General features: G+C 68.5%; 59 protein-coding genes and 9 pseudogenes (1 of these 68 running past the window's edge). 40 read left to right on the top strand and 28 right to left on the bottom strand.

Annotated elements, in window-relative coordinates; all coding sequences use genetic code 11:
* Positions 1–275: 275 nt before the first annotated feature.
* From LGI35_RS36760 to LGI35_RS46675, 4 genes are all read right to left on the bottom strand, one after another.
* On the bottom strand, positions 276–569 hold the full coding sequence (locus LGI35_RS36760) for a DUF1330 domain-containing protein (RefSeq protein WP_227298575.1): 294 nt from the start codon (positions 567–569) through the stop codon (positions 276–278).
* Between the two features lie 42 nt (positions 570–611).
* Positions 612–2,045: an MFS transporter gene (locus LGI35_RS36755; protein ID WP_227298573.1), complete on the bottom strand. Its 1,434-nt coding sequence runs from the start codon at positions 2,043–2,045 to the stop codon at positions 612–614.
* Positions 2,042–2,404 carry a MarR family winged helix-turn-helix transcriptional regulator gene (locus LGI35_RS36750; protein WP_014173936.1) on the bottom strand — a complete coding sequence of 121 codons (363 nt, stop codon included), beginning with the start codon at positions 2,402–2,404 and terminating at the stop codon, positions 2,042–2,044. Before LGI35_RS36750 ends, LGI35_RS36755 begins: the two co-directional genes overlap by 4 nt.
* A gap of 120 nt (positions 2,405–2,524) precedes the next feature.
* Positions 2,525–3,016: a transposase gene (locus LGI35_RS46675; RefSeq protein ID WP_423835751.1), complete on the bottom strand. Its 492-nt coding sequence runs from the start codon at positions 3,014–3,016 to the stop codon at positions 2,525–2,527.
* 14 nt (positions 3,017–3,030) lie between these two features.
* Between LGI35_RS46675 and LGI35_RS36740 the strand changes: the two genes are divergently transcribed.
* The 8 genes and pseudogenes from LGI35_RS36740 to LGI35_RS36710 all read left to right on the top strand — a co-directional run bounded on the left by LGI35_RS36740 (position 3,031) and on the right by LGI35_RS36710 (position 9,204).
* The gene (locus LGI35_RS36740; protein WP_227298570.1) at positions 3,031–3,798 is read left to right on the top strand and encodes a dienelactone hydrolase family protein; all 768 of its coding nucleotides are present in this window, start codon (positions 3,031–3,033) and stop codon (positions 3,796–3,798) included.
* A 100-nt stretch (positions 3,799–3,898) separates the two neighbouring features.
* Positions 3,899–4,433, top strand: a pseudogene (locus tag LGI35_RS46670) (integrase core domain-containing protein); the annotation flags it as partial.
* 203 nt (positions 4,434–4,636) lie between these two features.
* Positions 4,637–5,218 (top strand): DUF5994 family protein, encoded by a 582-nt coding sequence (locus LGI35_RS36735; protein ID WP_227298569.1) that lies wholly within the window; start codon positions 4,637–4,639, stop codon positions 5,216–5,218.
* 4 nt (positions 5,219–5,222) lie between these two features.
* Entirely contained in the window at positions 5,223–5,435 is a 213-nt protein-coding gene (locus tag LGI35_RS36730) for a hypothetical protein (protein ID WP_227298568.1), read from the top strand.
* 103 nt (positions 5,436–5,538) lie between these two features.
* Positions 5,539–5,806, top strand: a pseudogene (locus LGI35_RS36725) (hypothetical protein).
* A gap of 38 nt (positions 5,807–5,844) precedes the next feature.
* Positions 5,845–6,117 carry a hypothetical protein gene (locus LGI35_RS36720; protein WP_227298567.1) on the top strand — a complete coding sequence of 91 codons (273 nt, stop codon included), beginning with the start codon at positions 5,845–5,847 and terminating at the stop codon, positions 6,115–6,117.
* Positions 6,118–6,925: 808 nt separating this feature from the next.
* Positions 6,926–8,125, top strand: coding sequence for a PP2C family protein-serine/threonine phosphatase (locus LGI35_RS36715; RefSeq protein WP_227298566.1), 1,200 nt, complete (start codon positions 6,926–6,928; stop codon positions 8,123–8,125).
* A gap of 113 nt (positions 8,126–8,238) precedes the next feature.
* Positions 8,239–9,204 (top strand): quinone oxidoreductase family protein, encoded by a 966-nt coding sequence (locus tag LGI35_RS36710; protein ID WP_227298565.1) that lies wholly within the window; start codon positions 8,239–8,241, stop codon positions 9,202–9,204.
* 137 nt (positions 9,205–9,341) lie between these two features.
* On the opposite strand, the gene LGI35_RS36705 is transcribed toward LGI35_RS36710, so the two are convergent.
* On the bottom strand, positions 9,342–9,932 hold the full coding sequence (locus LGI35_RS36705; RefSeq protein ID WP_227298564.1) for a carboxymuconolactone decarboxylase family protein: 591 nt from the start codon (positions 9,930–9,932) through the stop codon (positions 9,342–9,344).
* Positions 9,933–10,086: 154 nt separating this feature from the next.
* Here LGI35_RS36705 and LGI35_RS36700 point away from each other — a divergent pair, with 154 nt between their 5' ends.
* From LGI35_RS36700 to LGI35_RS36680, 5 genes are all read left to right on the top strand, one after another.
* A complete protein-coding gene (locus LGI35_RS36700; protein ID WP_227298563.1) occupies positions 10,087–10,386 on the top strand; it encodes a winged helix-turn-helix transcriptional regulator in 300 nt (99 codons plus the stop codon).
* An 88-nt stretch (positions 10,387–10,474) separates the two neighbouring features.
* Positions 10,475–11,350 (top strand): carboxylating nicotinate-nucleotide diphosphorylase, encoded by an 876-nt coding sequence (gene nadC, locus LGI35_RS36695; protein ID WP_227298562.1) that lies wholly within the window; start codon positions 10,475–10,477, stop codon positions 11,348–11,350.
* Between the two features lie 611 nt (positions 11,351–11,961).
* Positions 11,962–12,963, top strand: coding sequence for an NAD(P)H-dependent flavin oxidoreductase (locus tag LGI35_RS36690; RefSeq protein WP_227298561.1), 1,002 nt, complete (start codon positions 11,962–11,964; stop codon positions 12,961–12,963).
* Positions 12,964–13,214: 251 nt separating this feature from the next.
* Positions 13,215–13,424 (top strand): hypothetical protein, encoded by a 210-nt coding sequence (locus LGI35_RS46665; RefSeq protein WP_227298560.1) that lies wholly within the window; start codon positions 13,215–13,217, stop codon positions 13,422–13,424.
* A gap of 359 nt (positions 13,425–13,783) precedes the next feature.
* On the top strand, positions 13,784–14,794 hold the full coding sequence (locus LGI35_RS36680; protein WP_227298559.1) for a fibronectin type III domain-containing protein: 1,011 nt from the start codon (positions 13,784–13,786) through the stop codon (positions 14,792–14,794).
* Between the two features lie 132 nt (positions 14,795–14,926).
* Here LGI35_RS36680 and LGI35_RS36675 read toward each other — a convergent pair whose 3' ends face one another.
* From LGI35_RS36675 to LGI35_RS36660, 4 genes and pseudogenes are all read right to left on the bottom strand, one after another.
* A complete protein-coding gene (locus tag LGI35_RS36675; RefSeq protein WP_227298558.1) occupies positions 14,927–15,583 on the bottom strand; it encodes a M24 family metallopeptidase in 657 nt (218 codons plus the stop codon).
* A gap of 297 nt (positions 15,584–15,880) precedes the next feature.
* Positions 15,881–16,573: a hypothetical protein gene (locus LGI35_RS36670; protein ID WP_227298557.1), complete on the bottom strand. Its 693-nt coding sequence runs from the start codon at positions 16,571–16,573 to the stop codon at positions 15,881–15,883.
* A 692-nt stretch (positions 16,574–17,265) separates the two neighbouring features.
* Positions 17,266–17,877, bottom strand: coding sequence for a class I SAM-dependent methyltransferase (locus LGI35_RS36665; RefSeq protein ID WP_227298556.1), 612 nt, complete (start codon positions 17,875–17,877; stop codon positions 17,266–17,268).
* 63 nt (positions 17,878–17,940) lie between these two features.
* Positions 17,941–18,108, bottom strand: a pseudogene (locus LGI35_RS36660) (integrase); the annotation flags it as partial.
* Positions 18,109–18,424: 316 nt separating this feature from the next.
* Between LGI35_RS36660 and LGI35_RS36655 the strand changes: the two are divergent.
* From LGI35_RS36655 to LGI35_RS36645, 3 genes and pseudogenes are all read left to right on the top strand, one after another.
* Positions 18,425–18,832 carry an FKBP-type peptidyl-prolyl cis-trans isomerase gene (locus LGI35_RS36655; RefSeq protein ID WP_279348677.1) on the top strand — a complete coding sequence of 136 codons (408 nt, stop codon included), beginning with the start codon at positions 18,425–18,427 and terminating at the stop codon, positions 18,830–18,832.
* A 124-nt stretch (positions 18,833–18,956) separates the two neighbouring features.
* On the top strand, positions 18,957–19,589 hold the full coding sequence (locus LGI35_RS46660; protein WP_423835750.1) for an integrase core domain-containing protein: 633 nt from the start codon (positions 18,957–18,959) through the stop codon (positions 19,587–19,589).
* A gap of 69 nt (positions 19,590–19,658) precedes the next feature.
* A pseudogene (locus tag LGI35_RS36645) lies at positions 19,659–20,338 on the top strand (integrase core domain-containing protein); the annotation flags it as partial.
* On the opposite strand, the gene LGI35_RS36640 reads toward LGI35_RS36645, so the two are convergent.
* Positions 20,250–20,546: a helix-turn-helix domain-containing protein gene (locus tag LGI35_RS36640; protein WP_227298555.1), complete on the bottom strand. Its 297-nt coding sequence runs from the start codon at positions 20,544–20,546 to the stop codon at positions 20,250–20,252. The pseudogene LGI35_RS36645 and the gene LGI35_RS36640 sit on opposite strands and share 89 nt — an antisense overlap.
* A 242-nt stretch (positions 20,547–20,788) precedes the next feature.
* Positions 20,789–21,166, bottom strand: a complete 378-nt coding sequence (locus LGI35_RS36635; RefSeq protein WP_227298554.1) for a nuclear transport factor 2 family protein — start codon at positions 21,164–21,166, stop codon at positions 20,789–20,791.
* Positions 21,167–21,572: 406 nt separating this feature from the next.
* Between LGI35_RS36635 and LGI35_RS36625 the strand changes: the two genes are divergently transcribed.
* Positions 21,573–22,025, top strand: a complete 453-nt coding sequence (locus LGI35_RS36625; protein ID WP_227298553.1) for a VOC family protein — start codon at positions 21,573–21,575, stop codon at positions 22,023–22,025.
* Positions 22,026–22,394: 369 nt separating this feature from the next.
* Here the strand turns inward: LGI35_RS36625 and LGI35_RS36620 are convergent, their stop codons facing one another.
* Positions 22,395–23,291, bottom strand: coding sequence for a LysR family transcriptional regulator (locus tag LGI35_RS36620; protein WP_227298552.1), 897 nt, complete (start codon positions 23,289–23,291; stop codon positions 22,395–22,397).
* An 83-nt stretch (positions 23,292–23,374) separates the two neighbouring features.
* Here LGI35_RS36620 and LGI35_RS36615 point away from each other — a divergent pair, with 83 nt between their 5' ends.
* Positions 23,375–24,535, top strand: coding sequence for a serine hydrolase domain-containing protein (locus LGI35_RS36615; protein WP_227298551.1), 1,161 nt, complete (start codon positions 23,375–23,377; stop codon positions 24,533–24,535).
* A 1-nt stretch (position 24,536) separates the two neighbouring features.
* Positions 24,537–25,961: a purine-cytosine permease family protein gene (locus LGI35_RS36610; RefSeq protein WP_227298550.1), complete on the top strand. Its 1,425-nt coding sequence runs from the start codon at positions 24,537–24,539 to the stop codon at positions 25,959–25,961.
* A 148-nt stretch (positions 25,962–26,109) separates the two neighbouring features.
* Here LGI35_RS36610 and LGI35_RS36605 read toward each other — a convergent pair whose 3' ends face one another.
* Entirely contained in the window at positions 26,110–26,241 is a 132-nt protein-coding gene (locus LGI35_RS36605) for a hypothetical protein (protein WP_323182924.1), read from the bottom strand.
* A gap of 665 nt (positions 26,242–26,906) precedes the next feature.
* On the opposite strand from LGI35_RS36605, the pseudogene LGI35_RS36600 reads away from it, so the two are divergent.
* Together LGI35_RS36600 and LGI35_RS36595 are read left to right on the top strand one after the other, a co-directional pair.
* Positions 26,907–27,122, top strand: a pseudogene (locus LGI35_RS36600) (IS5/IS1182 family transposase); the annotation flags it as partial.
* Positions 27,123–27,189: 67 nt separating this feature from the next.
* On the top strand, positions 27,190–27,435 hold the full coding sequence (locus tag LGI35_RS36595) for a DUF2283 domain-containing protein (RefSeq protein WP_227298549.1): 246 nt from the start codon (positions 27,190–27,192) through the stop codon (positions 27,433–27,435).
* An 894-nt stretch (positions 27,436–28,329) separates the two neighbouring features.
* Here LGI35_RS36595 and LGI35_RS36590 read toward each other — a convergent pair.
* Both LGI35_RS36590 and LGI35_RS36585 read right to left on the bottom strand, forming a co-directional pair.
* On the bottom strand, positions 28,330–29,082 hold the full coding sequence (locus LGI35_RS36590) for a hypothetical protein (protein WP_227298548.1): 753 nt from the start codon (positions 29,080–29,082) through the stop codon (positions 28,330–28,332).
* Between the two features lie 154 nt (positions 29,083–29,236).
* Positions 29,237–29,614 carry a hypothetical protein gene (locus tag LGI35_RS36585; protein ID WP_227298547.1) on the bottom strand — a complete coding sequence of 126 codons (378 nt, stop codon included), beginning with the start codon at positions 29,612–29,614 and terminating at the stop codon, positions 29,237–29,239.
* Positions 29,615–30,279: 665 nt separating this feature from the next.
* On the opposite strand from LGI35_RS36585, the gene LGI35_RS36580 reads away from it, so the two are divergent.
* The 4 genes and pseudogenes from LGI35_RS36580 to LGI35_RS36565 form a co-directional block, all read left to right on the top strand.
* A complete protein-coding gene (locus LGI35_RS36580; protein WP_227298546.1) occupies positions 30,280–31,110 on the top strand; it encodes a transporter substrate-binding domain-containing protein in 831 nt (276 codons plus the stop codon).
* Positions 31,111–31,189: 79 nt separating this feature from the next.
* Positions 31,190–31,348, top strand: a complete 159-nt coding sequence (locus LGI35_RS36575) for a hypothetical protein (protein WP_227298545.1) — start codon at positions 31,190–31,192, stop codon at positions 31,346–31,348.
* A gap of 292 nt (positions 31,349–31,640) precedes the next feature.
* A complete protein-coding gene (locus LGI35_RS36570) occupies positions 31,641–31,997 on the top strand; it encodes a hypothetical protein (RefSeq protein WP_227298544.1) in 357 nt (118 codons plus the stop codon).
* 227 nt (positions 31,998–32,224) lie between these two features.
* A pseudogene (locus tag LGI35_RS36565) lies at positions 32,225–33,010 on the top strand (RNA-guided endonuclease InsQ/TnpB family protein); the annotation flags it as partial.
* Between the two features lie 73 nt (positions 33,011–33,083).
* On the opposite strand, the gene secD reads toward LGI35_RS36565, so the two are convergent.
* The 4 genes from secD to LGI35_RS36545 all read right to left on the bottom strand — a co-directional run bounded on the left by secD (position 33,084) and on the right by LGI35_RS36545 (position 37,515).
* The gene (gene secD / locus LGI35_RS36560) at positions 33,084–35,393 is read right to left on the bottom strand and encodes a protein translocase subunit SecD (RefSeq protein WP_227298543.1); all 2,310 of its coding nucleotides are present in this window, start codon (positions 35,391–35,393) and stop codon (positions 33,084–33,086) included.
* A gap of 90 nt (positions 35,394–35,483) precedes the next feature.
* A complete protein-coding gene (locus LGI35_RS36555; protein WP_227298542.1) occupies positions 35,484–35,825 on the bottom strand; it encodes a hypothetical protein in 342 nt (113 codons plus the stop codon).
* 74 nt (positions 35,826–35,899) lie between these two features.
* Positions 35,900–36,565 (bottom strand): response regulator, encoded by a 666-nt coding sequence (locus LGI35_RS36550; RefSeq protein ID WP_227298541.1) that lies wholly within the window; start codon positions 36,563–36,565, stop codon positions 35,900–35,902.
* Entirely contained in the window at positions 36,562–37,515 is a 954-nt protein-coding gene (locus tag LGI35_RS36545) for a HAMP domain-containing sensor histidine kinase (RefSeq protein ID WP_227298540.1), read from the bottom strand. The genes LGI35_RS36550 and LGI35_RS36545 overlap by 4 nt, the downstream gene beginning before the upstream one ends.
* Before the next feature lie 341 nt (positions 37,516–37,856).
* Here LGI35_RS36545 and LGI35_RS36540 point away from each other — a divergent pair, with 341 nt between their 5' ends.
* From LGI35_RS36540 to LGI35_RS36525, 4 genes and pseudogenes are all read left to right on the top strand, one after another.
* The gene (locus LGI35_RS36540; RefSeq protein ID WP_227298539.1) at positions 37,857–38,183 is read left to right on the top strand and encodes a TraR/DksA C4-type zinc finger protein; all 327 of its coding nucleotides are present in this window, start codon (positions 37,857–37,859) and stop codon (positions 38,181–38,183) included.
* A gap of 74 nt (positions 38,184–38,257) precedes the next feature.
* The gene (locus LGI35_RS36535; RefSeq protein ID WP_227298538.1) at positions 38,258–38,629 is read left to right on the top strand and encodes a TraR/DksA family transcriptional regulator; all 372 of its coding nucleotides are present in this window, start codon (positions 38,258–38,260) and stop codon (positions 38,627–38,629) included.
* Positions 38,626–39,426, top strand: a pseudogene (locus LGI35_RS36530) (rod shape-determining protein). The gene LGI35_RS36535 and the pseudogene LGI35_RS36530 overlap by 4 nt, the downstream one beginning before the upstream one ends.
* Positions 39,427–39,523: 97 nt before the next feature.
* A pseudogene (locus tag LGI35_RS36525) lies at positions 39,524–39,643 on the top strand (DDE-type integrase/transposase/recombinase); the annotation flags it as partial.
* Between the two features lie 145 nt (positions 39,644–39,788).
* On the opposite strand, the gene LGI35_RS36520 reads toward LGI35_RS36525, so the two are convergent.
* Positions 39,789–40,151, bottom strand: a complete 363-nt coding sequence (locus LGI35_RS36520; RefSeq protein WP_227298537.1) for a glycoside hydrolase family 95-like protein — start codon at positions 40,149–40,151, stop codon at positions 39,789–39,791.
* Between the two features lie 371 nt (positions 40,152–40,522).
* Here LGI35_RS36520 and LGI35_RS36515 point away from each other — a divergent pair, with 371 nt between their 5' ends.
* The 3 genes from LGI35_RS36515 to LGI35_RS36505 all read left to right on the top strand — a co-directional run bounded on the left by LGI35_RS36515 (position 40,523) and on the right by LGI35_RS36505 (position 43,199).
* Positions 40,523–41,050 carry an IS3 family transposase gene (locus LGI35_RS36515; RefSeq protein ID WP_227298536.1) on the top strand — a complete coding sequence of 176 codons (528 nt, stop codon included), beginning with the start codon at positions 40,523–40,525 and terminating at the stop codon, positions 41,048–41,050.
* A 191-nt stretch (positions 41,051–41,241) separates the two neighbouring features.
* Positions 41,242–41,400: a hypothetical protein gene (locus tag LGI35_RS36510; RefSeq protein WP_227298535.1), complete on the top strand. Its 159-nt coding sequence runs from the start codon at positions 41,242–41,244 to the stop codon at positions 41,398–41,400.
* Positions 41,401–41,741: 341 nt separating this feature from the next.
* Entirely contained in the window at positions 41,742–43,199 is a 1,458-nt protein-coding gene (locus tag LGI35_RS36505; RefSeq protein ID WP_227298534.1) for a multicopper oxidase family protein, read from the top strand.
* Between the two features lie 469 nt (positions 43,200–43,668).
* Here the strand turns inward: LGI35_RS36505 and LGI35_RS46655 are convergent, their stop codons facing one another.
* The 3 genes from LGI35_RS46655 to LGI35_RS36490 are packed head-to-tail and all read right to left on the bottom strand — an operon-like array spanning position 43,669 to position 45,622.
* Positions 43,669–44,040 carry a hypothetical protein gene (locus LGI35_RS46655; protein WP_423835749.1) on the bottom strand — a complete coding sequence of 124 codons (372 nt, stop codon included), beginning with the start codon at positions 44,038–44,040 and terminating at the stop codon, positions 43,669–43,671.
* Between the two features lie 5 nt (positions 44,041–44,045).
* Positions 44,046–45,419, bottom strand: coding sequence for an NAD(P)-binding domain-containing protein (locus tag LGI35_RS36495; RefSeq protein WP_227298533.1), 1,374 nt, complete (start codon positions 45,417–45,419; stop codon positions 44,046–44,048).
* A 32-nt stretch (positions 45,420–45,451) separates the two neighbouring features.
* A complete protein-coding gene (locus LGI35_RS36490; protein ID WP_227300778.1) occupies positions 45,452–45,622 on the bottom strand; it encodes a hypothetical protein in 171 nt (56 codons plus the stop codon).
* A 73-nt stretch (positions 45,623–45,695) separates the two neighbouring features.
* Between LGI35_RS36490 and LGI35_RS36485 the strand changes: the two genes are divergently transcribed.
* On the top strand, positions 45,696–46,082 hold the full coding sequence (locus LGI35_RS36485) for an ArsR/SmtB family transcription factor (protein ID WP_227298532.1): 387 nt from the start codon (positions 45,696–45,698) through the stop codon (positions 46,080–46,082).
* 110 nt (positions 46,083–46,192) lie between these two features.
* Positions 46,193–46,642, top strand: a complete 450-nt coding sequence (locus tag LGI35_RS36480) for a GNAT family N-acetyltransferase (protein WP_227298531.1) — start codon at positions 46,193–46,195, stop codon at positions 46,640–46,642.
* 162 nt (positions 46,643–46,804) lie between these two features.
* On the opposite strand, the gene arsB is transcribed toward LGI35_RS36480, so the two are convergent.
* On the bottom strand, positions 46,805–47,917 hold the full coding sequence (arsB, locus tag LGI35_RS36475; protein WP_227298530.1) for an ACR3 family arsenite efflux transporter: 1,113 nt from the start codon (positions 47,915–47,917) through the stop codon (positions 46,805–46,807).
* A complete protein-coding gene (locus LGI35_RS36470; RefSeq protein ID WP_227298529.1) occupies positions 47,917–48,222 on the bottom strand; it encodes an ArsR/SmtB family transcription factor in 306 nt (101 codons plus the stop codon). Before LGI35_RS36470 ends, arsB begins: the two co-directional genes overlap by 1 nt.
* Before the next feature lie 76 nt (positions 48,223–48,298).
* Between LGI35_RS36470 and LGI35_RS36465 the strand changes: the two genes are divergently transcribed.
* The 3 genes and pseudogenes from LGI35_RS36465 to LGI35_RS36455 form a co-directional block, all read left to right on the top strand.
* Complete coding sequence (locus LGI35_RS36465) at positions 48,299–48,934, top strand: arsenate-mycothiol transferase ArsC (protein WP_227298528.1); 636 nt, start codon at positions 48,299–48,301, stop codon at positions 48,932–48,934.
* Positions 48,935–49,002: 68 nt separating this feature from the next.
* Positions 49,003–49,422 (top strand): arsenate reductase ArsC, encoded by a 420-nt coding sequence (locus tag LGI35_RS36460; RefSeq protein WP_227298527.1) that lies wholly within the window; start codon positions 49,003–49,005, stop codon positions 49,420–49,422.
* Positions 49,419–49,840: pseudogene (locus tag LGI35_RS36455) on the top strand (NAD(P)/FAD-dependent oxidoreductase); the annotation flags it as partial. The gene LGI35_RS36460 and the pseudogene LGI35_RS36455, both read left to right, overlap by 4 nt.
* On the opposite strand, the gene LGI35_RS36450 reads toward LGI35_RS36455, so the two are convergent.
* Positions 49,819–50,517, bottom strand: coding sequence for a hypothetical protein (locus tag LGI35_RS36450; protein WP_227298526.1), 699 nt, complete (start codon positions 50,515–50,517; stop codon positions 49,819–49,821). The pseudogene LGI35_RS36455 and the gene LGI35_RS36450 overlap by 22 nt on opposite strands.
* Positions 50,518–50,634: 117 nt before the next feature.
* On the opposite strand from LGI35_RS36450, the gene LGI35_RS36445 reads away from it, so the two are divergent.
* Together LGI35_RS36445 and LGI35_RS36440 are read left to right on the top strand one after the other, a co-directional pair.
* Positions 50,635–51,285: a TetR/AcrR family transcriptional regulator gene (locus LGI35_RS36445; RefSeq protein WP_227298525.1), complete on the top strand. Its 651-nt coding sequence runs from the start codon at positions 50,635–50,637 to the stop codon at positions 51,283–51,285.
* Positions 51,286–52,002: 717 nt separating this feature from the next.
* On the top strand, positions 52,003–52,179 hold the full coding sequence (locus LGI35_RS36440) for a hypothetical protein (RefSeq protein WP_227298524.1): 177 nt from the start codon (positions 52,003–52,005) through the stop codon (positions 52,177–52,179).
* On the opposite strand, the gene LGI35_RS36435 is transcribed toward LGI35_RS36440, so the two are convergent.
* Both LGI35_RS36435 and LGI35_RS36430 read right to left on the bottom strand, forming a co-directional pair.
* Positions 52,166–53,176: an alpha/beta hydrolase gene (locus LGI35_RS36435; protein WP_227298523.1), complete on the bottom strand. Its 1,011-nt coding sequence runs from the start codon at positions 53,174–53,176 to the stop codon at positions 52,166–52,168. The two genes, LGI35_RS36440 and LGI35_RS36435, sit on opposite strands and share 14 nt — an antisense overlap.
* A complete protein-coding gene (locus LGI35_RS36430) occupies positions 53,173–53,730 on the bottom strand; it encodes a quercetin 2,3-dioxygenase (protein ID WP_227298522.1) in 558 nt (185 codons plus the stop codon). The genes LGI35_RS36435 and LGI35_RS36430 overlap by 4 nt, the downstream gene beginning before the upstream one ends.
* A 113-nt stretch (positions 53,731–53,843) precedes the next feature.
* Between LGI35_RS36430 and LGI35_RS36425 the strand changes: the two genes are divergently transcribed.
* Positions 53,844–53,924 carry the beginning of a MarR family winged helix-turn-helix transcriptional regulator gene (locus LGI35_RS36425; protein WP_227298521.1) on the top strand. 363 nt of this gene lie beyond the right edge of the window, so only the first 81 of its 444 coding nucleotides appear in the window; the start codon lies at positions 53,844–53,846; the stop codon falls past the right edge of the window.

Genomic DNA, 53,924 nt, shown 5'->3' with positions numbered 1-53,924 from the left:
TCGTACAGGGCGAAGGCGTGCGCGGCCCCGGCAAACATCCCGTACAGCGCCGACGGCAACGTCACCGCCGTCAACGACCAGCTCGACGGCACCCGCTCCTTCGGCCTCGACGCCGTCGGCCGCGTCACCGCCGTCCGCGCCGCCACGTGACCGCCGCCGGTCTCGGCCAGGCTGCCTGAGCCGTGAGGGAACTAGCTGGTGACGCCCTTCACGGGAGCGGGCCGGTACACCCCAGAATCCTGCTGCTCTTCAGTGAAGATCCGACTGGACCTCGGTCAGTCGATGCCTTCGACGATGCGGAAGTCGCGCTCGACGCCGTCGGAGAGGGCGACCAGCGCCTCCTGGTAGGCCGCACTCTCGTGCGCCGCGACGGCCTGCTCGAAGCTGTCGAACTCGATCAGGACGGTGCGCTCGGCGATTCCGGCATCATGCGCCACGACCCGACCGCCACGGACGAGGACCCGGCCGCCCCCGGCCTTGACGGCCGGACCGGCCAGCTTGTTGTAAGCAGCCAGCTTCTCAGGGTCTGAAATGGTGCGGTAGGCGCTGACCCAGTAGCCCTTGGGCATGGAACCTCCAGTGTTGGGATGAGTGCATCTGACTTACGGGACTTACGAGTTGGTCTCGGACGAGCGTCGGCGGGCGAGAGCGAGGCTTGTCAGCGTCGTGATCGCCATGGCGCCGATGCCGACCAGCGCCGCGGTGGTGTAGGCGCTGTCGTCGGGGAAGAGCCGGCCGGGGCCGGTGCCCGCGGCGAGGATCAGGCCGCCGATGGCGCTGCCCACGGAGTACCCGACGCTGCGGACGACGTAGTTGAAGCTCATGGCGCTCGACGTCTCGCTCTTGGGGGTGACGGCCAGGATGACGCCGGGCATCGCGGCCGAGAAGCCGCCGACGCCGAAGCCGAGCACGCCCATCGCCGCGAACAGTTCGGCCAGGTCCGACCGGGCCGCCGCGAACACGGCGAACCCGCCGCCGACCACGACGGCGCTGCCTGCCAGGAGCAGGGGGTCGGCGATCCGCGTCCGGACCCGCGGCGTGAGCTTGCCGGCGACGAACCCCAGCACGGAGAACGGGATGAGGACCAGCCCGGCGACGAAGGTCGTCAGCCCGAAGCCGTAGCCGGCGCCGTGCGGCGTCTGCGCGTACCGGGTGATGAGCGTGAGCAGGAGGTACATGCCGATCCCACCGACGAACATGGCGAGGTTCGCCCCGGCGACCGCCGGGTGCCGCACCGCCCGCACATCGACCAGGGGCGTCGTGCTGCGCAGCTCGATGACGGCCCAGACGCAGAGCAGCACCACCGCGACGACGGCGAGGCCCGCCGCCACGGCGAGGTGCCGGCTCCACAGATTCCGTTCACCGGCGAGGAACAGCACCAGGAGCAGCGCAGCGGCCAGGACCACCGCGCCTGCCACGTCCACGTGGGCGGAGCGGCCTTCGGGGGCTTCGGGCATGGAGCGCCACGCGGTCAGGAGGGCGGCGGCGGTGACGACCAGGCCGAGACCGTACGCGGCCCGTACCCCGCCGAGCTCGGCGAGCAGCGCGGCCAGCGGGTAGCCGACGCCGGCCCCGATGATCGAGACCACCGAGATCAGGGCGATCACGGCCGCGCTGCGCTCCTCGGGGAGGTGGTCCCGGGCCACGCCCATCATCAGCGCCGTCAGCCCGAGCCCGACGCCCTGAGCCGCCCTGCCGGCCAGCAGCCACGCGAACGGCAGCGGCAGCACGGTGAGCACGCTTCCGGCGACGACGACCGCCAGCGTGGCGAGGATCGTGGCCCGCCGGTGCCGGCCTGCTCCGAGCCGGCCCAGGACCGGGGTGGCGACGGCGCCGCTGAGCAGCGCGATGGTCAGCGTCCACTGCGCGCTGCCGAGCGAGACGTGGAACGAGGTCGCCACGCTGGTGATGAGCGGCGTCCCGAGGCTGCCGACCGCCGCCACGACCAGAGCGATGAACATCAGGGCGGGGACCAGCAGCCCCGCCTCGGAACGCGCCACCGGGAACGCCTTCACCGCGCCCCCGCCGACCGGCTGCCCGGTCACTGCTTCGGCCCTTCGCGGTCCTGGCTTTCGAGCTCTGCCAGATGCTTCAGCGCCGGAAGGGCCGCCACCAGCGCCTCGACCTCGTCGCCGGTGAGCTCGCCGATCAGCCGCTCGAACGCGTGGACGCCCGCCTGGCGCCGCGTCCGGACATAGGAGGCGCCGGCCTCGGTCAGGCACACCAGCGTGACCCGCTTGTCGGACGCGTCGCCCCGCCGCTCGACCAGGCCGGACTCCTCCATCACGCGGACCAGGGCGGTCATCGCGGGCTGGGTGACGCCCTCGACCGCGGCCAGATCGGTGATGCGCCGCGGGCCGGTCCGGTCCAGGGTGGCCAGGGTGGCGGCGGACGTCAGGCTCATGTCCCGGGGCAGGCGTCTCGCGGCCCTGGTGGCCAGGCCGTAGAGGACTGCCCCGATGGCGGCGGACGCGCCAGGAGTGGTGTCTTGACGACTCATGCCCGAAGCATAGCAATTTTATATTCATAGTCTATGTAAATGGCGACTGCCGCGGGCGGCACGCTCCTCGAGCAGGCCGGCCCGCCGGATCCGGGTCGGTGCCAGACCCGGCAGCCGGTCGGCGCGGTCGCCCTCGGCGAGCCGGTCGCGGAAGTCGGACAGCACGCTGTGGTGGAAGCCGAGGTCTTCCAGCTCCAGGCCGAGGGCGTACTTGAAGTCGATGCGGCAGCGCACCGCCTCGGAGGCCTGGCGGTCCGACAGGTTCAGCGCGTACTGCAGCGCGCAGACGGTGGCCGGCTGCGCGGGCGAGAGCCTGGGGCGGCCGTCGCGCGCGCTACCCCCGAATCCTGCTGCGAGGGTCAGCCTCCAACACCGTGGCCCGGGCAGGTGATCCGATAGCGCTGCCGTGGGGGCGGGGTCTGTGACGGTTCTTGTGGGCCCTCGCCATATTTCAGAGGGATACCCGCGCTGTTCTGCCAGCGACAGAACACCGGCCGGACCGGGCTCGACGATCACTACAGTCCAGTCTCATGACGACGATTACGACGCGTACGGTCGAGTATCCGGCCGACGGTTTGACGATGATCGGGCACCTCGCGCTCCCGGCCGGTGTCGGCCGCCGGCCCGCGGTGCTGCTCGGACCAGAGGGCATGGGGCTCAGCGACGTCGAGCGCCGCCGGGCCGATGCTCTCGCCGAGCTGGGATATACAGCGCTGGCCTTCGACCTTCATGGCGGGCGCTATTTGGGCGACCCCGAGGAGATGCTGGCCCGTTGCCTGCCGCTGCTCGCTGATCCCGAGCGGATGCGAGGCATCGGCCATGCGGCGCTCGATGTGTTGCGCACCGAACCGCGGACCGACCCCGACCGGATCGCCGCCGTCGGCTACGGCACGGGGGGCGCCATCGGGCTGGAACTCGGACGCGACGGCGTCAACCTGCGCGCCATCGGGACAGTCAACGCACTGACCACGGGCCGACCGGGCGAGGCGGCGCGCATTCGCTGCCCGGTGTGGGCCGGGGTCGGGTCGGAAGACCCGATCATGCCGCCCGCGCAACGGAACGCGTTCACCGCTGAGATGCAGGCCGCGGGCGTCGACTGGCGCCTCACGGTCTACGGCGGCGCCTTGCACGCCTTCCACCACCCGACGGTCGACCACCCCGTGGTCCCCGGCGTCGGCTACCACCCACTGCACGCGCAGCGAGCCTGGCGCGACGTCGTCGACCTGCTCGCCGAGTGCCTGCCCGTGACGGAGGATCTGGGGCATGACCCAGGTAAGCACGGTGGCCCCGGGCACTGACAGTCCACTCCCCTCAAGTCCGCACAGCAGAAACACATTCGGGCGGTTACTCGATCGCGGAGACGTATTCACAACTACCGCAGTAAATACCGGATTTACTGTGGCAGAGCCCCGGAATCTGATCAAGGTGCCGCCTGCCGTACTCCGCAGCCGCGTGGCCAAGGACGCAGAGGTCCTCGCGTTACGGCATGAGAACGCGGTGCTACGCCGTCAAGATCGCCCGCGTCCGCCACAAGCCCGCAGACCGGATCTGGCTCGCCTCGCTCGCGGTTCGTCCCACGCGAGCGCTGGCGCCAGACCTTCACAGTCACCCCACCACACTCCTGACCTGGCACCGCCAACTCATCGCCAGGAAATGGACGTTCACCCAGCACCGCCGCCCCAGCAGACCCTCCACCGCGCCCGCCGATAAACAGCTCATCCTGCGCCTGGCCCGGGAGAACAGCAGCTGGGGCCACCGCCGGATACAGGGCGAACTCGCCCGCCTCGGCTGCCCGATCGCCCCGTCCACAGTCCGGGAGATCCTCCACACAGCCGGCCTCGACCCCGCCCCGCAGCGCTCCGGACCCACCTGGCGCCAGTTCCTCACCACCCAGGCCCATGGCATCATCGCCGCCGACTTTCTGCACCTGGACACCACCTGTGGTCTTGCCCGCGAGCGTCGGCCGGGCGGGGCCCCGGTGGAAAATCGCCTGGTCAGAACAACTCGTCCGACTGCGGCTCGGAGTAGTCTGAAGGTACCGGGAGTAACCCGAACACCCGCTCCCACGCGGACGTCGTTTCCGGCGATCAAGACACTGGGCCGCCCTGCAGGGCGGCCCGGAGACGGGTCCGCATCATGACCACGAATGTCGAGCGCGGCGTGGCACGGGGGCTTGATTCCGCGCTCCCGACGCGCTTTTCCCTGACGCCGAAGACCACCCTCGCCGGCCAGTTGGACGGTGCTTGGTGGCCGTATTCGCGCGACCTGCTCACGGAACTTCCGTCCCTGGTGGAAGCGCTGGAAGGGCGTTTGGGTCGCATTACGCGCGCCATGGTGAACCCCACCCGCTGGCCCGTCGTCCCACACAAGGTTTCCGTCGCCGGGCACACGGTGCACGTGGGCTGGTTCACCGAACTGGATCCCGACAAGATGATCCTTCTCTCCTACACGGTCGGCCGCTTCGACCTGCTGGTGATTCCGCCCGGGACCGAACCCGACGCAGCCGTCCGGCTTCTGACTGCCGCCGCAATCCCCGGCAGTGTCCTCACTGCCGGGGTGCTGATGTCCGACGAAGCCGCGACCGGCCGCCGTATTCGGGACACCCGAAGCAGCGAGGAGACCTGGGAGAACGACGGCGGGTCCGCCCTGCCGCCGCCCCTCCGGCGCCCGGTCGTGGGCGCGCGGATGATCTTCCTGCCGGGGAACACGCGGAGATGACGACATGGAGGCCCTGATCACGTTCGCGGCGAGCGCTCTCATGATTGTGCTCGGCCTGAGCCTGCTCCACCGACTCAACGCCCAGCACGACGCACGTATCGCGGCCTACCACTTCAGCGAGCCCTTCCCGGCCATCACAGCCGGCTACCCGGCCGTAGCGACCCCAGGTCGACGGGGGCAAGCCTCCAGCCGCGGGCTCACGGGCACCTGGCCCTGACCTCAGCCCACTCCTCCGACCGAAGGCGCCGCGGGTGGGGTACCAGACACCTGGGCCGCCCCACCCGCCGGCCCCGCGCTCGCTCTTGAAGGGAGCAGGTACCTTGCATCCCACCGACACCGCGACCCTGCCCTCGGCCGGACTCGCCGAGATCCGCATCGTTGCCGCCACCCCCGAAGCCGCCCGTACGGTCGCCGAATTGCTCCGCCATGCCTTCGCCGGTACGGAACAGCGCAGCTACCCCGTTCCCGAGGGCGGTTACCCGGCTCCACCTCACCGTCGACACCGAAGCCGCCGCAGCACCGGCCCTCGCCTGGCTCACCACCAGCAGACCGTCCACGCGCACCGGCGCCTACGGCGACGAAGTCTGAGAAGCATCGGACCTTCACATGAACGAAAGGACTCGGTCATGGCGACCCTCCGCGAGCGGCAGGTCTACCGCGATCAGGTCCTGACCGCCCTCTACGAAGCCACCGAAGGCAACCGTCTCCTCGGAGTCCCGGGGCGGACGCTGCGGAACGACCTGCGCATCCCGGAGGCAGACCTGGCGGCCGCCTGCACCTACCTGGCCGGCGAGGGCCTGATCACAGTGGACTGGGAACCGGGCAACACACCCGCGATGGTCTCCCTCACCCACCAGGGAATCCGCCGCATGGAGGCCGAAGAAGAACAACGCGACTGAGCCGGCCTGTCCGAGGGCCGCCCGCCCGCCGCTCAGTCCGGCATTTACGGCCTGCACGGCCCCACTTGCACACAGAACGAGCGGGACGGGGCCTGCCCGATGGTGCGCTCGTCCTCCCGGCCTGTCTGGCCCGCAGTCGTACAATTGAAACTGGATCGAGCACTCTCACGTGTGACGATCCGGAAGGGCGGCCCTGGCGGAGTGAATGCGCTGGGGCCGTTGGCCGTTACAACGACCCCCGTCGTCTGGCCCACGCGCCCGACGCCACGTCGCGGCCCGGTGCTGGTGACCCACTTCGCGCGCGAGGTTCATTCTGAGGACGCGGCCGAAAAGGGCGAACGTCTCAAACTTGACACACGCCGGTACGTCGGCGCGCGGCGCCACGGTGACCAGCTTGTCAAGGACAGCGGGGATGCCGAGATCATCAGCCAGCACGGCATGGGCGTGTCTCAGCACATCGGCAGGGATCGGCCTGGACGGCTCCTGTGCCCGGTCGGCCACCAGCTGCCGCCAGTGCCCCAGCGTCCGCATGGTGTCCTCGAGTGGAGTACTGGTGAAGTGACCGGCGTGCGGTAACAGCCTGGGGAGCGAATACCAGTGACGGCTGGTCGGTCAGGGCCACGAGACGTTGAGGGCGGGAAACTCATGCTGTCCAGTGAAAGCGGGCCTTGAGCGTGTGCCATCACATTGCGAGTGGCCAGCATTGCTGGTCCTTCTGAGTCGCGTGCCTACATCGCAGGAGCGTGAGTCGTTTCTGTGACGGCTGCGGCACCAAGGGGAAGGAGTGAGGGAGATCAGGGAGGCTGATGTGGTGGTTGATCGGATCGGGCTGGCTGAGGTACTGGCGGCGGCGGAGGGTGCCTCGCCGGTAGCTTCTCTCGATGTTGTGGCGCGGAATCTGCGGGACCGATTCGGTGCGCGACACGTGTCGTTTCTGTTCGTGGATGTGATCGGCCGGAAGGTGGTGCGAGTCAGTCAGGAGACGGCCTCCCAGCAAGGCCGCCAGGCAGATCAGATGCCCCTGGCGGGCAGCGCCTACGACGAAGTTCTGCGCCGACAGGAGCTGGTGCAAACCCAGGACGGCGGGCAAGGCCGGCGGGTGCTTGCCCCGGTCACCAACCGCGGGGACACCATCGGCGTCCTGGAGCTGTTCCTGCCCGAGGTCAGCAAGGACGTACTGGAGCAGGTGGAGGAGGCCGCGCACGCGCTCGCCTACATCATCGTCGCCGACCGACGCTTCACCGACCTCTACCACTGGGGCGAGCGCACCACACCGATGAGCCTGGCCGCGGAGATCCAGCGTCAGCTCCTGCCCTCGGCCCCCTCGTGCGAGGGAGCCGAGTTCGCACTCGCGGGCGCCCTGGCGTCCGCAGACAGCATCGCCGGCGACACCTACGACTACACCCTCGACTACAACACCCTGCACCTGTCGATCACAGACGCCATGGGCCACGACGTCGACGCCGCCCTCATGGCCACCCTCCTCGTCAACGCCTCCCGCAGAGCCCGCCGCACCGGCACCGACCTGGCCGAACAGGCCACCCAAATCGATCAGGCCCTCCTCGACCACGGCCGCCGCGCCTTCGCCACCGGCCAGCTGCTGCGCATCGCCCTCGACAACAACCGCGCCCAGCTCGTCAACGCCGGCCACCCGTGGCCACTGCGCCTGCGCGACGGCACGGTCGACGAGATCACCCTCGCCGTCGACCTGCCCTTCGGCATGGCCGCGCAGATCCCTTACCGGGTGCAGAACCTCGACCTGCGCCCCGGCGACCGCCTCATCCTCCACACCGACGGCATGCAGGACCGCCAAGCGCAAGCCGTCGACCTGCCCGGCCTGATCCGCGACACCGCCGGCGAACACCCGCGCGAGGTCGTGCGCGTCCTGACCGCCGCGGTCACCGACTCCTGCGACGGCCATCTCGGGGACGACGCCACGGTGCTATGCCTGGACTGGCACGGCGCCCACGTCGGAGGGCACCACGCCCATGCCGACGCCGGCGCCTGAACCCAGCCCGCAGACGTAGAGATCCGCACTGCTGCGACTGGCCCTCACCGTCGGAACATGTAGGTTGCCCGCAACTTCCGCTTCACGGAGGGGCGGGGAGGGAGAACCGCATCATGCGAGCGATGCAGTACGACCGGTTCGGCGGCCCGGACGTCTTGAAGGAGGTCGAGTTACCGGACCCCGTGGCGGGGCCGGAAGAGACCTTGGTCGAAGTGGTGGAGGCCGCCGGCGTCAACTTCGGTGACATCAAGGAGATCGCCGGTGAGCTTCGCGAGGGTCCGTACGCCATGAAGGGACCTCTGCCGCGCGTCCCCGGCATGGAGGTCGCCGGCCGGACCGGTGACGGCCGGCGGGTCGTCGGCTACCTCCGCCAGGGCGGATACGCGACGAAGGCCATCGTCGCCGAACGCGATCTGGCACTGCTGCCGCGGGACGTGAGTGCAGGCCAGGCGCTGGCTCTGCTGGTACAGGGGCTGACGGCGTGGCACCTCCTGCGGTCGGTGGCCCGCGTGCGGCCCGGGGAAAGCGTCGTGGTGCACTCCGGCGCCGGCGGGACCGGCAGTCTCGCCGTGCAGCTCGCGCGCGAGTTCGGCGCGGGACGTGTCATCGCGACGGCCTCGTCCGAGGAGAAGCGCGCGTTCACTCTCGGGCTCGGCGCCGACGTGGCCATCGACGGCGAGGCGGACGGCTACCGGGAGCGGGTCCTCGACGCCAATCACGGAAAGCCGGTCGACGTCATCCTGGACGCTGTCGGCGGACCCCTTCTCGACGCCTCTTTGGACGCGATCGGACTTCTCGGCCGACTGGTGACCTACGGAGCCTCGTCCCGACAGACCGCCACCGCCATCGCGCCGGGCCGCCTGGCGGTGGCGAGTTCGGCGATAGCCGGGTTCTGGCTCACTCCACTCATCACCCGTGACGGGGCGGGCGGCCAGGCACTCGAGGAACTGCTCGACCTCACCGCACGCGGACGGCTTCGCCCGCTGGTCGGCAGCGAGTACGACCTCGCGCGTGCCCCCGAGGCACACGCGGACCTCCTCGGCCGCCATACCAAGGGCAAGCTGGTCCTCCTGCCTTGAAATGGCCCGGCGGGACGGTGTCTGTTGCGCCGCTCGACACCGTGGGGCCGTCGCCCGCTTGTCCGTCCTGACCGTAGGACCTGTCGCCCATATCCGTCCGCCGGCTATGTCACCCGAGTTGGCGCGTCGTTGCAGGTTCACAAGGGCCCTCGGCCGCTCGCCGCGGGGCGGACGTCGTGGAACCGCGGCGCCCCGGGCTCGGGAGAGAGCCTGGTGGCCCGGGCGGTGTAGCTGATGGCGTGGTACCAGCCGCACAGCATGAATAAGTCCAGTAGCTGTTCGGGGGTGAACTCCGTGCCGAGACGCGTCCAGAGCGCGGCGTCTATGTCGTGGTGGTCGTGGAGCGCGTCCGTGGCGTCGAGCAGCAGGCGATCGCGTTCCGCTGTCCAGCACGGATCTGCGCTCGTGCCATGGGTCAAGGATGCGACCTGGGCATCGGTGAGTCCGGCGCGTGGTGCGAAGCGTGCGATGTGCACACCCCATTCGTACTCGCAGCCGCAGCGGGCACAGGTGCGGTCGATGACGAGTTCCCGATCGCGCAGACCCAGACTGATGCGGCGACTGAGCTGATAGGAACCCCAGCCGTGCAGGGCCTCGGCAAGTTGCTGGTGGTGTGCGTACAGGCGGAACAGGGCGATGGGGTCCTCGTCGGTCGCCATCATCCGGCGTAGCAGCCCCGCAGTCTCCGGCGCGTAGGGCGCCTCCAATGGGGTGATGCGTTCGGGCATGGAACCTCCCAGTGCTTCTCTTTTCAAAGCGTTGCCGGGGAGCGTAGTGTTTCTGAAATCGAAGCGCCAGGTTTCATGAAGAGAGGACCGGACGATGCCTTCGCCCCCGAAGCCGGGACGCCGAGTGCGTGGCTCGGCCACAGGTCGCCCGCTGATGGCAGCACTCGACCTGTTCGGTCGCCGCTGGACCCTGCGGGTTCTGTGGGAGCTGCGTGACGGGCCGCTGGGTTTCCGGGCGCTCCAGCAGCGATGTGACGACATGTCCTCAAGTGTGTTGCGCCAGCGATTGCTTGAGTTGCTGGAAGCCCGCCTCGTGGAGCGCGGCAGCGAGGAGAGCTACTGCCTCACGACGCTGGGGCGAGAGGCGTGCGACGAGCTGATCGGCCTGCACACGTGGGCGGAGCGATGGGCCGCCGCACTCGAAGCACCCGACCTCACGGGCCAGGAGCGGTGAGGTCCACCGTGGGGGCGCCGCCTGCCCGGCCGCCGGCTACGTCGTTCCCGAAGGCCTATGACGGCCTTCCATGACAGGTGAGGAACTTATGGACTTCCCCGTTTCAGCAGTACGCCAAGCCGTCACCCGGGCACTTGCGGAGGACCATGCGCACGATGACATCACCACCCGCTGGTGCGTCTCCGCGCACCTGCACAACGAAGCCGAGATCATCGCCAAGCAGCCCGGCACGGCCTGCGGCCTGCCCGTCGTTTCCGAGGTGTTTCGCCAGATCGACACCGAGGTTGTCGTGGAGGAACTCATATCAGAAGGAGGCTTCGCGCACCAGGGCCAGGCAGTGGTCCGGCTCAGGGGCAGAACGCGCAGTCTGCTGACGGGCGAACGCACCGTCCTCAACTTTCTGCAACGCATGTGCGGCATCGCCACTCTCGCCAAGACGTATGTCGACATGGTGGCCGACCTGGGCGTGCAGGTGCTCGACACTCGCAAGACAGCCCCCGGTCTGCGTGCCATCGACAAATACGCGGCGGCATCGGGAGGTGTGAGCAGTCACCGGCTCGACCTGTCGGCCATGGCGCTGCTGAAGGAGAACCACATCGCAGCCGCCGGAGGCATCACCGCGGCGATCAACGCCGTCCGCGCAGGAATGGCTGCTGAAGGCCGGGAGACGCTCATCGATGTCGAGGTCGAGAACGTGACACAAGCGGTCGAAGCCCTCCACGCGGGTGCTTCCTGGATCATGCTCGACGACATGACGGTCACCGAGATTGGGCAGGTCGTCAAATTCCGGGATGGCATCGCACCAGGTCGGCGAGTCGTCCTGGAGGCGTCCGGAGGTATCACTCTCAGGCAGCTGAGGCGGGTCGCCGAAGCGGGAGTCGACAAGATCTCAGTAGGCACCCTCACCCACAGTGCGCCGGCGCTCGACCTCAGCATGCTGCTGACCAAGGCGACGGGCACATGAAGTCACCTGCCCACGTGATGTCTTCCGCTGTCCCGTGAGAGGGCAGCCGGCCTTCGGACCCGGCACGGCTGTCGCCGTTGGTGAACGGATGCCCCGGGGGCGTCACCGGACCTCAGACGCTGGCAGACCACTGGTCAGGTCAGGGTCGCGGCCACCGATGTCAATGCGGGTCGTGAGGTTCGTCGACACGTGGAGGTGGCGAGCAGCGCCGTGGCAGGGCCGGACGCCGACGGCTGATCAGGCTGGTCCACCAAAGCCCCCAGGTTTCGGAACGTCTGATCGGTGAGGTCTTCACCGCGCTGGACGCGCAGACCGACTGTCCGCATCAGGATCTGACCCCACATCCTCATCCTCATCCTCATCGGCATCGGCTTCGGCTTCGCCATCGCCATCGCCATCGCCATCGGGGGCAGTCAGCGACTTCCTGCCCGCATCGCCACCTCCAACGACAGCAAGATCCCCCAAGAACACCAGCACAACCGAGCATTCCTTGCCTCGCCAGGCAATGCGTCGATGTCTCTGCGCGGCAGTGCCTTTGGCCAAGTGCCAACACCGATCACCCCGTAACCAGAGTCATAGGGGCCCCGCACCCAGAGATGAGGAAACCCCGCATGACCGCGCACCTCCCCTCACTCACCACCCCCTTGTGCCGCCGACTCGGCGTCGAGGTACCGATCTTCCAAGCACCGATCGGTTCCGCGGTCTCCCCTGAGCTGGTCGCCGGCGTCTCCAACGCGGGTGGACTCGGGATGCTGGCGCTGACTTGGACTCCGGTCGAGAAAATCGCTACGGTCCTCGGCCAGGTCCGCGAGCTGACCGAACGCCCCTTCGGCGCCAACCTGGTGCTCGACTTCCCCATCGCCGACAGGCTGGACGCCTGCCTGGAAGGCGGAGTTCCGGTCATCTCGACCTTCTGGGGAGACCCGGCCACCTGCACCGCCCGTATTCATGCCGCGGACGCCTTCCACGTCCACGCCGTCGGATCGCCGGACGAAGCCCGACATGCCGCCGATGCCGGAGTCGACGCGGTCGTGGCACAGGGATGGGAAGCCGGCGGACACGTCCACGGCCTTACGGCCACCTTCCCCCTGGTACCGGCAGTGGTCGATGCAGTGTCCCCGCTCCCCGTGATCGCCGCCGGAGGGATCGCCGACGGTCGGGGGCTTGCCGCGGCGCTCACCCTCGGAGCTCAGGCCGGATGGATGGGTACACGGTTCCTCGCCGCCGCCGAAGCGCGTACCCACGACATCTACCGGCGCCGTGTCGTCGACGCACGAGCCGAAGAGGCCCAGTACACCGGCTGCTTCGACGACGGCTGGCCGAACGCCCCACACCGGTCCCTGCGCAACAGCACACTGTCCTCCTGGGAAGCAGCCGGCTCCCCGCCTTCGGCTAGGCCGGGCGAGGGCGACATCATTGCGTGGGACGCCGAAGACACCCAGTACCTGCGTTACCAAGACGCCGTACCGCTGGCCGGCATGACAGGCGACGTAGACGCGATGGCACTCTACGCCGGGCAGTCCGCCGGTCTGGTCCGTGACATTCTGCCGGCGGCAACGATCGTCGCTCGGACCATGGCCGAGGCGAAGGGCGCAATGCTGCCCGAGTTTTGAGCCCACACGGCCCGCGCCACTCGTGCCGCGGACGCCGTCCATGCCTGACGAAGTCTCGGTGCGTCTCGGTGCGTCTCGGTGCGTCTCGGTGCCAGTGTCTGCTGGACGGCACCGTCTATCGGCACCAGCACTCTGCGGGTGCCGATAAATCATCCGCGCAGGTCAAGGCCTTGATTACCTATCGGCGAGCCGCGCACACCGACCTTTGATCGTCTTCCCGCGGACCAATGCGGTCGGCATCGTGATCTCTCGTGCTGCTGCGCCTGGCCTACCTCGCCGCCACCAACGCCTTCGCCTCGCTACGTCTGCTGCCAATGAGCGAGCGGGACAAGGACATTGAGATCCCCGCCCTGCGGCACCAGCTGATGAACGATCTTGTGGTGGCTGATGTGATTACGGCGTCGGAGCCGTCTTGGATGGCTGCGCGTGCCGAAAAACCTCTTCGAGTCCGCACGGCATGATGATCACTCATGCTCCTGCGCCTCGCCTGTCTGCCTGCCTGACCGTGACGAATGCCTGCGCCACACTGCGACTGCTCCCGACGAGTGGCCGCGCCAAGGACGCCGAGCCCCTCTCGTGCAGCACTCGCGCTCACGGTGTGGCAGTCGTTGGGGCGCCAGGCCGGCGTAGCCCCGGACCCGGACGACGCACGGGCCGGGCGACAGATACACGCCAATCTCCCGGCCCCCTCCCGCCACAGGTCAAGTGGCCCCCTGACTTCCCTGACACAGTGGCGAGTTGCAGCTACATTGCCGTTGCTCCACATCGCTCCCATCCCCCACGCCTGCACACCCCGTCCTCATGGAAAGGGCCGCCAGCCGTGATCGATCACGCTGTTCCTTCGCCCCGCCGGAGCCGTCCCAGACGCTTACGTATCGCCGCGGTCACCGCTGCCGTCGCCGCCGCCCTCACCCCGGGCCTCGGCCTGACGGGCGCGGCTGACGCCCACGCGGCCCCCAGCTCCGTCACTGTTGCCGCCGGCCCTTCGGCCCCCACCGGCACGGATGTCACGTACGAACCGGACTCCTCCACTGCCACGATCACCTGGTCCGGCAATGCCCGGAAAAACGTGGCCGGTTACCGCGTCTTCCGCCGGCCGGCAGGCGAAGGGGCACCCCCTGCCGAAGTCATCAGCGGTGACGCACCACTGGCTGTGACCTCCTTCACGGATCACCCGCCCGCCGACGGCGCCACCTACGCCTATTGGGTACGTGCCGTCGACCGGGCCGGCCGTGAGTCGTCCGACAGCTCAGCCGTGTACGTGAGCACGGCCGACGCGACCGCGCCCGAAGCACCGACGAGTCTCACCGCGCAAGGCACGACCGCGGGGAACACCCTGCGGTGGACAGCTCCCCCGGGTGACTGGGACCACTTCGAGATCTCGTCGGATCCCGATACACGGCCGTATCCGGACGAGGGGGCCACCACCACGTCCTTTACGGCCCACACGGACCTGTCGGCCCCCACGGGCGTCTCCGTCTCGTACCGCGTCCGGGCCGTCGACGCCGCGGGGAACGCGTCCGCGTACAGCGAAGCCGTGACCGTGACCCGGCCCGAGCCGGTCGGCCCCACGCCCGCCTTGGTCGAAAGCCAGGTCATCGACGGCGCCGCCCACCTCTGGTGGGACGTCAACTCGGAAATGACGAACTACTACCACGTCTACCGCCGCAGCCCCGGCGAGCAGGCCTGGACCCTCGTCGGCACCCCCTACGCCTCCTCCGGCTCCTGGGTCGACCCCCAGCCCCTGTTCGGATACACGAACTACTACATCGTCAACGTCGACGAGGCGGGCAGAGAGTCGGCACCCGCCAGAACCAGCGTTCAACCGTAGGCATGGCCGGGGCTGACATAACGTCAGCTCCGCACCTCGGCCGTCGGTTCGTGCGGTCGGGGCCGAACACCGTGACTGCGAACAGCTGAACCAGCCGGCCCGGCGCCGGCGCTGGTACGCCAGGGCCGGCCGTCAGGCCAGGTCGAGCAACTGCTCGTAGAAGCCGCCGAATCCGCGGCGGCGGTCCACGAAATGCAGTTCCAGGATCCAGTGGCAGACCCGGCCGAGCCGGTCCGCACGGCGCAACGGAGTGTCGTTGTCCGGCGTGATGTACGACTCCGCCTTCATCCCATCGATGGTCTCGTGAGGGAACTCCCCGACCAGATGACCCGCGTGCCAGATACCGATCTCCCAGCCTGCCTCCGCCGCGAGCTTCTCCACCGCGCGGTACAACTCACGACCGGTGATCTCCTGATCCGCGGCAAAGACTTCCCGCCCCGCGTCGAAGACGCGCGGCAAATCGGTCAGCAACCGATGCTTGTCCGGATCGTCACCGAAGACATACGTCCGGCCGAAGTCCGCCTCGTACTCCTCGAAGATCGGTCCGAAGTCCGCGAAGGCGACGTCGTCCGCCTCGATGACACGGTCCGGCGGGTTCTCCCGATACGGCGCAAGCGTGTTCGCCCCGGAGCGAATAATGCGCTTATGCCAGTGCTTGGTCGTACCGAACATCTCGTTCGCCAGATCCCTGATGCGGTCACTGGCTTCCCGCTCCCCGACCCCCGGCACGACGATTCCACGCGCCTCGACCTCTGCGAAGAGCTCGATGGCCTTCTCCTGCGCAGCCACGAGCCCCGCCACCCGCTCGGCCTCCGGTACCTCTCCACGGCTTGCTTCCACCGACACAGCTCCCCCTGTCCATGCGGCACGCCCCAGTCCGGCATGCGTACCAGTCATGCTAGCGACGGGTCTCATACGTGATCGGGTGACATCTGAACTGGCTCGCCCTGCGGGGCGGGCGAGAACGATGCCGTTGTGCCGAAGCCGCATTTGGCGGAGTTCCGCGAGGCTGAGGTGCGGGTCGCGAGGAACCGCGGTGCGGAGGAGACCCTGGAGCAGCCGCCCGCCGGCTACCGCTGCGGGTCGTCAGGCGAGGACATTGACGGCTCGAGCGACGACGAGCCCGAGGATGAGCAGCGAGACGATGGACTGCACAGCCATGACGATCTTGGCCCAAGGCGCCAGCGGCATGACGTCGGTGGGGCTGAAGGCGGTGGCGTTGGTGAAGCCGAGGTAGAGGTAGTCGATGTAACGGGGGCGCCACTGCGTGGCGTTCAGTTCGGGGGCCAGGTGTTGGGGAAAGGCGAGAGCGGGGGTCGGCGACATGGAGTGAGCCCGGGCGGCGGCTCCGCCACTGTCGAGTTCGAAGTACAGGAGGGAGAACGCGAGGACGGTGAGGACCCACACGCTGCCGCTGGCCTGCAGGAGGGCGTCGGCGGAGTTGGTCTCGCTACCACCGTGCATGAGGTCGTCGACCAACCGGATGGTTGACCAGATGGCACCGCATGCCAGCACGCTGACCAGGGCGATCGATACCGCACGCATGGCAGCCGAGCGGCGGCTGATTCGAACCGGGTCGCCCACGATCAGCACCACCAGGAACAGTCCTTCGACAAGGGGGAGCGTCCAGCGGGGTCCCAGGCGCAGGTCGTCGGGCAGCAGCAGAGTCAGCACCGCGGCGGCGATGACGGCTCCGGCCATCGGCCATCTGGCCTCGCCGTACGGCGCTTGCTGTGGCTCGCGCAGATTGCCCGCATCAGAAGGGCGCTGTCCGGTCATGTTCGGCTGCCGTCCGAGTTCAGGTCGGCGAGACTGGTGTAGCCCGGACCGGCCACGGTCGTGTCCTTTCGAGTGTCATCGCCTCATTGTGCGGACGGGCAGCCGCGCCGGTGTCCTGTGACACGCGGAGCACATCACTGCTCGTCAGGATTGCGGGCCTGCGGGCTGACCTTGTCGGTCAGGGACGGCAGCGCCGCGGCAAGAAGATCAGCCGCTTGTTCTGCCGTCATGCCAGTGGCTTCGGCGAAGGGCGAAGGGAGCGAAGACATCAGCAGCCAGGGCCGAATGCAGCTGTTCTCCGGAGACGGGAAAGTGTGGAATTCCGGCGCGCCCCGTCCAAACTCTCGAAAGTCGTATGCCGCCGTCGCGGGACTTCGACACCAATGGCACGGTAACTTGCGCAACTACGGACCTGGAGCGCGCAGTTCGAGGCTACTGACAGAATCCCGCTGCCGCTCCCGACCGTACGCACACGACGAGGACCTCAATTCCCCGTCCCGGCACCACAGTTGCCAACACCACCCAGCTCCCCCGGCGCACGCTCACTTCCACTACGAGAACCTCAGCCACCCTCGCGTGTTGCTCGTGGCAGTCACGCTCTCGTAGCGGGCGCCGGCCTCTTCTCGGCTGTCAGAACTCTGCCGCAGCGGGCCTGGCGCTCCCCCCGGTGGTCAGGGACCTGAGCGGCCGGGTCAGGGGCTGGCGCGATGGATACTGACGGCGTAGCCACCGCCGTCGTAGGCGTCGGCGTCCCAGGTGGCAAAGCGGTCGACGAGGGCGAGGCCCGCCGCAGTGCAACTCGCGTCGTACTCCGGCAGCGTGATGCCGGGCGGCACGGGCAGGTGGGCGGCGTCCAGGCCGAAGCCCGCGACCAGCAGCCCGCCCGGACGCAAAGCCCCGGCCAGGCGCTTGACCACCGCGGCCTCGGTACCGGCGGCCAGCAGTGGGAAGACATTGCCGGCAGCGAGGACCAGGTCGAAGTCCGCCGCGATGCCGAGCAGGGCCGGATCGAACTCGGCGAGATCGGCCCGGAACCACGGCAGCTCCGGCGCGTGATTCCGCGCCACGTCCAGCATCGAGTCGTCGAGGTCAATCCCGACGCAGTCGTACCCCAGCTCCGCCAGCCGGATCGCGCCCCGTCCGGTACCGCACCCGGCGTCAAGCACCCGTGCCCCGGCGGGCACCAGGGCCGCACAGAACCGCGCCTCACCATGCACATCCTTGCCGTTGCGGGCCAGCGCGGCGAAGCGCGCGGCGTACTCGTGTCCGGATGTGCCACCGGTCAGTTCCTGCCAACGACTCATGAGATCGACTATAGGCCGCTATAGGCCGCCCTCCAGCTCCCGGTGCCTTCACTCCTCCTCGCGCTGCTGCCAGGTCGGGCCGGAGCGTTGCGTGGCGGGGTCGATGCCGGCTGCGTGGAGGATCTCCCAGACTGTGGACGGGGCGATCGGGTAGCCGAGGCGGGCGAGTTCGCCCTGTATCCGGCGGTGGCCCCAGGTGCTGTTCTCTCGGGTCAGGCGCAGGACGAGGGCTCGGATGGAGCGGACGGTGCGGGGGCGCTCGGACTGCTTGTTGCAGAGGGTTGTGCCTGCGAAGTCCCATGTTCGGTCGACATGTTTCGCAATGTGCCGACAGCCGTCTGCACCTCGTCTCGTTCTGGCGATTACTGCGTGACCTGTGCGTGCCGGTCGCGTTCACCGGCAGTGCAAAAGATCATCACGTGTGGCCGCTGGATCCGGTGTGCTCCGGGGACCGGCATTCTCGGTAGCGTGACCATCTGCTGCATGGAGTGTCCATGTGTCCGGCTGATCCGTGCGACGGCTTCCGACGGAGAGTGATGAGGCGGCAATGAGTGAACTGACGAAGCCCGAGGTCGACGTTCCGGAGGGTGACGCTCCTACCGAGCTGACCATCCGGGACCTGGTCGTCGGGGACGGGGCTGAGGTGAAGCCGGGCATGGTGGTCAGGGTCCACTATGTCGGGGTGACCTTCGAGTCCGGGAAGGAGTTCGACGCCTCCTGGGACCGGGGCCAGCCGTTCAAGTTCGCCCTGGGCAGTGGCAAGGTCATCAAGGGCTGGGACCGGGGGGTGAGGGGGATGAAGGTCGGCGGTCGGCGCGAGATCATCGTTCCCCCGCGTCTTGGCTACGGCAAGCAGTCGCCCTCGCCGTCGATCCCGGCGGGCTCGACCCTGGTCTTCGTGGTGGACCTGCTGGACTCGTATTCCAGCACAACCGGGTGGAGCAGCGCCTGGTGACCTTGGCGGCTCCTCCCCTGCGACGAGCCGCCTCACGTCGGTCGTCGGCCCTTTCGGCCACTCCAGCGCGGTCGAGTGCGACCGCACCGGGCTGCCCATCCGGATAACCAACCCCCGCGGCGTCGTGACCCGCTACCGTCGCGACCCCCTCGGCCACCCGGTGGAGGTCACCGAGCCGAGCGGCGCCACCACACTCCTGGAATGGACGGTCGAGGGCCTGCTCACCCGCCGGACCGCCGCTGACGGCGCGGCCGAGTCGTGGACCTACGACGGGGAGGGCAACCGGACCAGCCACACGGACCGTCTCGGCGGCACGACCCGCTACGAGTACACCCACTTCGACGTGCTCGTCGGCCGCACGGGACCTGATGGCGGCCGTCACGAGTTCACATACGACGAGGAACTCCGGCTCACAGAAGTCACCAACCCCCAAGGAACGAGCTGGAGCTACTCCTACGATCCGGCAGGCCGGCCGCAGGCGCCCAAAGCGAACGCGATCTGCGAGAGAGTCATGGGCACCCTCCGCCGCCGGCTCCTCGACCGCATGCTGATCTACAACGAGGCCCACGCTCGCGCAGTCCTGGGCCGAATACATCAGGCGCTACAACGGGACCGTCCCCACCAGTCCCGGCAGCAACTACCCCCGGACAGCGCCGAACCAGCCACTCCGGCCACCGTCACCAACCTCCAGGCCCACCGGATCCGGCGTCAACGCCTCCTCCGAGGCCTGATCAATCAGTACGAGGGAACCGCCTGACCATACGCCCTCACCGCAGCTCACAGCACCGAATCGTATTTTCGAGCGGCACAGGCACCGCCGGATCTGATCCACGGTGAGCTAGCGGCGCTGGGCATCAAGGCCGGCGCCTCCACCGTCTGGGAGATCCTCAAGGAGCACGGCATCCCGCCCGCGCCCGAACGGCAGAGCGCGACCTGGGCGGACTTTCTGTGCAGCCAGACCGACGCACTGATCGCCTGCGATCTCTTCGAGGTCCGCACCCTGGCTGGGGCGCGGCTGTACGTCTTCGCCGTCATCGAGCACTCGACAAGGCGCATCCGGGGCCTGGGCGCCACCGCGCACCCGACCGCGCAGTGGATCGTGCAGCTCGGGCGTAACCTCCTCATGGACCTCGATGACGTCGGCAGCAAGGCCAGACTCCTGATCCGCGACCGCGACTCGAAGTTCACGACCGCCTTCGACGCCCTTGTGGCCGACGCCGGCCGGAAGGTGATCACCACAGGCATCCAGATGCCCCGGATGAACTCCCTCATGAAGCGCTGGATACAGACCTGTCGACGCGAGCTCCTGGACCGCACCTTGATCTGGAACCAGAGCCATCTCCTCTACGCGTTACCTGAGTTCGAGACCCATTACAACGAGCACCGACCCCACCACTCCGCCCGCTCCCCCAACCGGTCAACGGCCCACCGCAGCTCGGGGACTTGAAGGTCCGCCGACGAGACCGACTCGGCGGAACCCTCCGCGAGTACCGACACACCGCTTGACCAGACCGGATGATTTTTCGGCACCCGCACGGTCGGGCACTGCGAAGCCCCGGGCCGCAAGCAACGGCCGCACCTGCCGAATCGCCGTCGAGACGGTCGAGCGGTCGACGCCGTACAGCTCGGCCAGGACCTCCTGCGGCAGTTGATGGCGCAGGTGCACCAGGGCAAGAAGCAGCCGGTCGCAGAGGACCAGCTTCGGCTTGCGCATGGCGCCGGCCGCCCTGCGGCGTTCCCCACCTCGGGCTTCGCGAAGTCCGGGCTGCCGCGCGGCCTCCCACGGGGCGGCGAGTTCGGCGAACAACTCGCCCAAGTGTGCGCGGGAGACACCAGACAGGGCAGGATGGGAGCAGGCCGCGCGGGCCGAGGTCAGCTTCACAACTCGCCTAACCCCCATGGCCCTTGCTACGGCCGACCAAATCAGCCGGAACGTCGCTGCGAGGGGCAACCGCTTCACATGGGCTCAACCAGAGCCGCCCGCCACTCCGGGCGCGGATCAGCCCCCACACTCGTCCAGTACTCCCGGCCACGCACGATCCGTCCCTTCTGGATGGTCCAGAACGAGGCCACGCGGAACACGCCGAACTCGTCATGCGGCACCTCGACTTCGGAGACCACCTCGCTGCCGTCAGCCACGATCCGCAGCACCCGAATCGACCAGCCCCCCGGGTATTCGCTGTTCACCGCGACGAAGTTCTTGTTGCCAACGATGCGCTCCGCGCTGACCGGCCACTCGACCACGACGTCCTCCGCGACCAAGTCGGCGACACCTGACCAATCGCGCGCCTGGATCCGATCCCACAATGCCTCGATCACTCCCGAAGGTTCCATGGGGGCACCCTTGCATGAACCACTGACACCCCGGCCCTGGGAGCCCAGAGGCGACCCGGCACATCGCCCCTCAAGCAGCCGCTCTGCCGCTGATAGATCCCAATGCCGTCAGGGCTTGCAGATCATTGACACGTCGTCTTGATCTTGTTGCGGGTCTCGCCGGTTTGACTGAGGACCCGAGCCTGGAGGGCCGCAAGGACGACGGGTGGCGTGGTCGCGGGTGGGATGACGATGCCGTATGACTCGAACAGTTCCTGTTCTTCAGACGAGTGCGGTGCGCTACGAGCGTGACCGGAGCGTCGACGCCACAACACGGCTGGCTCCCCTCCCGGCCGTGTTCATTCGTGCTCGCGGACATCCATCCACCACTATGAAAGGAAACATCCGATTTGCCTGGAGGCCTTGCATGCACGGTGACGGTTTTCCTGCCCCGGATTCCGGGCTCCTCCTCACTCACTTTCTGACGGTGGCCGACGTAGCCCGATCTCGTGCCTTTTACGCCGACGTTCTCGGCGGTGAGGTGGTGCTCGAGGAGAACCCCTGCACCATCAAGCTCGCCAATGGATGGATCATCATGAATCCGGGAGGCGGCCCCACCCCAGACAAGCCAGACGTCATCCTGCGCCCGCCCACCGACCCGAGCACGGTCAGCAGCTTCCTCAACCTCCGTGTCGCCGACATCGAGGCATGTCACCGAGAGTGGAGCGCGAAGGGCGCCGAGTTCCTCACGCCACCCATCGATCGCAAGGCCGAGCTGAGGTGCTACTTGCGCGATCCGGACGGCTATCTCATCGAAGTCGGGCAGGCCACCGGCATGCTGCAGGGCGTCTACGCCGACCCGCCCGCCGGCACAAGCTAGTGGCCCGTCACGCAGCCTCGGCCAATGAGCTCCTCGGTTCCCCTCCAGGCGCCAACTGGCCGCATCGCCAGGTGACCAGGCCCAACTTCCGGGCGTGAGTAGTGTCAGCGCAGCTGGCAGGCTCGGCCGGGCTGCAGAACAGCAGGCGCCCGCCAGAGTCCGTGACAACCACCGACTTCACGGCGTTCTGCTTGTTCTTCCCGGAGATGAACTTGTCCCGGTCCTTACGTCCGGCTGCCGGACGACGCCCCCGGGTGCTTCCCGCGGCCCTCCCCGGCGAGCGGCGGATCGAGACCGCCCCCAACTACGCCACCGGCCAGGCGCAGGCCGTGCTTGCTTCAGCCCTGGCCGCGCACCCGGCACTGCGCCTCAGATCGCTTCGGCCTCGGGGCGGACGACCTGCTCGGCAAAGGTGCCCAGTCGCGTGGCCAACTGCTCGAGCGCGGGCGCCGCGTAGTGGTCGGGGCTCCAGCATGCGTGGATGGGGAGCTGGACGGGAGCGCCATCGGTGTCGAGGACGAGTACGGGACGAGTACCGAATCGCGGCAACTCGGTCCCGATCGCGACGCCACGCCGCCCTGCCGCCAGGGCGTGGCGCATCTGTTCCCACGGGACCTCGGTGTGGCGTTGATACCGGAGTCGGGCCGCGATGACAGCTGCGTCGAGAACGGTGCGCGTCGGGTCCGTTCGGCCCGGAAGGAGGAGAGGCTGCTTCATCAGCTCGTCCAGCGTGACGCTGGTGTCGCGGCCCCAGGGGTGGCCCGGGTTGACGTAAGCGTGGAGCGGCACGCGGGTGAGGCGTTGCCAGGCAAGGCCGCCCGCGGGGGGCACGTTCGCGGCGATGCCGAAGTCGTGTCCGGCGGCGACCGCCTCGTGCACCTCGTCGCCGAGGACCGAGACGACGGCGATGAACGGGTCGTCGTCGTCGAGGGTGGCGACGAACGGAGCGAGGACGTAGTCCAGCGTGGTGGGGGCGGCCACGCAGGAGATCCGGGTCAGCTGTCCGTCGGCCAGCTGTCCCGCGACCGTCGTCAGCCGGTCGGCCCGGGTGAGTAGGTCGTGCGCGACGTCGAGCGTGTGGCGGCCCGCGTCCGTGAGGGATAGCCGATGGCCGTTGCGGCGGAAGAGCGTGACGCCGAGGTCGCGCTCCAGGCGCTGGATCTGGCGGGACACCGCGGGCTGAGCGATGTGTAGCTGGTTGGCGGCGGCCGTGACGGTACCGAGTTGCGCGACAGTCAGAAAGCACCGTAGGTGTCGTAGCTCCATGCCTCATCATGCCGAAACGGCATCATGATGGGTAGTAGTTAGGTCTTGGACAGGAGTAGGTGACCGGGATCACCATCTCCTCCATGGCCTCCTCAGACATCTCGTTCAGCAACTGGCTCACCCCACCTCACCACCGACTCGGTCTGCACCGGGTCGAGGACGTGGTTCCCTGCACGACCATCGCTCGCGGTGAGGCGTCGGCACGCATGCTGGTGCCCGCGAGTGAGCCCTTGGACTGGGAGCTTCTGACCGTGCCGGGCCCCCAAGGGGGGCCGATCAGCGCAGAGGAGTTCCTCGCTCGCACGCACACCGACGGCATCCTCGTGCTGCGCGGCGACACGATCCTCGCAGAGCGCTACTTCGGTGAGTTCACCTCCACGTCTCACCACATCGTGATGTCCATCTCGAAGTCGTTCGCCGGCATGCTGGCCGGGGTGCTGGCCGGCGCCGACCTCCTCGACCTCGAGGCGACCGTCCCGACGTACGTCCCGGAGCTGGCGGCGGGTTCGTACGCCGGTGCCACCGTGGGGCAGCTGCTCGACATGACCGCGGCGCCGCACTACGACATGTCGTACCTGGAGCCCACCGCCGAGGTTCACGCGGGCGACCGCGCTGCCGGATGGCGGCCGCGCCAGCCCGAGGACGTGGTCGGCACCCGGCCGTTCCTGGCCCAGTTGCGCGGCGCCGGCCGGCACGGCGCCGACTTCCAGTACTGCTCGGGGACCACCGACGTCCTCGCGTGGGTGCTCGAACGCGCCGGCGGCGCGGGCTACGGCGAGCTGATGCGGCGACATCTGTGGTCGTGGATCGGCGCCGAGGACGACGCCTTCGTTACGGTCGACGACCACGGAACGCCCTATGCGTGTGCCGGGATGGGGATGCGACTGCGCGATCTCGCGCGATTCGGGCACCTGGTTCTCGACGACGGGTGGCGCGAGGGCACACCCGTGGTGCCGGCTGACTGGATCGCGCGGACGCGCCGCGGGGGGCACTTCGCGACCACGGCGGAGTCCGACTCGGCGGCGGGTGGCACCTACAAGAACCAGTGGTGGATTCCGGGCGACGACCACGGGTCCTTCTACGGTGTCGGCATATTCGGCCAGTACCTCTGGCTCGACCCGCAGAGCGACGTCGTCATCGCGAAGTTCTCCGCCGCCGACCAGCCGGTAGCCGACACACCCGCTCACCTGGACGCGCTGGGCGCCATCGCCCGTGCGGCCGCCCTGACCCGGCAGGAGGCATGAGATGGACCGCAACCGATCACACCGCGAGTCGATAGAGCAGCACTCGATCGACTACGTCCCGCCCGAGGAGCGCCACGGCAAGCCGTGGCACCTGTTCACGGTCTGGTTCTCCAGCAACGTTCAGATCACCGGGTTCGTCACCGGCATCCTGGCGGTCACCCTCGGACTCGACCTTCCCTGGGCGGTCGCCACCATCCTGATCGGCAACCTCGTCGGTGCCGTGTTCATGGCCTACCACTCGATCCAGGGTCCCCGTCTGGGCGTGCCGCAGATGATCCAGAGCCGTGCGCAGTTCGGATTCCTCGGCACGCTGCTGCCGGTCGTGATCGTCCTGTGCATGTACATGGGATTCGGTATCGAGGGTGGCGTCATCACCGGGCAGGCCTTCGCGAACTGGGCCCACATCTCGTTCACTTGGTCGGTGATCATCCAGGGCGCGGTCCCGGCGGTCATCGCGATCGTCGGGTACAAGGTCATCCACCTGTCGACCCGGGTGGTCAGCGTGGTCTCGGGGCTGCTGTTCCTCGCCCTCACGATCGCGTTGGCCGGTCACTTGCCGGAACACCTGCCGAGCGGCCCGGCTCCGTCGTTCGGCACCGTCCTGCTCGTCATATCGATCTTCGTCTCGTGGCAGCTGACCTGGGCGCCGTACGTCTCGGACTACTCTCGCTACCTCCCCGAGGACACCCCGTCGCGGACCACGTTCCTGTGGACCTACGCCGGCTCGGCTCTCGGCTCCTCGTGGGTGATGATCCTCGGCGCGTTCGCCGCCACGATCAGTGCCGAGGCGGTGGGCAACGATGCCATCGGCATGCTCAGCCAGCAGATCCCGGCGCTGAGCTCGGCCATCCTGCTCGCCATCGTCATCGGCATCGTCCCTGCCGGCGTGTACGGCTACTACGGTATGTACCTCACCGCGATCAGCGCCTTCTCGGCCAAGGGCCACGGCTCGGCGACGCCGCTGGTGCGCGCCGTCTTCATCGTGGTGAGCGCCGCGCTCACGATCGCAGCCACTTTGATGGCAAGCGGCCACATCCTGAGCACTGTCGAGAACATCACGTTGTTCCTGCTGTACCTGCTGGTGCCGTGGACCGCCATCAACCTCACCGACTACTACGTCGTACGGCGCGGCCACTACGACGTCGGCGAGCTCTTCCGGCCTCGGGGCGAGTACGGCTTGGTGAACTGGCCGGCCGTCGTTGTCTACCTGGTCGCCATTGCGGCGCAGATCCCCTTCATCAGCAGCAGCCTCTACACCGGGCCGCTGGTCGACTACCTGGGCGGCGCCGACATCTCCTGGATCGTCGGCCTGCTCGTGGCGACGGTGCTGTACCTGGCCTATACGCGGCGTACCCGAAAGGTCGCACAACCCGTCGGCGCGCGGGCATCGGCACCCGGCTCGGACGCGCCGCTTCCGGTCGACTGAGCATCCAAGGTCTGCGCAAGCCTCGACGGGGGATGCTCGCCGACGAGGTCGGGCGAAAGGGATCCCGATGGGCGTCGATGGGGGCCGTCGCGTGCTGGATGCTCCGGATCGTCGTCACCGTGCGATCAGGACGGCGATGTGAAGCTGGTCAGATCTCGGCAGTGCGTAGTGCCGAGGACAGGAGCGGGGCCGACGTCACCTCGGTCGGGGTCGCCAGGTCGATCACTACGGCCGGCACGATCACGCCGGCGGGAATCCACTGGGCCTTGTTCTGCTGCACCACTCACCACGCTGGCGGCAGCCGGCATGCGCCGCATCCCGGCGGGCGCGGCGGAGCGCTCATGCGACGAGAACGCCGGGGTGCGGGGCGGCGTCGAGCCGGATGCGATGGTTCGTCACCGCATCCGGCTCGTCGGACCGTCGAGACCATCGCGTCGAGGGTGGAGAACGCCGGCAACTCCAGCCCCGGCCCCGACGACTCTCTCCAGCGCGATGTTGATCAGGTCGGCCGGGCGGTTCTTCGCCGCGGCCTCCTTGCTGATCGACGCCTCGGCAATCCGGCGGGCCTCGGCCTGGTCGTACGTCGCCCCACCAGGTGGCGCACCTCCGTGCGCTGCCGCTCCGCCTTCCGGCCCGTCGCCCACAACGGCACGGTGCCCTCCGGCAGCTCCACCGCGCGGCGGACGAAGTCGACCACCATCTCCGGGTATTCGTCCGGCTTCGGGAACCGACCCATCCGCTCCGTTCCACGGACCGCTCGCTCACCCGCAGTGCGGCAGCGATCTTCCTGTTCTTCTGCCCGTCTCCGAAGCGTTCCCCGGCCGGCCTGCAGCTTCGAGCGAACAGACCCTCATGATCGAGAACTTCCCGGAAGGAACGTTCCCCCACTCACCCACTGACCTGGGGATTCACGGAACTCCGGACAGAGCCAGATTCGCCATCAGGAGGACGATCCGGGTGCCTTGCCGGGGCCTCTGGAGCAAGCTCCCAGCTGGGAAGAGGGCGGTGAACTCCTCCAACGCCAGGTTCCAAACCGTCGGCGAGCAGGCCAACGCCACCCTGAAGAGTTGGCGGCTCCTGCGCAAACTCCGTTGCAGCACTGCCCGTATCACCGACATCGTCAAGGCCGTGCTGGTCTTGCACCTCGCCACGGCAGCCTGAGGTCGCTGCGGCCAGAGGCAGGACAAGACAGCGCCGCCATCAACGACAGCAAGGGTGCCCGCTCGCCGTGGCAGACGTCAGAGTCACCTACGACAAGACCGTGGACGCAGCGTACATTTACCTCGCCGAACCGCAGGCCCGCGTGAAGTCCGCGCGCATGTATCCCTGCGATCCGGTGGACGTCGCCGGCATGATCAACCTCGACTTCGACGAGCAGTGCCGCCTCATCGGAATCGAGGTGTTGGGGGCCAGTTCAAAACTGCCCGAGTACCTGCTCCAGGCCACGGAGCGACTGGATACCGAAGGTGCATGAAGCAGTCGAGCACCACGCTCGCGGCGACCGCGGTACGCCTTGCAGCAGGTTGGAAAGGGCTAGTGCCGCCACTGCCGCTGCCACTGCCAAGGCAGTAGAGGCCACCCGGTCCAAGCACAACGAGCTGCCGGCTGAAAACTGTGAGAGCCCGCCCCTACCCAGTTCCGTCAGCCCAGTATCTGGGTCGCACCCTCCACCGACTGCACAAACCTGATCATCTCCGTGTGATAAGCGCTCTTGGACGGGTCCGGGAAACGGTCTGGCATTTTCACCAGCACCTCTTCCCCCGCTACCCAGGCGACGATCTCTACGCTACGGCGCCGGAGCCTGACCGGCTCCCCGCCGAGCTACGTCGTGCCTACGCGGAGCGTTTGCGCACCGCACTCATCTCCTAGGGCCGCATGCCGTATGGAAGGGTCGGTGGCACACGAGGGTTGGGGGCAATTCTGCCGGTTACGGTTGGTGCTGGCTCGTCAGAGGTGCGCCGTCCGCGAGCCTTCGGGGGCCTGCAGAGCCGGATTTGAACCCCAGTTGGAAGAAGCCCGGTTGTTTCTATGCTTCTCCCATAGTCACCCACGGGAGAAGCGGGAGGCCCCTCGGCACGTTCGAGATCCCCTTACGGAACTGTTGGTGCGTCGCCTCGGGGAGCAGCACCGCCGTTCCGTGACGCCGCGCAATCAGCACGGCTCGACGGCAGGTCTGAGGGTCGCCCTCCTGGCCGTCGGCGACTCCATGGATGAGGCCGTTGTGCGCGCGCCCGTGGGCGTGCATCGACCTCCAGCTCTGCACGGCCGCGCGGTGCGAATCGGTTGCATTCGACGCCCCGGCGATCCTGCCTGCTTCCGCGACAAGGGCACAGGAGTATGGACTTCCCGCCGACGTCGCAGAGAGTACTCAGCTTCCGGAGACGTACTCGAACGGTGCGCAGGTGCCCCAAGTGTCGTCCATATCGCGGCATGTGAGCGCGCCGGTGGAGCTGATGGACATGGTAGGCGAATACACGTTCCTGCCGTTATTCATGCTCGTCGTCCCGTCGGGGTTCTCGACCGCGGTCGAGACGGCCTGGAACTGGTGGGTTCCAAGGTTGGGCACGGAGCAGTTCGCCAAGCTGCTGTACCAGATGTCGCCGGGGTTGATGACAATCCCGGCGGCCGGGTACCGACTGAGCGGGCAATCCTTCGGATCGCCCCCGTACAGGTACTGCACCAGTACGGATGCCGTGACTTGATCCTTGCTGTCGTTCCTCACAGCCACGCCGAACGCGGCGTCATGGCCGGTGACACGCACACAACCGCGCGCCTTGAGGACCTCGGATCCTTCGGGTGTCGATCTCCACCCCGAGCAGTAGGTGTTCGTCTCCGCGAACTCCACGGTCGGCGACGCAGGCTTCTTCGCGGCCGTCGGTTTGGCGCTGGTGCCCTGTGCCGCACCTGTGGCCACCGCCGGGGCGGACGGTGACGATGCGCTCTTCGATGTGCGAGGTGGCATGGAGCGCGCTGGCGTGGCAGATCGGGAGTCCGCGGCCAACCCGGCGCTGTTGTCGCCGTCCGGTTTGTTGATCAACGCGAGGGCAACGGCGGTCAGCAGGCCGGCGACCGCCACCACCGCCACGACAGTGAACGCCGCGCGGTGGGCGCCAAAGGTCATGTGCTTTGCCTGGTATGCGTCGCCGCCCACCCGAGAGCCGTCGGAAATCTCGTTGCTGGTGCGGTCGGTGGAATCTGACGCTGCGGGCGCGGGGACGGCAGGGGACGGAGAGTCGGAAGTGGACCTGGAGTTCGACCTGTGTGATGCCACCGAACTATCGCCCTTGGCCTCGAGAGCCGCGGAACGAGAAGCGCCCCTTGAGGTTCACGTTCTGCCCCTGGATGACGGACCCGTGCACCGTGCCGGAGACCTGATTGGAGATCTCACGGGCGGAGCCAGGGTCGGCTGCGTTCAGCCAGTCACGCAGGTCCGCAGCGAAGTCCGGATCGCTCTCGATATACCGAGCCAGCGCCGTGGCGAGAGCCGTGGGGTCCGAGGCGGCGTGGTCGATGGTCGCTGTGGCCTCGGAGTCGCGCCGGAAGCGGTGCCGGATCATCTCCAGTGCGTTGTCCACAGCGCGGGTGCCGACGCTGTTCAACGCACCCTGTCCGACGGCTGTGGCGACCGCCACCGCAAGCGATGATGCGTCCATGTACCCCTCCGACAACTGGCCTGCGCGCACGACTGGCGGCCGGGCGGCTCACTCGCCCGGGCCGGCGCAGGGTTAGATGATGCCAGAGGGATCCCTTGAGTGGCGACTCAACTCATGCTGTGCGCACGGTTGTTGAGACGAAGGAAAGGGTTCGCGTGCACATGGTGTCGGGCCCTCGTCGGGTCGGTCCGCTGAGGCACCTTGATCAAGCTCAAGGCTCGTCACACCACTCGGTGAGAGGTCACCTCCCGAGTGCCGCTGCTACCTCACATCCGTCCCGACCGTGCTGCCCTGCACGGCAGCAGCTGCACCGATACTCGCCACCTCCTGCGAGGCGTCACTGATCGGATACCCGGCGTCCATCGACATCTGCTCCGCTGTCTCCAGCGAACTCACCCCAGCCCCGTACGCGGACACCACCTCCTCCAGGACCGCGTCCAGCCCTCCGCGCGCCCGGCCATGTACAACCGCTGCACGAACTTCAACAGCGATCGGCTCGGTGTGTGTAGTAACGGCGCCTCCATGCGCGTCATGCTTCTCCGTCCCAGGCAGGACGCGTCCCGCACGGCTCAGCCTTCCCGACCCGTGGACACCGTCTTCACCTGCGTGAACTCTTCTGCCAGGGTGATCACTTCATCCTGCAACCATTGTGCCGAGGAGTCGCGATGAGCCGCCGTGCGTCCAGACAACGTGCTGCCATCCTGTCCGCCCTGACCTGCCTGCTGGCCGTGACCGCCGCCGCGCCCGCCGAGCCGTCGGGGGTGGATCGCCCCACGAAGAGGCAGCAGGAGAGCCTGCTGGACGTCGTGCCGAAGTCCAAGGTGCTGCGCGTGTGCACCACGGGCGACTACCGCCCGTTCACGTACAAGGAGCCGAAGGACGGCTCGTACAGCGGCATCGATATCGACATGGCCCAAGACCTCGCGAAGAGCCTGGGCGCCAAGGCCCGTTTCGTCGACACCACATGGGCGAATCTCACGAAGGACCTGGCGGGCGGGAAGTGCGAAATCGGCGTCGGCGGCGTCTCGATCACGCTTCCCCGCGCCCGCCAGGTGTACTTCAGCGAGCCGACCCGCGAGGACGGCAAGACGCCGATCGTGCGCTGCGCGGACAAGGACAAGTACCAGACGCTCAAGGACATCGACCAGGCCGGGACGACCGTGGTCGTCAACCCGGGCGGCACGAACGAGCAGTTCGCCCGCGCGAACATCAAGCAGGCCACCATCAAGGTCCACCCGGACAACACCACGATCTTCGACGAGATCGTGGCGGGCCGGGCGGACGTGATGATGACCGACGCGAGCGAAACGCTCTACCAGGCGAAGCTCCACCCCGAGCTGTGCTCGGTCCACCCCGACAAGCCGTTCACGTACGCCGAGAAGGCGTACGCGACGCCGCGCGGCGACCGCGACTTCCAGGAGTACGTGACCCAGTTCGTGCATCTGGCGACGCACGACGGGACGTACGCCAAGTACGAGGCGGAATGGATGAGTTGAGCCGAAGCGCGCTCTGCAGGGCACCATCACAGTCACCCGGCTCGACCGGCTCTTCTAGTCCGTCCAGAACCTCATCATCGTGGGCATCGAACTGCGAGGCTGCGGTATCCGCATCCAGGCCGTCGAGCAGAACGTCGGCAGCAACACTCTCGAAGGACGCGACTTGATGCCGCCATGGCAGATAAGTCAAGACGTCCCCTCAGCGAGCTTCGCCAAGGCGAGACAGTCCAAGCAATGATCACTAATCACGAGCCATGGGCCTCACAGCAGAGCTCAACGGATACGAGCCCGTGGACGCCTCGCTAGATTTCAATCGCCGTGGCAGCGAGCCGGGAGAGAAGCGACTCGCGCAGGAACTTGCCCCTGTGAGCGCGACCGCCGGCCTCGTCATAGGCAAGCTGCGGGCGTGGGACCACAAGCCGGGGATATGGGGTGGACCTCACGGCGTCCAGTCACGGCGCAGGCTGATCGTGCCCCCTGCATGCCCGATCAAGCGGGAACCCTCTGGGAACAAGGCTCATACTCAGTGAGTGGACATACGGGTGAAGACCTTCGTGGCTGAGGCCAGAAGCCGATTCGGTGTCGCCTTGGAGGGGCTGGGGTTCGCCAGCCCGGAAGTGGATCAGAGCCAGGAAACGTATCCACTGGTGATGCATGTCCGGTACCACCGGGGTGATGTCACCGTCGACACATCCTTGGTCTTGGCGTATGCCGGTGAGGAGTACGTGCACACGTCGCTGCTGTGGGCCGGGGCTTCCCCGAGCCGCGCTCGCAGTGTCACGGTAGGCGAGGACACCGCTCATACGGGTTATCAGATGCGACGGGCTCTTGATAAGCATGCTCAAGCCGCCCCCGACCTGATCACCCGTCGGGATTGCCGCGACTGAAGCGACGTCTGGAGCCATGACACATAGTCACTACCGAGGCCAGCATGTGCTGTCAGGCAAGCTGGTTGGTGGGGCGTCGACTTCTACTGCTGCTCGTGCGCAGACTCAGCTGAAGCTGCCGCGCGAGACCTCACAGACGGTTCAGGCGCCGTGGACCATTCGTGGACGCGACCTCTGGAAACAGCTTGGTTGTAGCGCCGTGACCAGGGCGAACACAGCGAGTTGAAGACGCACAGACGGTGTCCATCTGGACCACCAGCGGACGCCTCCGGGGTATCCAGTTCGCCTGCTCCACCGACGCGCTCATGACGCTCCAGGACCACCGGCGGGGCGAGTCGGACCTGATCGAACGAGACGGCGTCTTCTATCTGATCGCCACCTGCGACGTGCCCGAAGCCGAACCCTACGAGCCGGACGGGTTCGTCGGCGTGGACCTGGGCATCGTCAACATCGCCACCACCTCCACCGGCTACCAGGCCTCTGGACGCGGCCTCAACCGCTACCGCAAGCGGCAACTTGCCTTGCGGGCCAAGCTCCAGAGGAAGCGCACCAAGTCCGCCAAACGAAGGCTCAAGGAACGCTCCCGCCGCGAGCAGCGGCATGTGAAGAACACCAACCACGTCATCGCAAAGACGATCGTGACCGAGGCTGAACGCACCTCGGCCGGGATCTCCCTGGAAGAACTCAAGGGAATCCGGCAGAGGGTACGGCTCCGCAAGCCCCAACGGGTCGCTCTCCACTCCTGGGCCTTTGCCCAGCTCGGGGAATTCATCGTCTACAAGGCCCGCCGGGCGGGCGTCCCGCTGGTGTACGTCGATCCGGCGTACACGTCGCAGATGTGCTGCGAGTGCGAGCACGTCGACCGGCGTAACCGAGTGGACCAGGGCCTGTTCATCTGCCGGGGCTGCGGCGTCGTTGCGCACGCGGACCGCAGTGCTTCCCACAACATCGCCTCCCGTGGTGTAGCTGTGTGGAATGCGGGGCGTGAGTCACGCGCCCCTGCCACCCCATAAGGGGTGTCTGGACGGAGGACCCGACCCGGCAGCCAGTCGGGCGCCACCTCCAAGCCCGGCCTTGACGGCCGGGTCAAGTTGACTCGGCCCCCTTTGCGCCTACGCGCGATGCCGCCGGATCGCGGAGTCGGGTCGGCACACGCGACGGCGCTCCCCTCGCGTCCAGCTCGATGGCCAGTGGCGTGGCCGTGAACATCGAGGAGTACGTGCCGACGACGATGCCGATGAGCAGGGCGAGTGCGAAGTCCGTCAGTGAGTCCCCTCCCAGGACGGCGAGGGCGGTGAGGATGAACAGAGCGCCCATTCCGGTGTTGACGGTGCGCGGAACCGTCTGGAGGATCGCCGCGTTGGTGATGTGCACGAAGCCCTTCTTGCGGTGTGCGGGCAGCGCGGACAGTTCCCGTACGCGGTCGAAAACGACGACCGAATCGTTCACGGAGTAGCCGATGACAGTGAGCAGCGCGGCGAGGAAGATCCCGTCGACGGGCTTGCCGAGCCAGGCGAACACGCCGGTGAGGATCAGTACGTCGTGTGCCATCGCGGCGACCGCGGACGCGCCGAGCGTCCAGCGGAACCGTACGGCGAGATAGAGCAGTTGGGCGCCCAGGGCCACGGCGAGTGCGATGAGCGCGCCGCGGCGGAGTTCGTCGCCGAGGCTCGGGCCGATCAATTCGTCGCGGCGCTTGTCCGCCGTCCCACCGAGGTCTTCGACGGCGGCGGTGACTTTGGTCTCCTGTGCGGGGGTGAGCTGGTCGGTGCGGACGGTAAGGTCGCGGTCCCCGGAGGTCTGGACGACGGCTCGCGGGAATCCGGCGTCGGCGAGCGCCTCGCGCGCGCGGTCGGCGTCCACGGGTTTCGTGGTGGCGTACTCGATGAGCCGGCCGCCGGTGAACTCGACGCCGAAGTTGAGTCCTCGTACGACGATGCCGGATGCGGCCAGGACGAGGGCGACGGCGGATACGGCGAGCCAGCGGCGTGGGTGGCGCATCAGGTCGGGTGAGCGGCGGGTGAGGCGGTCGCGGACGCGGCCGGTGGACGCGATTCCGGTGATCTGCGGGCGCAGCCGGACGGGCTTGCCTGCGACGGCGAACTCGGCGAGGACGCGGGTGATGACGAGCGCGCTGAGCATCGACGCGAGGACACCGATGCCGAGCGTGACGCCGAAGCCGCGCACGGGTCCTGAGGCGAGGAAGAAGAGGAGTCCGGCGGCGATGAGGGTGGTGATGTTGGAGTCGGCGATGGCGCTGAACGCGTTGCGGAAGCCTTCCCTCAGGGAGGAGCGGAGGCTCTTGACCTTGCGGGCCGCGTACTCCTCCCTGGCTCGTTCGAAGACGAGGACGTTGGCGTCCACGGCCATGCCGATCGCGAGGACGAACCCGGCGAGGCCCGGCAGGGTGAGGGTCGCGCCCAGTGCGGCCAGGGCGGCGTACGAGAGGAGTCCGTAGCAGGCCAGGGCGACGGTCGCGAGGCCGCCGAGGAGGCGGTACACGACGGTGATGAAGAGTGCGGTGAGTGCTGTGCCGATGACGGCGGCCCAGGCGCTGGCCCGGATGGCTTCGGCGCCGAGGGTGGGGCCGACGGTGCGTTGTTCGACGGTCTCGACGGGTACGGGGAGGGCGCCGCCGTTGACGAGCAGGGCCAGTTCGCGGGCCTCTTCGGCGGTGAAGTTCCCCGTGATCTGCGTGGATCCGCCGGTGATGCCGGTGCGGCAGGCCACGCTCGGGTCGACCTGGGGCGACGAGATGACCTTGTCGTCGAGGACGATCGCGACGCGGCGGGTGAGGTCGCCGGCCGGGGCGCACGCGGCCTTCCCGGTCAGGCCTCTCCACAGGTCCTTGCCCTTGCCCTTGAGGTCGACGATCACGAACCATCCGTGGGCGGTCTGCTGGTCGAGGGCCGCCTCCGCGCCCTCGACGTCTGCGCCCGTGAGTGTGGATGGGCCGAGGCGCAGGTGCTGTCCCGACTCGTCAGGCAGGACGAGTTCCCTGGGGCGTTTCGGCAGCGGCTTGGGTTGGGGTGCGTCCTTGTCGGCGATGCCGAGGACGGGGTGGAAGGTGAGCTGGGCGGTGCGGCCGAGGACGGCGGCGGCTTCGCGCGGGTCCTGGACGCCAGGCAGTTCGACGATGATGCGGTTCTCGCCGGAGCGGGCGATCGTGGGTTCGGCGACGCCGAGGGCGTCCACGCGGCGGCGCAGCACCTCCAGGGTGCGTTCGGTGGCCTCGGCGTCAGCCGTGGCGTCGAGTGAGTCCTTGGTCTCGAGGACGATCTGGGTGCCGCCGCGCAGATCGAGTCCGAGGCGGACGGGAACGGTCAGGGCGATGTAGAGCGACAGGGCGATGACGGCAAGGGCGAACAGCGCCCGCAGCCGGGTTGCGCGCGTCAACGGTGCCTCCAACAGGCATGCTGCGGCCGCGAGTTGGCTCTCAGGTGTAGGTGTACGCGTACGGCGCGGCCGGGATCGACGGGTGAGGTGTCAGGTGCCCGGGGAGGCCGGTGGTGCCCGCTCGCCGTGATGGGTGGGGCAGTGGGGACGTACGACGGTGTCGTTGGTGTGTCCGGGGCGCCGGACATCGGGCCGGGGCAGGGCCGGGCGCGACCGTGGCGCGGTGGCGGTGCAGTGCGGGGTGGTCGCGCGCTCGCGGTGTTCCTCACGGCAGGCGCGCGGGGCCGTGCCGTCCGGGGTCGCGCATTCGGGGTCGCCGCTGGAGGCGATCGCCGTGACGGCGTGGAGGGGCGCGGACCACGTAACCGCTTCGGCGCCTGGACCCGAGGCACCGCCCACGACGCACAGCGCGGCGAGTACGGCGACGATCAATCTCGCCAGACGGAGGCGGACATGTACGTGGGAACTGGGTGTCGGGCCTCCACGTGCGCGGCGGATCGCCATCGTCAGGGTTCGATCAGTCCGGCGCGGATCGCGTAGCGCGTCAGGTCGAGGCGGTCACGCAGGCCGAGTTTGTGGAGCAGGTTCGCCCGGTGGCGCTGCACGGTCTTGATGCTGATGAAGAGCGTCTCGGCGATCTCCTTGGAGGAGTGGCCCTCGGCGATCAGCTTGAGGACCTCCTCCTCGCGGGCGGTGAGGATGCTGTCGGGCACCTCGTCTCCCTGCCGGACCCGGTCGAGGTAGTTGCGGATCAGGGCCGTGACCGCGCCGGGGTAGAGGAAGGGTTCGCCCCGCATCGCCGCGCGGCACGCGGCGACCAAGTCGCGGTCGGCGACGGATTTCAACACGTATCCACACGCGCCGGACTTGAGGGCCTGGAAGAAGTACTGCTCGTTGTCGTACATCGTCAGCATGAGGATGCGCAGGCCCGGGTGGCGCGCGGAGAGTTCGCGCGCCGCTTGGAGGCCGGTCATGCGCGGCATGGCGACGTCCAGGACGGCCAGGTCGACGGTGTGGGTGCGGGCCATCTCGATGGCCTCCGCCCCGTCCCCGGCCTCGGCGACGACCTCGAGGTCGGGTTCGCCGTCGAGGATGAGGCGTACCCCGCGCCGGACCAGCGCGTGGTCGTCGGCGAGGAGGACGCGGATCGGGGCGGTGTCGGGCATGGTCATGCGTCCTTCGCGGGCCTGGGTACGGACAGGGACACGCGGGTGCCGCCCCCGGGTCCTTCGTCGATGTCGAGTGCGGCGCTGATGAGCAGAGCGCGTTCGCGCATGCCGCGGATACCGGCTCCCTCGCCGGCAGCGCCGATGCCGCGGCCGTCGTCGGTGATGTGCAGGACGACGGCGGCCGGGGTGTGGTGGAGGTCCACCTCGACGCGTGCAGCCTCCGCGTGGCGGGCGGTGTTGGTGAGGCTCTCCTGGGCGACGCGGTAGAGGACGAGTTCCCTGTCGTGGTCGAGGGGCGGCAGGTCCGGGGTGAACCGGCGCCGCACGTCCAGTCCGGTGTGGGTGGCGAAGTCGGTGGTCAGCGAGGTGAGCGCGCTGACGAGGCCGAGGTCTTCCAGGACGCCGGGGCGTAGGCGGCGGGCGAGACGGCGTACCTCGTCGAGGCTCTCGCGGGTGATCTCCTGGGCCTGCTGCAACTCGGCCCGCAGCGGTTCCGGGGCACGGTCGGCGGCCCGCTTCAGGCCGAGCAGGACCGCGGTCATGCTCTGTCCGACCTCGTCGTGCAGCTCCTGGGCGATGCGGCGCCGCTCGGCCTCCTGGGCGGACAGGGCGCGGGCGCTGCTGGTGGCCCGCTCGGTCTCCAGGCGGTCGAGCATCGCGTTGAACGTGCTGATCAGCTCGGCGAATCCGCCGTGCCCGGGGACCGGCAGCCGTTGCCCAGGGCGGAGCAGGTCGACGGTCGTCATCCGGCGCGTGAGCCGCCCCAGGGGCGCGAGACCGATCCGGAGCAGCGCGGCGTTGGCAACCAGCATGACGGCGAGTCCGCCGACCAGGATGACGGCCTCGGTGAGCAGCACGGGCACCGACACGGTCACCGGTGCCCACAACAGCAGCGCCGTCGCGGCGCCGAGCACCACGGCGTTCAGCCCGAAGATCCGCCAGAACAACGACACGGTGTGCAGAGCCTCCCCTTTTTCCGCCCTCTTGTTTACTTCTGTCCCTCTCACTATCGGCCATGCCGCCGGCCGCCCCGCCACCGGGCCGCAGCCCGTGACGCTGGCCGGCCCCGGACTCCTGCGCCGCTGGTCAGCATGGCGGCGCCGCACGCTCCGGGTCGATGGGGTGCGACAGCCATATCGGCCGGGGCGCGCACCCCATTCCCCCTGTCGCCTACACCCCGGACTCCCCCGGAAATGGGTGCCAGGGCCGATGGCCGCGGGCGGCGCGGCCGACCACGCTTGCGGTCATGAAGCACGTGGCCCGTCCACCGCTCCCCGAAGGAAGGAATCCACCGATGTCCCTCGACACGGCACACCCCGACCCGCAGCCCGGGCGTCTCGCGGCGCGCGAGGTCCGCCGGCGCCTTCAGCACGAGCGCGCGTCACGTCTCGCCCAGCTCACGGCGTTCGCCGACGCGGGTCACGACCCGGGTGACGCGCTGGTGGTCGCGCAGAAGGCCTCCATCGACCGAGTCCTCGAGGACATCACCGCCGCTGTCGAGCGCCTCGACCAGGGCGGGTACGGCGTATGCCAGGTATGCGGCCGCCCCATCCCCCTCGAACGCCTGGAGATCCTGCCGTACGCGCGCTGCTGCGTCGGCTGCCAGCGGCGTACGGCCTGACGCGACGCGAGGCCGCCACAGCGCGGCCGAAGAGGACGTACGGGAACCATGACGTGCACGCACGGAGGGATGTCGTGAACAGCCATACCACCGGGGTCGACAACGCGGGCCTCACCCCCGAGGACCTCGCCGCGCTGCGTCAGGGGCTGCTGGAGCAGCGGGCGTTCCGCCAGGAGCAACTACGGGAGTTCGACCGCGCCTCGCCCGCCCGCGCGGGCCGGGTCGCCCACCGGCGGGCGGCCTCCCAGCTCGAGGTCCACGTGAAGCTGGCGGCCTCGGCCCGGATGGTCCTCGCCGATGTCGAGGCGGCGCTGGAACGCCTGGAGACCGGCCAGTACGGCGGCTGCGAACTGTGCCGGTGGCCCATCCCCCTCCAGCGCCTGAGGATCGTGCCGCAGGCGCGGTACTGCGCGCGCTGCCAGCAGGTGAAGGAAGTCGGGCGATGACACTCTCCAAACCCCACCGGATCATGACGCACCGTCATATACCGTGGCTCGCGGACCGGTTGGCGGGAGGTATCGCCATCGACCTGGGCAGCGCCCGCACCAGGGCGTGGATGCCCGGCCGCGGCGTGATCCTCGATGTGCCCTCGGTGACGTTTCCCGGCGCCGGCCCCGCCACGTACCCGATCCAGCGCGGCACCATCGTCGACCCCGACGGCACGGCCCGCATGCTCGACTGACTGCTCGCGCGTCGCGTTCCCCGCCGGGGCAGGCCCTTGATCGTTCTCACCACTCCGGTGCCGAGCGGCCCAGGACACCGGGCGGCGGCGCTCACCGCGCTGGAGGTGTTGCGGCCACGCGCCGTGCTGACCGTGCCCACCGCGAAGGCCATCGCCCTCGCCGTACGCGCCGACCTGGGCCGCCCTCTGCTCGTCGTGGACGTCGGGGCCCATCTCACGGAGGTCGCGCTGCTGACCGACGGTGCGGTGACCGACGCGTACCGGACCGCGCTGGGCACCACCGACCTCGACGCCACCACCACGGTCCACGAACTCACCGAGGCGGTGGTGTCGATGCTGACGTCGATGGTTCGCCTGGACCGCACGACGCAGGCGCGGGGCGCGTTGAAACGCGGTGTGCTCGTGGCGGGCGGTGGCGCGCTGCGTCCGGAACTCACCGATCACCTCGCCCACCGGCTGCACACCTCCGTACAGCCGGTGCCCGCGCCCCAGACCGCGGCGCTGCGGGGAGCCGCCGAGTTCCTCAGGTCGGCACAACGCCACCCGGCGGTGCGGGGGTAGCCGACCGTGACGCCCTCCACGCTCCGCAGGTGGCGGCGGAAACCCGCCACGCCGCCGGTCGGCACTGTCACCTTGCCTGGCGGTGTGGGACTCCCTTCGGGCCCGTGACAAGTGGCACCTCGAAAAGGTCTCCATCACGATCAACGGCGAGCAGAAGTACCTCTGGCGCGCGGTCGACCGGTACGGCAACCTGCTGGACATCCTCGTCCAGAACCGGCCCGCGCCGGTGCGCTGACTCCCCGTTCAGTCCGGCAGTCCCCAGGGGTGCCGCGCCGACAGTGCGGGCACGTCCCGCGGTGCGGGACCGGTGATCCCCTTGCCGGCAGGGGTCACCAACACCACGGTGCCCGCCGGGAGTTGGATCACAGCGCGCCCGACACCCGTCGTGCGGTACGGCAAACGTCGCCCCTGCTCGTCCCGTACGTCGATGTCCCCGCTGATCCCGTGCTCCAGGTCGAGCGGCGCGCCGGCCTCGGCACCCGTACCCATCGGGTGGCGCCGTCGGCCCGGTCGGCGTCGATGAGGAAGGCGCCCTGGGCGCGCAGGCCCTGGACGCTGGCGTCGGGCCAGCTCGCCGACGCACCGGGGAAGACCCGCACCGGCCCGGAGTGGCTCTGGATCATCATGTCGAGCACGGACTGGCCTGCGGTGAGCGGGGATTCGACGGTGAGGTTGCCGCCCTCGACGTACATGGTGTTCTCGGTCATCCGGGAGTTGCGGAACACGTTGCCATCGGTGAAGTACGTCAGCAGGTCGAGGGCCTGCTCGGGACGGCACCCGGCACCTGTCCCGCTCGAAAATACGATTCGCGGCTGTGGCCGGCACGTTTGCTGATCCTGGCGAAGCCAGCTCTGTGGGCGCCGAATAATCATCCGTCCTGGTCAGGCCGCTGATCAGCGATCAACCCTCTGCGGCCCGTTACCCTATAGCGCTCCCAAAACTCGGCCACGGGCCCGGAGCTGCCATGATGGTGGACCGTGCTGATTCGGCTGATCTACCGGTTCGCCGTCGCGGTGCTGTCCTGGCTGGTGCTGCTGGCCAGATCGTCGGCGTCGAAGAACGCCGAGATACTGGTACTGCGCCAAGGGTCGCGGTCTTGCTGCGTGCCAGTCCGAAGCCGCGGCTCGAATGGACCGACCGGGCTGTGTTCGCGTTGTCCCGGATGCTGCCGAAAGCCCTGCGGCTGCACCGGATCGCCACCCCAAGCACGCTGCTGCGGTGGCACCGCCGCATGGTCGTCAAGAAGTGGACCCAGCCTCGGCCACCGGGACGTCCACCGCTGCATGACGAACTCGTACAGCTGATCGTCCGGCTCGCCACCGAGAACCGGACCTGGGGCGTGGTCCGGATCCAGGGCGAGTTGCGCCGCCTGGGGCATCGTGTCGGGGCGGGCACGATCCGCAGAATCCTGCGCGGCCGCCGTATCCCGCCGACCACACGCGACGACCAGTGGCGCACGTTTCTTCAAGCCCACGCCGAGTCGATCCTCGACGTCCGCGAGGGAGGGGAAGTGCCGACGGCGCCAAGGTCGTCACGTCGCGCGGAACCGCCCCTGCTCCACCTCCGCGACCAGCCCTCCGCTCCACCCACACCGGCTCAGCCCGCAACACCCCAGCGCCGCTGACTCCAGCGCCGCGATCAGGCTGAGGTACACCCGAGTCCATGGCGAGGTCGGCCACGACGCCGTCTCCCTGAACCGGGTTGACCAGGCTGGCGGCACGTCCGTGATCATGCCCGCGCTCGACCTGCCGGCGCTGCCGGAGGCGCGGCCTGCTGAACTACGCCGAGCCCTTCGCCGAGGCCGGTGGTGTCGGGATGCCCGCCCGTTCTCCGATCGCCTTGAGGGTGTGCCTTGAAGCGCGTCGCCGCCGGCTGTCGGGCGGCGTCACCTCCATCGTCTTCGGCGTCCTCGCCTGCACCCAGCTGATGGGCGACGATGCGGCCTTCGTTGCCAACGTGTCCCTGGACTGCTGACCTCCGAGATCCTTGACCGGGACGACCGGCGGGCCTGAGAGGGCATCCGTAGAAGGCGGGCGCGTCCTGGCGACAGCGGGTACTTTCCGCGCTGCAACCTGCGCACGCCGGTGCCGATCGTGTTGCGCGCGTCACTGACGCCGGGCAACGTGTGTCTGGCCATCCCTCCTCGCTCTGTGGCGCGAGAAGGACCGCCGTCCCGCCCGCAGCCCCTGGCGACGTCCGTACATCGAGGGTGGCTGTGTCGCGCGAACGCTCCACCGGGGTAGCGCACAGGCGCGACCACGTGCTTGCTGGGAGTGACCTACGTGCGATGTGGGAGTCCCAGGAGTGGAGAGGTAATGCGGTCTCGGTTCAAGCTGCCCGAACTGGCCACTGCCGTCGTTGTTGTCATCGCCCTCCTGGTCGGTGGCTGTTCCGGCGAGCAGCCGCCGGAGCGGGAACCGGCGCAGGCGCAGCCGGTGGCTGTCCCCCTGCAGTCGCCGGCGGTTGCGCAGGGCGCGCCACTGAAGGAGCCTGCGCAGATCGTGAGCCACAACGGGGTCCTGCGGGTGGAACTCGTCGTGGAGAGGCGAAAGGTCGAGGTGGGCGGCCGCAAGCTGTGGGCCCTCACCTACAACGGCAGTTACATGCCTCCCACGCTGCGCATCCGGCCGGGGGACAAGGTGGACCTGTCGATGAAGAACTCGCTGAACGAGTTCACCAATCTGCATGTTCATGGGCTTCATGTGTCGCCGAGCGGCAACTCCGACAACATCTTCGTCCATATCCATCCCGGCCAGACGTTTCACTACGCATACCAGTTTCCGAACACCCTGCGGCCCGGCACCTACTGGTACCACTCGCATGCACACTCGCTCTCGGCACCGCAGGTCGCCGGGGGCATGTCGGGCGTCCTGATCGTCGACGGGCTGCAGGAGTACCTGCCGGCGAAGCTGCGACACATCACCGAGCACGTCATCGGGCTCAAGGACTTCCAGGTCCAGGGTGATGCGGTCCGGACCCAGAACCTGCACATCGGCGCGTCCACCAATCGCACCGTCAACGGTCAGCTGAACCCGACCATCCGCATCCGGCCGGGTGAGACCCAGCTGTGGCGGCTGGCCAACATCAGCGCCAACATCTACTACAAGATCCGCCTGCAGGGTCAGCGGTTCCATGTGATCGCCCACGACGGCACCCCCGTCGACCGGATCTGGACGGCCGACTCGCTCCTACTCGCGGCAGGCGCACGCTTCGACGTGCTCGTACAGGGCGGCCCGACCGGCCGTACCCAGCTGCAGACGCTCGCCTACAACACCGGACCGGCCGGCAACACGTTCCCGCAGGCAACCCTGGCAACCCTGGTCTCCGAAGGACCTTCCGCGCACCCGGCGGCCCTGCCCACCTCAGCCTTCGCGCCGGTCACGGACCTGAGCCACTCGGCGATCGCCGCCCGGCGCACCCTCGTGTTCTCCGAGAACAAGGACGGCAGCAAGTTCTACATCAACGGCAAGCAGTTCGATCCGAACCGAGTGGACGTCCGGTCCAAGCTGAACACGGTCGAGGAGTGGATCGTGCGCAACGACAGCAACGAGGAACACTCGTTCCACGTGCACGTCAACAAATTCCAGTTGATGAGCATCAACGGCCGACCGCACCACGGCCACGGCTTGCAGGACACGGCGAGCGTGCCCGCCAAGGGGAAGATCGTCGTCCGGACCCACTTCAAGAACTACACCGGCAAGACCGTGCTTCACTGCCACATCCTCAACCATGAGGACGCGGGCATGATGGCGGTGCTGGAGATCGTCAAGTAACGTGCCGACGCCCGTCGCGCCGGGGCCAAGCGGTCAGCATCGGCGCCGGCGTCGGAGGGGCGAGATCTCCGTGACGACGGCCCGCCACAACGTCAGGCGCGTGCCCGTCATCTACGGGCTCGCCTCGTCCCGCATCGCGGGTTCGGTGCCCTCGGACCGTACGCATCGTGCGCCGTTCGGAAACTCATCACCCATGGTCAGGCGGCATATCTGTACTCGTTGATCACGCCGCCGAGTATTCGGGTGCGTAGAACCCGGTGAGCGGACGGGGCGACATGGGTGTCGGGTGCTCCCGGGCCAGGGCTCCCGGGCCAGGGGAGGGAGCTGCCGGCGAGCCTGGCGGGGGCGATGACCGTGGTAATGCCGGGTTACTCATCGAGGACATGCCGGGCGTGGAACTCGTTCCAGATCAAGAGGTGGTCGAGGCCCACGGGCCGCAGGGTGCCGATACCCCGTTCACAGTGGGCATTCATCCGAGGAGCCGCGGCGCGGTCCTCACAGTCTGGATGTCGCCGGCCGCGAAGACCGCGTCGAAAGACTCGGTGTACTTCGCGCCCCGGTCTCGGAGCAAGAAACGCAGCGAGTCCGCCCGGATACCCCACTCAACGGCAAGGTTTCTCGCCCCTTGCACCATCCAGGGCCCGCTGTGACGGGCAGTCACTCCCGCGATGTGCAGCCGACGTGTGCCGTGCTCGAGGAACACGAGCACGTACACCCGGCGCAGATCAACCAGGTCGATGTGGACGAAGTCGCGGGCGATGATGCCTTCGGCTTGCGCGGTCAGGAACTCGCGCCAGGTCGGGCCGCTGCGGCGTGGAGCTGGATCGATGCCCTCTGCCAAGGGCATCAGCCGCCCGAGGACGACTCCTCAACGGTGAGGGCAGCGCCTGCGCCCACACTGATCTGCACAACGGCGGGCGCGGGGGCACAGCAGCCTCCGCCCTCGCTCTGCTCTGCGGCGGGGTCGTCGAAGAGTCCGGCGCCGCCACACACCCCGGTCTCGGGCAGGGTGAGTTCGACGTGGTCGGCGGACTCTGTGTCCCCGGCGATGGCGGCGACGACGGAACGGACCTGCTCGTAGCCGGTCATGGCCAGGAAGGTGGGGGCACGGCCGTAGGACTTCATGCCGACCAGGTAGATGTCCTGCTCGGGGTGGGAGAGCTCGCGGTGCCCGTGGGGGTAGACGGTGCCGCAGGAGTGCTGGTTGGGGTCGATCAGCGGGGCCAGCTCGACCGGGGCCTGAAGGCGCTCGTCCAGGCCCAGGCGCAGCTCGGACAGGAACGACAGGTCCGGGCGCAGGCCGGTCAGGACGATGACCTCGTCGACCGGGTCCAGGCGGCGGCCGTCCTCACCGACGAGGATCAGCCGGCCGTCCGCATCGCGCTCGACCGCCTCGGTGCGGAAGCCGATGACCGCGTCCGCGTAGCCGTTGTCCACGGCGGCCTTCGCGGCCAGGCCGAGTGCGCCGCGGGCCGGGAGCTGGTCGGCGCTGCCACCGCCGAAGGTGGACCCGCTGATGCCGCGCCGCAGGATCCACACCGCGTGCGCGCCGGCGTCGTCCTTGGCGAGCTCGGCCAGGGAGGCCAGGGCCGTGAACGCGGACGCGCCGGAACCGATCACGGCGGTGCGCTTACCCGCGTAACGAGCCCGCACGGCCGGGTCCTTCAAGTCGGGAACGCGGTAGGTGATCCGGTCGGCCGCGGTCGTTTCCCCGAGGGCCGGCAGGCCGCTCGCGCCGGCGGGGCTGGGCGTGGTCCAGGTGCCGGAGGCGTCGATGACGGCGCTGGCGAAGGCGCGTTCCTCGCCTGCGGGGGTGGTGAAGTGGACGACGAACGGCTGACTCTCACGGTCGGCGTCGACGATGCGGTCACGCCCCGCGCGGGAGACACCGGTGACCGCGGCCTCGTAGCGGACCTGCTCGCCCAAGGCGTCGGCGAGCGGCTGGAGGTACTCGTCGGCCCAGTCGCCTCCCGTGGGATAGGCGGCGGCGTCGGGCTTGGTCCAGCCGGTCGGCTCGAGGAGCTTCTCGGCCGCCGGGTCGACGAGTTCACCCCAGGTGGAGAACAGCCGCACGTGCGACCATTCGCGCACGGCGGACGCGGCGGCAGGACCGGATTCCAGAACCAAGTGCCCGATACCGCGCTCGTGGAGATGGGCTGCCGCGGCGAGCCCGGCGGGTCCGGCTCCGATGACGACGACGGGGAGCTGCTGCTCACTCATGACGGTCGGTCTCCTGAAGTGGGTGGGAGGAATCAGCGGGCGAAGGAGAGCGCGGACATCTGGGCGCGCCGCTGGTGGGCCGTGGCGTGGCGGGAGCTGTCGCAGACCTGAGCACGGCTGTCGCAGAAGGTGACGCCGGCCAGATGACGAACCGTGCGGCGGGCCCGGGCGGCGTTGAGGGCGGTGCGGATCAGCGCGGTCACGACCATCCCTTGTTTCGATGTCTGTCTATGTCTGGAGCTTGGCACTCGCATCGACGAGTGTCAACATAGACGTATGTCGAATTCAAAGGTTGTCGAGCTGACGGTGCTGGACGGCGAGGCTGTGGTGCCGTGCTGCCCGCCGATCACCGCCGGGGAGCTGTCGCAGGCGGACGCGGAGAAGATGGCCATGATGTTCAAGGCCCTGTCCGATCCCGTGCGGCTGCGGCTGTTTTCCAAGGTCGCCTCGCACGCGGGCGGCGAGGCGTGCGTGTGCGACATCTCCGACGTCGGCGTCTCCCAGCCGACCGTCTCCCACCACCTGAAGAAGCTGAAGGACGCCGGACTGCTCACGTCCGAACGGCGCGGCACCTGGGTGTACTACCGCGTCGCACCCTCGGTCGTGGCAGCGATGTCGGCCATGCTCGATCTGCGCAACCAAGCTTGCAGCCCAGGCAGTTGAGTTCCGTCAGCACGGCCATGGACGGCCGCGGGCCGGCCCGGGACGATACGTGCATGCCTACTTGGACTATCGGAGCCGAACCAGTTCTCCGCGCGGGCGTCGACGAGGTGATGCACGAATACTTCACCGAGATGGGGCGGCGGGTACTGGGCCGTGCCGCCACCGATGCAGAACTTCATGCTGTGCTGGCAACGGACCCGCACCTCAATCTCAGCCCGCCCGGCGGCGCGTTCCTCGTCGCACGAAATGAACGAGGAGATTTCCTGGGCTGCGCAGGGGTGCGGATACTGGACTCGCCCACGGCCACCGCGGAGCTCAAGCGCATGTACGTGCGCCCTGCCGGACGCGGATTGGGACTGGGGCGCGGCCTGCTGAGGGCTGTCGAGGAGACAGCCAGGCGACTGGGTGCGACCCGGATCGTCTGCGAGACCAACAGCCAGCTCATCGAGGCTCGGACGTTGTACTCCCGGCACGGCTATCAGGAGACCGAGCCGTACGAGGGCCACGGCAAGGCGGATCACTGGTTCAGCAAGGACCTTCCAGCGGCAGCACCTGACTGACCCTCGCCTTGCGCGCGTTCACCCCGCAAAGAGCCTCTGACGCCGCAGACGCAGGCAGGGCCCGGGCGCGGAAATGGCGGAGCCCCGACCCGGCAGCACGGGCGGTGGCCGACGGCAAGCCGCCCGGGCCCGTGGGCCACCGCACCTCGATGTGCTCCAGAGTCATACAGGTGTACTGATCGCGGACGCGGTGAACTTCTTGCGCCATGCCAAAGCGACGTACACGAGGCCGATCAGTACCGGTACCTCGATGAGTGGGCCGACGACGCCCGACAGTGCCTGCCCACTTGTCACCCCGAAAGTGGCGATGGCGACCGCGATGGCCAGCTCGAAGTTGTTGCCGGCCGCCGTGAAGGCGAGGGTCGCCGTGCGTTCGTAGGCCAGGCCGAGGCCCTTGCCCAGAAGGAACGTTCCGAAGAACATGACGGCGAAGTAGACCAGCAGCGGCAGCGCGATCCGCACGACGTCCACCGGCTGCGAAGTGATCGTCTTCCCCTGCAGGGCGAAGAGGATGACGATCGTGAAGAGCAGGCCGTAGAGGGCCCAAGGGCCGATCTTCGGAAGGAAGTCGGACTCGTACTTCTGGCGGCCGAGCTTCTTCTCACCGACGCGGCGCGTCAGGAAGCCCGCGACCAGCGGGATGCCGAGGAAGATGACCACGTTCAGTGCGATCTTCCACATGGAGATGTCCAGGCTCTGCCCGTCGCCCAGGCCCAGCCACTTCGGCAGCAGGTCGAGGTAGAACCAGCCCAGCAGGCCGAAGGCGATGACCTGGAAGACCGAGTTCAGGGCGACCAGGACCGCGGCTGCTTCACGATCACCACAGGCCAGGTCGTTCCAGATGATGACCATGGCGATGCAGCGGGCCAGGCCGACGATGATCAGGCCGGTGCGGTACTCAGGCAGGTCCGGCAGGAAGATCCACGCCAGGGCGAACATCACCGCCGGGCCGACAATCCAGTTGATGACCAGCGACGACACCATCAGCCTTTTGTCGCCGGTGACCGTGTCGAACTTGTCGTAGCGCACCTTCGCGAGGACCGGGTACATCATCACGAGCAGGCCGAGCGCGATCGGCAGCGAGACGCCGCCGATCTCGACCTTCACCAGGGCGTCGTTCAGACCCGGGATCAGGCGCCCCAGACCCAGCCCGACACCCATCGCGATGAGGATCCACACCGCGAGGTAGCGGTCGAGAGTGGAGAGCTTGGCGACTATGCCGGCGCCGGACGCCGCACCCTGGCCGGTCTGCGGGGTCGTGTCGGTGCGGCTCATCAGCAGGCCCTCTTGTTGCCGGCGGCGGTACGGGCCGACGCGGCGAGCTCGGCGAACTGCTCTGACAAGCCGGCCAGGACCTCGGGGCACAGCTTGTAGTAAGTGAAGCGGCCGCACGGCTCCGTCTCCACCAGGCCGGCCTCGCGCAGCACCTTCAGGTGGTTGGAGAGGTTGGTCTGCTTGGCTCCGGTCTCCTCCACCAGGTGCGTCGTACAGAGCGTCTCTTGGGCGAGCAGAGTGACGATTTTCAGGCGGAGCGGGTCGCCCAGGACCCGGATCACATCAGTGTCGACTGAAGTCAGCATGGACTGATACTCTCACATCACTCTGCACTGATACCAGTCGGTGCTGATCTCCTGGGACTCGCCGAAGGGGGTTCTCATGTCCCCGTCCCGCGTCCTGCCCGATGAGCGTCTCGCCACAGGCGCCGCACGCCTGGTCACCTCGCACCGCGGCCGCTTCTCCACGGAGACCGTGCAGAAGGTCATCACCGACTCCTACGAGCGCCTGGCCGCGACCGCCCGCGTCACCACGCACCTGGTCGTCCTGACAGAGCGCCTGACGGCCGAACGCCTGGACGCACTCGCACACACCGAGGGATCGCCGGACAGCGGACTGCCCCGGGTGCTGTTCGTCTGCAGCCGCAACGCCGGACGCTCACAGCTCGCCGCGGCCCTGCTCGCCCACCGCGCCCAGGGACATGTGACGGTGTCGTCCGCCGGCACCCATCCCGCCGCGGCCATCGAGCCGGCGGTGGCCCAGGTCCTCACCGAAGCAGGCGTCCCGTCCGGGGAGACCGCCTTCCCCAAGCCGCTGACCGACGAGGTGGTCCAAGCCGCCGACATCGTGATCACGATGGGCTGCGGCGACGCCTGCCCTGTCGTGGACGGCCGCCGCTACCTGGACTGGCCCGTCGCCGCCCTCGAAGGCGCCCCGATCGCCGTCGTACGCACCATTCACGACGCGATCGACGCGCACATCACCGAACTGCTCGACTCGCTGCCGATCACCGCCTGAGATCTCCCGTCATCCCCTGTCGTCACCGCCTGTGGAGCTACTCGCCCCACGTTACGAAGGAAGAGCCCATGCCCTCCTCCCCGCTCGCCTCCGTCCTGTTCGTCTGCGTCCACAACGCCGGACGCTCGCAGATGGCCGCCGGATTCCTCACCGACCTCGCGGGCGACCGGATCGAGGTCCGCTCCGCCGGCTCGATCCCCGGCGACCAGGTCAACCCCGCCGCGGTCGAGGCCATGAAGGAGGTCGGCGTCGACATCTCCGACCAGAAGCCGAAGATCCTCACCACCGAGGCCGTCCAGGCATCCGACTACGTCATCACCATGGGCTGCGGCGACGCCTGCCCGATCTTCCCCGGCAAGAAATACCTCGACTGGGCCCTCGAGGACCCGGCGGGCAAGGGCGTCGACTCCGTGCGCCCGATCCGCGATCAGATCAAGACCCACATCGAGGGCCTGATCGCCGAGATCGACGCGAAGCAGGAGGCATGAGCGGCGTGACGGAGCCCGGCATACGCGACGTCATCGTCATCGGCTCCGGCCCCGCCGGATACACCGCCGCCCTCTACACCGCCCGCGCCCAGCTCAAGCCCCTGCTGTTCGGCAGCTCCATCTTCGTGGGCGGCTCACTGACCACCACGACCGAGGTGGAGAACTTCCCCGGCTTCCCCGACGGCATCGACGGTCCGGCCCTCATGGAGAACATGCGGGCCCAGGCCGAACGCTTCGGTGCCGAGATGATCGACGACATCGTCGAGGTCGACCTCACCGGCGACATCAGCTGCTCACCGACTCGTCCGGCACCGTGCACCGCGCGAAGACAGTGATCGTCGCGACCGGTTCCGGCAGCCGACGACGTCAACCGCCGGTGCGCGCCACCCGCATCGGTCAGGCGTTGGCCGCTGCCGCGGCGACGATCCAGTTCCTGAACTCGACGGCGTAGTGCCGCAGGTGGTGGTCCAGGACGTCCTTCGGGCAGGACGTGGGGAAGTAGACCGTCAGGTTCGCGGTGAACCCGTCGGCGGTGTCGCCGAACTGGATCAGCGCCCGCCCGACCACGGTGCCGTCCTCCAGGAAAAGGTTGGAGGACATCTTGCGCGGAAACTCCGACTCCGGGAGGAGCTCGGCCGCGTCCTCGGCCCAGGCCAACGCGGCCGTGCCCCAGCCGCCCATGTAGAAGGAACACACGTGGGGGCCGATGCTCTCCACCACACGCGCCCCGATGTCGTCGGTGCCCATCGCGTAGTGCTCGGGGTGCGCCGCGAGAAGCGGGCGCTCGTCGCTGCTCGCGAAGGCCCCGTCCATCCAGGTCAGGAACTCGGCCGAGGTCAGGCCACGTGCCTTGAGCACCGTCGTGCCCGCGTTGAAGGCACCGTCGGAGGTGCGCGCGCACTCCCGCAGGAAGGCGTTGCCTTCCTCGATGTCCGCGGCCAGCAGATCGAGCAGGCCCTGGCGGCCCAGTCGCGTCCTGAAGCGGTCCAGGGCACGGCGGGCGTAGAACAGCTCGAAGTCGTCGATGCTCCCGGAGCCGACGGGCCCCGACTCGAGCGTCACGGTCACAGCCGGGGAAGTCTGCTTGTCGGTCATGGTCGAACCTCCAGTATGATGCGAATGTAAATTCACATTCGCGTTACGAGGTTACGCAGAGAGGCCCACCATTTGTCAACCGTTCGTGCGGGGACCCCCGCCGATACGATGCGGGACATGACCGACCAGCACGACCGCCCGGCGCCGTACAAGGAGCCCCAGCAGGCGCGCAGCGCCGCGACGCTGGCCCGCGTACTGCGCGCGGCTGAGGAAATCGCCTCCTCAGCCGGCCTGGAGGAGATGACGATCTCCGGCGTCGCGGAACGCGCCGGCGTCTCGGTCGGCACGATCTACCGCCGCTTCGAGGACAAAGAGCAGCTGATCAACGCCCTCACGGAGCGGATGCTGGACCGGCGCGAGGAGTACATGGCCGAGCAACTCCGCAAGGCACAGCCGTCGCTCTCCGGCGTCATGGACGCCTACGCGCACACCCTGTTGCAGTCCTTCGCCGACAGCAGCAACCTCTTCCCCGAACTACTGCGCGCGCGAGGTGCCAAGCCCTCGGACCGTGGGGGTCGCACCATCACCGAGATCCACCGACTCCTGCTCGAAGCCGCAGCCCCTTACGCGGACGAGATCCGTCGCTCCGATCCGGAGGCAGCGCTGGACACTGCGGCCCGAGCCGTCCTCGGCGCCTGCTTCCACAACTCCGTACGCCCCGACCCGGCCACCGGCGAGGCGGCACAAAGTCGCTACGCGGACGAGCTCAGCGACATGGCCATCGCCTACCTCCTCACACCCGACCGACGGGACACCAGCCGCGCCTGAGCGGCCTGTCTCGCTTCCTTCCGGAACAGCCGCTCACAGCCAGCGGCGCCATTTGAAGACGCCCCAGAGACCAACGCCGAAACCGATCATCAGCGCGACGGCGAGCGGGTATCCCCACGTCCAGTGCAGTTCCGGCGCGCCCGGCCAAGCGACCGGAGGTCACTGCAGCACAATTCCCCTTCCTGGAAGCTGAGTTGCTGAAGGAGAGAGTGGCGCACGGATAGCCGGACGAGAGATGGACCCTGGCCTGGCTGGCGATGCTGATCCAGCAGGAACTCGGTCTGTCGTTGTCAGTGCGTGGGAACTGCTGCGGCGGCACGGCTGGTCCTGCGAGCAGCCGGCCCGGCGGGCGGCCGAGCAGACCGGGCGGCGGTGGCCGGATGGGTGAAGGAGACCCGGCCCGCGGCAAAGCCACCGCGGCGGCGCTCGGGGCATGGCTCGCCTTCGAGGACGAGGCCGCCGTCTCGATGGCACCGCACCGGGCCCGCACCTGGGCTCCTCGCGCATGCACGCCGGGCCGTGCGGGTCCGTGGCGCCTCCCGCGGCCGGATCTCTCTGGCGTCAGCGGCCTGCTACAAGCCCTGTAGGTGCCAGTAACCTCGTCCGTGCTGGTCATGCTGCGTGTGAGTGCTGTCGTGAGTCCCTGCCAGTCGGGAGTGACGGCAGGGGCCTGCTGGCTGATTGCCAGCTGGTTCCGGCCGCCGCCAGGATGGTCCGGTGCTGCTGCGACTGCCGTACACGGCCCTGACGAGTATGTTCACCCTGATACGGCTCCTGCCGATGGGCGACCGCGACAAGGACGCCGAAATCCTGGCACTGCGCCATCGACTGGCCGTTCTGCAGCGGCAGATCGACCGCGGCATTGCCCGCCTGCACAACCTCAACCTCGCGTGACAGGCGAGCGGTCACCACCGCCACCGAGCACACCCCGACCGCACCGGAGATCATTTACGAGACAGCCCTTGGCCTTCACACTCCACTCACCCTCCCGGTGACGAGGTGACGAGGTGACGAGGTGGCGAGCGAAGGCCAGGGATCGGTTGAAGATTTCCTCGACTTGGGCATCAGGCAGCCGGTGCCAGCCGTGGTCGGCGCCCGTGACCTTCCACAGCCGGGCCGGCACCCCGGCCTGCTCCAGCGCCCCGGCGAGGGATTCGCTGTGGGAGCAGGCCACCAAGGTGTCCTCGTCGCCGTGAACGAGAAGGAACGGTGGCGCACCGGGGCGGACCTGGGCGAGAGGGCTGGCCGCGCGGGCGCGCTGCGGGACCGTGGCCGGGGCCGCGCCGAGCATCAGGGCCTCGGGCGTGGCGGCGTCTTCGGGAGCGAAGCAGCCCCGTGCAGTGGTCAGGTCGCTCGGGGCGTACCAGATCACCGCACCGGCCGGTGACGGGTCGGTGTGTGTCAGGGCGAGGAGTGAGGCGAGGTGTCCGCCGGCGGACTCTCCCCACACCACCGTCCGTTCAGTGTCGATGTCCAGTTCCGCGGAGCGCAGGGTGAGCCAGCGCAGCGCGGCGCGCAGGTCGTCGAGCGCGCCCGGGAACGTGGCCTCGCCGCTGAGCCGGTAGTCGGCACAGGCCACGGCGAAGCCCGCAGACGCGATGCGCGCGAAAGGCCCCGGGATCCAGGAACGCATGCACGGGCCCATGTCATCGCGTCGTCCCCGGCGCCAGGCGCCGCCGTGCACGAACAGCACCAGCGGAACAGGCCCCGCCTGGTCGGCCTTTGGCAACCACAGGTCCAGCTCCAGCGGACGGCTGCCCTCGACGACGCCGTAGGGCACGCCGCGCATCTCGCGTACGCCGGGCTCCCTCTCATCGGCGGGCGGCAAGGGGGAGCGGTCCGGGTGGGGCGCGACGATCCGTTCCCGCACCGAGGTTTCGGCTGCCGTCATCGGATCCGCCACTGGTGGTCCGGCAGGAAACGCACGTCGTACTGCTCGGGGATGCTCACGAACTTGCCGGGTTCCGGGATGACCGGCTCGGTGGGCAGGCCGAGTTGCTCGGCGGGGGCGCCGAGGTTTTCGAAGAACCGCTCGAAAGTGCCCCCGGGGCCGGCGGCGACGCCGACGACCTGGCTGTGGTGGCGCTCCATACGGTAGGAGTGCGGGCAGTTCTTGGGCACGAAGCCGAAGTCGCCGGGGGTGAGCAGCTTCTCCTGCTGGTTGCCCTCCGTGTCCTCGACGAACAGCCGGACCGCGCCGGCGGCGATGTAGAAGACCTCATGGGTGTCCGAGTGCAGGTGGGCCGGGATGAGGTCGCCCTTGGGGCCTTCGACGGTGAAGAAGTTGAAGGTGTTCTCGGTCTGCTCACCGCCCGCGTAGATGGTGACCAGGTCGCCGAACAGGTGGGCGCGGTCGCCCTCGCCCTTCTCGATGAAGTAGGGCTTGCCCACCTCGGCGGATATGCGCGAGGCCCGCCGGTATCGGGTGGCGTACTCGATGGTCATGGGTCTCCTCCGATCGGCTGCCGCCAGGAATGTCAGGTAGCCTGACATGGAAAATGTCGGTGGGCAACCCTGAGGCGAGCCCGGCCCCCGCCCCCTGTCGCCGTGAGGAACACATGCAATCCACCCACCGCAACCTCCCCCAACTGCTCGGTGACGCCCGGCGCTGGTTCGAAGAAGGGCTGCTGGCGGCCATG

The sequence above is a fragment of the Streptomyces longhuiensis genome, from assembly GCF_020616555.1.
In the GTDB taxonomy this organism is placed as follows: Bacteria; Actinomycetota; Actinomycetes; order Streptomycetales; family Streptomycetaceae; genus Streptomyces; species Streptomyces longhuiensis.
The sequence above is the reverse complement of the archived record's forward strand: the minus strand, read 5'-3'. Positions and strand labels throughout refer to the sequence as shown.

Bases quoted from the DNA above. Each gene is read 5' to 3' on its own strand.
- nadC (WP_227298562.1), top strand. From the start codon at position 10,475: ATGGACTTCCCCGTTTCAGCAGTACGCCAAGCCGTCACCCGGGCACTT.
- LGI35_RS36730 (WP_227298568.1), top strand. From the start codon at position 5,223: ATGGAGGCCCTGATCACGTTCGCGGCGAGCGCTCTCATGATTGTGCTC.
- LGI35_RS36590 (WP_227298548.1), bottom strand. From the start codon at position 29,082: ATGACCTTTGGCGCCCACCGCGCGGCGTTCACTGTCGTGGCGGTGGTG.
- LGI35_RS36655 (WP_279348677.1), top strand. From the start codon at position 18,425: ATGAGTGAACTGACGAAGCCCGAGGTCGACGTTCCGGAGGGTGACGCT.
- LGI35_RS36450 (WP_227298526.1), bottom strand. From the start codon at position 50,517: ATGACCGACAAGCAGACTTCCCCGGCTGTGACCGTGACGCTCGAGTCG.
- LGI35_RS36510 (WP_227298535.1), top strand. From the start codon at position 41,242: ATGCCCGCCCGTTCTCCGATCGCCTTGAGGGTGTGCCTTGAAGCGCGT.
- LGI35_RS36760 (WP_227298575.1), bottom strand. From the start codon at position 569: ATGCCCAAGGGCTACTGGGTCAGCGCCTACCGCACCATTTCAGACCCT.
- LGI35_RS36495 (WP_227298533.1), bottom strand. From the start codon at position 45,419: ATGAGTGAGCAGCAGCTCCCCGTCGTCGTCATCGGAGCCGGACCCGCC.
- LGI35_RS36690 (WP_227298561.1), top strand. From the start codon at position 11,962: ATGACCGCGCACCTCCCCTCACTCACCACCCCCTTGTGCCGCCGACTC.
- LGI35_RS36550 (WP_227298541.1), bottom strand. From the start codon at position 36,565: ATGACCATGCCCGACACCGCCCCGATCCGCGTCCTCCTCGCCGACGAC.
- LGI35_RS36750 (WP_014173936.1), bottom strand. From the start codon at position 2,404: ATGAGCCTGACGTCCGCCGCCACCCTGGCCACCCTGGACCGGACCGGC.
- LGI35_RS36445 (WP_227298525.1), top strand. From the start codon at position 50,635: ATGACCGACCAGCACGACCGCCCGGCGCCGTACAAGGAGCCCCAGCAG.
- LGI35_RS36640 (WP_227298555.1), bottom strand. From the start codon at position 20,546: ATGCGCAAGCCGAAGCTGGTCCTCTGCGACCGGCTGCTTCTTGCCCTG.
- LGI35_RS36485 (WP_227298532.1), top strand. From the start codon at position 45,696: ATGTCGAATTCAAAGGTTGTCGAGCTGACGGTGCTGGACGGCGAGGCT.
- LGI35_RS36710 (WP_227298565.1), top strand. From the start codon at position 8,239: ATGCGAGCGATGCAGTACGACCGGTTCGGCGGCCCGGACGTCTTGAAG.
- LGI35_RS36580 (WP_227298546.1), top strand. From the start codon at position 30,280: ATGAGCCGCCGTGCGTCCAGACAACGTGCTGCCATCCTGTCCGCCCTG.
- LGI35_RS36470 (WP_227298529.1), bottom strand. From the start codon at position 48,222: ATGCTGACTTCAGTCGACACTGATGTGATCCGGGTCCTGGGCGACCCG.
- LGI35_RS36720 (WP_227298567.1), top strand. From the start codon at position 5,845: ATGGCGACCCTCCGCGAGCGGCAGGTCTACCGCGATCAGGTCCTGACC.
- LGI35_RS36460 (WP_227298527.1), top strand. From the start codon at position 49,003: ATGCCCTCCTCCCCGCTCGCCTCCGTCCTGTTCGTCTGCGTCCACAAC.
- LGI35_RS36430 (WP_227298522.1), bottom strand. From the start codon at position 53,730: ATGACCATCGAGTACGCCACCCGATACCGGCGGGCCTCGCGCATATCC.
- LGI35_RS36465 (WP_227298528.1), top strand. From the start codon at position 48,299: ATGTCCCCGTCCCGCGTCCTGCCCGATGAGCGTCTCGCCACAGGCGCC.
- LGI35_RS36585 (WP_227298547.1), bottom strand. From the start codon at position 29,614: ATGGACGCATCATCGCTTGCGGTGGCGGTCGCCACAGCCGTCGGACAG.
- LGI35_RS36615 (WP_227298551.1), top strand. From the start codon at position 23,375: ATGGCCTCCTCAGACATCTCGTTCAGCAACTGGCTCACCCCACCTCAC.
- LGI35_RS36480 (WP_227298531.1), top strand. From the start codon at position 46,193: ATGCACGAATACTTCACCGAGATGGGGCGGCGGGTACTGGGCCGTGCC.
- LGI35_RS36735 (WP_227298569.1), top strand. From the start codon at position 4,637: ATGACCACGAATGTCGAGCGCGGCGTGGCACGGGGGCTTGATTCCGCG.
- LGI35_RS36435 (WP_227298523.1), bottom strand. From the start codon at position 53,176: ATGACGGCAGCCGAAACCTCGGTGCGGGAACGGATCGTCGCGCCCCAC.
- LGI35_RS36635 (WP_227298554.1), bottom strand. From the start codon at position 21,166: ATGGAACCTTCGGGAGTGATCGAGGCATTGTGGGATCGGATCCAGGCG.
- LGI35_RS36665 (WP_227298556.1), bottom strand. From the start codon at position 17,877: ATGAGTCGTTGGCAGGAACTGACCGGTGGCACATCCGGACACGAGTAC.
- LGI35_RS36670 (WP_227298557.1), bottom strand. From the start codon at position 16,573: ATGACCGGACAGCGCCCTTCTGATGCGGGCAATCTGCGCGAGCCACAG.
- LGI35_RS36505 (WP_227298534.1), top strand. From the start codon at position 41,742: ATGCGGTCTCGGTTCAAGCTGCCCGAACTGGCCACTGCCGTCGTTGTT.
- arsB (WP_227298530.1), bottom strand. From the start codon at position 47,917: ATGAGCCGCACCGACACGACCCCGCAGACCGGCCAGGGTGCGGCGTCC.
- LGI35_RS36620 (WP_227298552.1), bottom strand. From the start codon at position 23,291: ATGGAGCTACGACACCTACGGTGCTTTCTGACTGTCGCGCAACTCGGT.
- LGI35_RS36740 (WP_227298570.1), top strand. From the start codon at position 3,031: ATGACGACGATTACGACGCGTACGGTCGAGTATCCGGCCGACGGTTTG.
- LGI35_RS36625 (WP_227298553.1), top strand. From the start codon at position 21,573: ATGCACGGTGACGGTTTTCCTGCCCCGGATTCCGGGCTCCTCCTCACT.
- LGI35_RS36700 (WP_227298563.1), top strand. From the start codon at position 10,087: ATGGCAGCACTCGACCTGTTCGGTCGCCGCTGGACCCTGCGGGTTCTG.
- LGI35_RS36610 (WP_227298550.1), top strand. From the start codon at position 24,537: ATGGACCGCAACCGATCACACCGCGAGTCGATAGAGCAGCACTCGATC.
- LGI35_RS36705 (WP_227298564.1), bottom strand. From the start codon at position 9,932: ATGCCCGAACGCATCACCCCATTGGAGGCGCCCTACGCGCCGGAGACT.
- LGI35_RS36540 (WP_227298539.1), top strand. From the start codon at position 37,857: ATGTCCCTCGACACGGCACACCCCGACCCGCAGCCCGGGCGTCTCGCG.